This is a genomic window from Streptomyces caeni, from assembly GCF_042678285.1.
Lineage (GTDB): Bacteria > Actinomycetota > Actinomycetes > Streptomycetales > Streptomycetaceae > Streptomyces > Streptomyces caeni.
In genome coordinates this window covers 19187-75119 of record NZ_JBHUDX010000071.1, presented here as the reverse complement: position 1 = coordinate 75119, position 55933 = coordinate 19187, and the positions used below count along the sequence as shown (strand labels likewise).

The window sequence follows — 55933 nt, the reverse complement described above, 5'->3', positions numbered from 1 at the left end:
TCCGGGTCCTGCCGGATCCACAGCAGGTTGCGGCGGACCAGGGCGCCGATGTGGCGCAGGTTGGCGCGCAGCCCGATGCGGCCCTCCACGACCGGTGCGGCGGATGCGGTGACGGCGGTGGCACTCATGCGGCGACCTCCTCGCGCGCGGGGGAGAGGTCCTGCGGGGCACTGGCCTTGTGGCCGGTGAGGGACAGGAACACCTCGTCCAGACTGGGCAGTTCGGTGGTGATACCGGCGAGCGTGACGCCGCGGGCGGTGAGCGCGCCGACCACCGCGGTCAGCTGCTCGTCGCTGAGGACCGGCACGAGGACCGTGCCGGTCTCGGTGTCCACGGTCGCGTTGCCGGGGCGGGTGAGACCGGACTCGTCCAGTGCCGCGGCCGTCGGGCGCAGCTCCAGCGGGTCCGCCGGGCGGATGCGCAGCGTACGGCCGCCGACCCTCGCCTTCAGCTCGTCGATGCGGCCGCCCGCGATGACCTTGCCGCGGTCGATGACGGCCAGCTCGGAGGCCAGTTGCTCGGCCTCCTCCATGTACTGGGTGGTGAGCAGCACGGTGGCGCCCTCGGTGACCATCCGCCTGACCTCGGTCCACACCTCGTTGCGTGTGCGCGGGTCGAGGCCGGTGGTCGGCTCGTCGAGGTACAGGACGGCCGGGCGGCCGATCATGGAGGCGGCGAGGTCCAGCCGCCGCCGCATGCCGCCGGAGTACGTGGACGCCGGGCGCTTGCCGGCCTCCGTGAGGGAGAACCGCTCCAGGAGCCCGTCGGCCCGGGCGCGGGCCTCCTTGCGGGGCAGGTCGAGGAGCCGGCCGATCATGTACAGGTTCTCGTACCCGGAGAGCTTCTCGTCGACCGAGGCGTACTGGCCGGTGAGGCCGATCACTCGCCGCGTCTGCCGCGGCCGGCGCATCACGTCGTAGCCGGCGACGGTCGCGTGGCCGGCGTCCGGGGTGATGAGGGTGGACAGGCAGCGGACGAGGGTGGTCTTGCCGGCGCCGTTCGGCCCGAGCACGCCGAGGACGGTGCCCTCGCGCACATCGAGGTCGACGCCGTCCAGTGCCCTGGTCTCGCCGTAGTGCTTGACCAGCCCCCGTACGGTGACGGCCGCGTCCGGGGCGGCTTTGCCGGGGTTCTTGTCGATTCGCGTCATGCCGACCACGGTGTCAGCCGCCACCGACAAACCACCGACAGCCTGCCTACAGCCACCGACAGCCCGCCTGCAGCCACCGACGAGGGACCGCGACGCGGCAATTCCCGACGAGCACCGCAACCATCGATCGAGGAACCAGGACGGCGAGCAACCAGGACGGCGAGCAACCGGGTACGCGAGAGCGGCGCCGGTCTCGGCGCGAAACACGACAGCCCGCCGACGGGGGAAGATCGGCGGGCTGTCGCGGCGCCCTGCGGGGGGCGCGGGACGGGGCCGTCGGGCGGGCCGGCGCGGAGGGACGCGGCCGGGCGGGGACGGCCCACGGGGTCCGGCTGCCGTGGCGGCAGGGCCCGGGCGGGCGTCAGTGCACGGAGTGCTCCTCGAGGGGGAAGGCGCCGCCCACGACGTCCTCGGCGAACGCCCTGGCCGCGTCACCCATGACCTGGCGCAGGTCCGCGTACTTCTTGACGAACTTCGGCACCCGGCCCCCGGTCAGGCCGAGCATGTCGGTCCACACCAGCACCTGCGCGTCCGTGTCCGGGCCCGCGCCGATGCCGACCGTGGGGATGTGCAGCGTGCGGGTGACCTCGGCGGCCAGTTCCGCCGGCACCAGTTCCAGGACCACGGCGAAGGCGCCCGCGTCCTGCACGGCCTTGGCGTCCCGCAGCAGCCGGTGCGCCGCCTCCTCGCCGCGGCCCTGTACGCGGTAGCCCATGGCGTTCACGGACTGCGGGGTCAGACCGATGTGCGCCATGACCGGGATACCGGACTCGACCAGCAGTTCGATCTGCCGGTGCGAGCGCTCGCCGCCCTCCAGCTTCACGGCGCCGACCCCGGCCTCCTTCACCAGGCGGGTGGCCGAGCGCAGCGCCTGCACCGGGCCCTCCTGGTACGAGCCGAAGGGCAGGTCGCCGACGATCAGGGCGCGCCGGGTGCCCCGTACGACGGCGGCGGAGAGCACGGTCATCTCGTCGAGGGTGACGGGCACGGTCGTGTCGTACCCGAGGTGGCAGTTGCCCGCCGAGTCGCCGACGAGCATGACCGGGATGCCGGCCTCGTCGAACACGGACGCGGTCATCGCGTCGTAGGCGGTGAGCATGGGCCACTTCTCGCCGCGGTCCTTGGCGGCGGTGATGTCGCGCACGGTGATGCGGCGGGTGCTCTTTCCTCCGTACAGCGCCTTGCTGCTGTCGGAGGGCTTGAGCGCACCCTGAGCGGGCTGCCCCTGGGCAGCCGGAAGCTGCGTCATCGCAACGGCTCCTTCGGTCATCTCGAGGCGCCCTGACGGCGTCCCCGGATCGTCTCCATGGTGGCACCTCGTGCCACCCGCGGCTAGAGGAGGGGGCGCGACCCCGCTCACGCCGGGTCCCGGCATACGGTCCGATTTTCTTAAGTTCTCCGTAAAAGATTCCGATACGAGACCGTTCCGTATCGGAAACGGCCTAGGCTCGTCGCCATGACTACCCCTGCTGCCCCAGTCGCACGGCGGGTGCCCGAGGCGGTGCACCGGCGCCGGTGGGCCATCCTCGGCGTGCTGATGCTCAGCCTGCTGATCGTGGTGCTCGACAACTCCATCCTGAACGTCGCGATCAAGACCATCTCCACTCCGGCGCCGACCGGTCTGGGCGCCACCCAGAGCGAGCTGGAATGGGCCATCAACGCCTACACCCTCGTCTTCGCCGGGCTGCTGTTCACCGCGGGGCTCCTGGGCGACCGTATGGGCCGCAAGAAGACGCTGCTGGCCGGTCTCGCCCTGTTCGGCGCCGGGTCGGCGCTCGCCGCGGAGTCGGGCTCGCCGGGCCAGCTCATCGCGTTCCGCGCACTCATGGGGCTCGGTGCCGCCTTCGTGATGCCGGCCACACTCGCCGTCCTCATGAACGTCTTCGAGCGCGACGAGCAGCCCAAGGCCATAGGCATCTGGGCGGGCGGCGTCGGCCTCGCCATCGCCATAGGCCCCATCACCGGCGGTGTGCTCCTCGACCACTTCTGGTGGGGCTCCGTCTTTCTGATCAACGTGCCGATCGTGCTCCTCGCGCTCGTCCTGATGGTGTGGCTGGTCCCCGACTCCCGCGACCCCCGCCCCGGCCGCGTCGACCCCGTCGGCGTCGTCCTGTCCGTGGTCGGCCTGGTCCTGCTGGTCTACGGCATCATCAAGGGCGGCCAGCTGGCCGACTTCACCGACACCAAGGTGCTCGCGACCATCGCCGCGGGTCTCGCCGTGCTCGCGCTGTTCGTCGTGTTCGAGAAGCGCAGCGACCACCCGTCCATCGACGTCACGTACTTCCGGAACAGGGTGTTCTCCGCGGCCATCGCGGCCATCGCGCTGGTCTTCTTCGCGTTGATGGGCGTGACCTTCTTCTCCGTCTTCTACACCCAGAGCGTGCGGGGCTACTCGCCGCTGCAGACCGGACTGCTGATGCTGCCGCTGGCCGCCGCGCAGATGATCTTCGCGCCGCGGGCCCGGCTGCTGGTCGACCGGTTCGGCAACAAGGCCACTACCACCGGCGGCATGGTGGTCATCGCCACGACGCTCGCCGCCTTCTCCGCCCTGGAGGCGGACACGCCCATCTGGATCCTGGAGGTCATCTTCTTCCTGATGGGCACCGGTATGGCGCACATCATGACCCCGACCAGCGTCGTCATCATGCAGGCGCTGCCCCGCGAGAAGGCCGGCTCCGCGTCCGCGCTCAGCAACACCTTCCGCCAGGTCGGCGGCGCGCTCGGCATCGCGGTGCTCGGCTCGGTCCTGTCGGCGACGTACCGCGACGGCATCCAGGACGATCTCTCCCTGCTGCCGGCCGGCCTCCGTCACACCGCGGGCGAGTCGATCGAGGCGACCCTCGGGGTGGCCGCGAAGCTCGGTCCGGGCGGCAGGGCGCTGGTCTCGCCGGCCAACGACGCGTTCCTGCACGCGATGCACGTCACGGCACTGTGGGGCGCAGGCGTGGCGGTGATCGGTGCGGTCGTCGTGGCCCTCTTCCTGCCCGGAAAGGCGCCCGCACCGCAGGAGGGCACACAGGAAGCCGAGTTGGTCACGGCCGAGAGCTGACGGTACGTCATGAGGGCGCACTCGAACACCGGGTGCCCCTCACGGTCTGCACGGGAGAGAATCATCCGAGCGCAGCAAGGACGGAGTCGAACGTGAGCCTCGCCGAGAGCCGGCCCCAGCAGGACTGCCCCGCACGCGGACGCCCCCGTAGCGAGGCCGTCGAACGGGCCATCATCGAGGGGGTGATGAAGCTGATCGAGGACGGGGTGCCCCTCGCCGACCTGTCCATCGAGCGCATCGCCCGCACCGCCGGCGTCGGCAAGGCCACCATCTACCGTCGCTGGAGCAACAAGGAGGACCTCTTCGTCGACGTCATGCGCGCCGCCGAACCCGGGGACGCCGAACTGCCCGGCACCTCGATGCGCGACGACCTCGTGGTGCTCCTGGAGTCGCTTCGGCAGCGCGGCCTGGCCAGCCGCTCCTCGGCGATCCTGCGCAATGTGCACGCGCAGATGAAGAGCAGCCCCAGGATCTGGGCCGCCTACCACGCGACCGTCATCGCCCCCCGGCGCCGGCTCGTGGTGGACGTCCTGCGCCGCGGGCAGCGCAACGGCGAACTGCGCGGGGACGTGGACGTCGATCTGATGAACGACATCCTCGTCGGCCCCATGCTCGTACGCTCCGTGCTGCGCCCCGACGCCGAACTGGAGGAGGGCCTCGCCGAGCAGATCGTCGACACGGTCCTGCGGGGGCTACGGCCTGTCAGTTCCTGAAGCCCGTGTGCGGGTTTGGTCACAGAAGGCCCTTTCCGGACCGCCGTCCGGAACTCCGGGCGGCCCTCCGTCGTCCTCGTGCGCGTACCGCCGTCATGGGAGCGGCGGGGAACCGAGCCGATCATCCCCTAGGGTCGTATCCGGGGGACGACGGTGTGCACGGCAAGCGGTGAGGCGACGGTATGGCGCAGGCGTACGTGACGGAGACGGACAACGGCGGCACGGGGCAGGACCGCCGAGGATCCTGGTTCCGGCGCCTGTACCACACCCTCCGCGGCGACCGCGGCGTCTGGCGCCGCGGCAAGGTGCCGGCCGCGCTCGCCGTCCTCCTGGCGCTGGTGATGCTGGTGCACGCGCAGATCCCCAACACCATCGGCAACCTCGGCAGTCTCACCGAGACGTTCCTGCCCTGGCTCGGTGTCGTGCTCGTCCCGCTGCTGCTGGTCCTCGCGCTGGTCCGCCGGTCGGCGACGGCGCTGATCGCCGTCCTGCTGCCCGTGGCGGTCTGGCTGAACCTCTTCGGCGGGCTCTTCGGCGACAAGACCGGCAGCGGTGGCGATCTGACCGTCGCCACGCACAACGTCAACGCCGACAACCCCGACCCCTCCGGCACCGCCCGCGACGTGGCCGGCTCCGGCGCGGACGTGCTGGCCCTGGAGGAGCTGAAGGCGTCCGCCGTTCCGGTGTACGAGCGGGCGCTCGCGCCGACGTACAAGTACCACTCCGTGCAGGGCACCGTGGGGCTGTGGAGCAAGTACCCGCTGAGCGGGGTGAGGGCCGTGGACATCAAGCTGGGCTGGACGCGGGCGATGCGGGCGACCGTGACCACGCCCGAGGGGCAGATCGCCGTCTACGTCGCCCACATGCCCTCCGTCCGGGTGAAGCTGGAGGCCGGGTTCACCGCCCGGCAGCGGGACACCAGCGCGGACGCGCTGGGCGAGGCCATCGCGGACGAGAAGCTGGAGCGGGCGATCCTGCTCGGCGACCTCAACGGCACCATGAACGACCGCGCACTCAACGCCGTCACCTCGCAGATGCGCTCCACGCAGGGCGCGGCGGGCAGCGGCTTCGGGTTCAGCTGGCCGGCGTCGTTCCCCATGGCGCGGATCGACCAGATCATGGTCAGGGACGTGGAACCGGTGAGCTCGTGGACGCTGCCGCGGACGGGGAGCGATCACCTGCCGGTGGCGGCCCGGGTGAAGGTCGACGCCCCCGCCTCCTGAACCTCGGTCAGATACACCTCGGTCCTGCGGTCGGCGTCCGTGACCAGGTCGTGCGCCCGGAACGAGGGGCGGGGTGCCGCACGGGGAGGCCCCCCGTGCGGCACCCCGCCGGCCCTCACCCCTGGTAGCCGAGCACCGTCATCATCCCCGCCTCCGCGTGGTAGACGTTGTGGCAGTGGACCATCCACAGCCCCGGGTTGTCGGCGTCGAAGTCCACCGTCAGCCTCCCGTGCGGCAGCACGATCGCGGTGTCCTTGCGTGCCCCGTGCGTCGCGCCGGCCAGCCCGAAGGTGTGGCCGTGCAGATGCACCGGGTGCCACATGGAGGTGGCGTTGGAGAAGACGAGCCGCACCCGCTCACCGGCCCGCACGGGATGCCGCCCGCCGGGGGTGTAGGGCTTGCCGTCGAAGGCCCAGTCGTACCGCGCCATGCTGCCCGTCAGCCGCAGCCGCACCGTCCGGTCCGGTGCCCGGGACGCGAGCGCCACGGACTCGTCGGCCCTCAGCCGGTCCGCCGTCAGCACGCGCCCGTCCAGTTCCCCGGGCCGTGCGGACGCGGCGGGCGCGCCGCCGCCCCCCGTCCTGAGCAGGGCGCGCGCCGAGGCGTTCTTGCCCTCGGCGGACGCGGTCAGCGGGAAGACGCCGTCCCGGGCGGTGACCAGCACGTCGTACCGCTCGCCCATGCCGATCAGCAGCGCGTCCGTCGTCGTGTGCCGCACGGGGTAGCCGTCCGTGTGGGTCACGGTCATCCTGTGGCCGCCGAGGGCCACCCGGAAGGCGGTGTCCCCGCCCGCGTTGACCAGCCGGATCCGGATGCGGTCGCCGGGGCGCGCCCGGAACACCGTGGGCGCCGTCGTCGTACGCCCGTTGACCAGGTAGTACGGGTAGGCCACATCACCCGCGTCCCCGCCGAGCAGAGGGCTGCGGGCGCCCATGAGCATCCGGGAGGGGCCGGAGGCGGACGGCGACGGGCTCCCCTCCGCGGACCTGCCTGACCTGTCCGACCTGCCTGACCTGCCTGACGTCCTCGACACGCCTGACATCCCGTGCCCGGAGTGGTCCATGGAGGCGCCCTTGTCCATGTTCATGTCGCCCATGTCCCCGTCGCCCATGTCGGGGTCACCCATGTCCATCCCGCCCATGCCGCCCCTCAGCTGCCTCAGCACGGCGTCCGGCGTCGACCCGCCCACCCCGTCGAGCCAGTCGTCCAGGACGACAACCCACTCCTTGTCGTACGACAAGGGCTCCTTCGGGTCCTCGACGATCAGCGGCGCGTACAGCCCGCGGTCCAGTTGGGTGCCCGAGTGGGGATGGAACCAGTACGTTCCGGCGTGCGGCACGGTGAAGCGGTAGGTGAACGCGGCGCCCGGTGCGATCGCGTTCTGGGTGAGGCCCGGGACGCCGTCCATGTCGTTGCGCAGGGCGACGCCGTGCCAGTGCATGGACGTCGGCTGGGGGAGATGGTTGGCGAGCGTCAGCGCGAGCCTGTCGCCCGCGGTGACCCGGACCTCCCTGCCGGGCAGATCGCCGCCGTACGACCAGGACCTGACCGTACGGCCGCCGAGGTCGAGTGAGGTCGCAGCGGCGGTGAGCCGGACCGTCCGGACCGGTCCGGCGCCGCGTGCGCGCTCCGCGAGGGCGACCTCGGGCCCCGCCGGGTCGACGTATCCGCGGGGGCCGGGGCCGGACGCCCCGACCCCGGCGCCGGCCGGGTTCCTGCAGGCCGCCAGAGCTCCCGTTCCGGCGGCGGCGAGCGCCGCGCCGAGCACGGTGCGGCGGGTGAGCGCGGTGCGTGTATGAGGGGTGGTGCGAGAAGGCATGACCGGGTGACACCTCGTCGTGGTGTGGTGCGTGCGGAAGGGGCGCGTCCACCGCCTCCGCCGCACCGCGTCGGGAGGATCCGCGCGGGCGGCACGAGGCGGCCGATGCGCCGGCCTACTGGCGCAGCACCGACAGACGGGTCAGCAGGGCTCCCGGCGGCGGGGGATCGGGCCACAGTGCCCGCAGGGGCCGGGCGAGCCGGACCGGCGGGGCATGGGGGTCACGCGGGCGCGCCGCGGCCGCGGCCAGCAGTACGAGGAGCGTGAAGGAGCCGAGCACGGCCAGGCAGACCGACAGCGGGTCCGTGCCGGTCATCGGGGGCGCCCAGGCATGCACCGACGGAACGGGGGTCGTCGCCGCTTCGGGCGCGTGGGCCCGGTGTTGGGCGGCGGCGCCCCCCACGCCGTGCGAGGACATCTCATGCTGCGACGGGTGCCCCAGTGCGTGCATCGTGATGATCCCGAAGAGCAGCGCGGCGAACAGCAGCAGCTGTCCGTAGCGCGTGCGCCTCGTTCCCATGCCCGCACCTTACCGTTCCTGAGCGGTGAGGTGCGTGAACGCCCACCCACCGGCACGCCCCGAACGGTCTTGAGCGCACTGGTCCTCCGCTTTCGCAACCGGGCAGCGACACGGATCGCGTCCGTGGTCCGATCCGGAAGGGCGGAATCCCTCACGACCTGGCCACGGACACGGCCAAGGCGACGGGGAGGCCCTGAACCATCACACTGGTGGAGCAGGGGCCCCGCGCCCTGGCGCCGTACCCGGCGTCCCAGATCGCGTAGCGACGCTGCCCGGGTCTGCCCAGAACACCGCGAGCCGGCGAACCGACCATCACACGATCGAGCTAAACCGGCCCCGTGTACGCTCCCTGGCCAGCAGGTCGCCAACCCCCACACCACACGGCAGGAAGTGAGAGCGGGCCATGATTCAGGAACGCGGGGGCGGCGCTCCCGTGCGGCCGCGCGCCGGCGGGGAGGCGCTGCACGTGCGCATCGACGGGGTCCCGCACCACGTCCGTATCGACGGCACGGGACCGCCGTGCGTTCTGACCCCCGGTCTCGGGATGTGCTGGTTCGACTGGGAGCCGGTCGTGCCGCTGCTCGCGCCCCGGCGGACCGTCGTGCGGTTCGACCGGCCCGGGCTCGGCCTCAGCGGGCCGGCACGTTCGTGGCCGACGCTCCGCGCCGAGGCCCGGCGGATCGGGCAGGTCCTGGACGCGTTCGGGCTCGACGGACCCGCGACCGTGGTCGGGCACTCGCTCGCCGGTTTCCACGCCGAGGCGTTCGCCCGGCTGCTGCCGCAGCGGGCGGCGGGCCTCGTGCTCGTCGACTCCAGCGTCGAGGAGGATCCGCGTCCCCGCCGGGCCCGGCCGGCCAGGGACGCGGCCACGCGTGCGTGCGCCACGCTGCTAGGCGTCGCCGGTGCGCCGCGCGTCCTGCTGCCGGGCCTGCGCCGCGCCGTCATACGGGCCTCCCGCACCGGGGGCGGCGATCCGGCCCCCCTTGCCCTCGTCCGCGGCGTCTACTCCACGCGCCGCGCCTTCGACGCGATCCTCGCCGAGAACGCCACCTACACCGACCAGGCCGTCGACCTGGCGGCCCTGCGCCGCCAGAAGCCGCTGCCGGACCTCCCGGTCACCGTGCTCGCGGCGGGCGCGCCGCACTGGCTGGACCGCCAGCGGGCCCTCGCCGACCTGCTGAACGGCACCTTCCGTGTGGCCGAACGCTCCGGCCACATGGTGATGCTGGACCGGCCCCGGGACGTCGCCGACGCCATACTGGAGACCGGCTGACACACGCGCGCCCGCCCCCCGGTGAGGGGGACGGGCGCGACGCGGTCAGCCGCGGCCGGTCGCCTGTCAGCGACGGCGCCACGACCCGACGTAGCCGGGAGCGGGCGAACCCACACCGGTCACGTCGTCATAGCCCTTCACGGCCTTGAGGGAGCTGTCCTTGCCGAGGCTGCGCACCGAGGTGAACAGGCCGTCGGCCGCGTCGAAGCCGTTGGCGAAGTCGACGCGCACCACGGCGAGTCCGGAGCCCGTCGGGTTGTCCGTGACGTCGTGGTACACCTTCGAACCGAACTTGGCGTAGATCGCCGGGTTGGCGAAGCCGATGGCCTTGCCGCCGCGCGCCTCCTGGGCCAGCGCCTGGACGGCCGCGATCACCGGCGCGGCGAGCGAGGTGCCGCCGATCCGGTACTCGCTGTACTGCTGCGAGCCGTCCGGGAAGGTCTGCGTCTGGCCGACCCTGAAGCCGGTGTTGGGGTCGGCGATCGCGGCGATGTCCGGGACGACCCGGTTGCCGTCGGCGCTGTTCGCCTTGGCGAGCGAGTCCGGTACGACGCCCTTCTGGTAGAAGGGCTCCGCCACGGTACTGCTGGTGCCGCCGCCCGCGCCGTAGATGAACGAGCCGGGGAAGTCCTTCCAGGTCTTGCCGTCGTCCGACAGCGAGGCCCGCTCGGTGCCCCAGCCGGTCTCCCACAGGTACCGGTTGTGCTCGCCCACGGCCAGCGAGGTGCCGCCGACCGCCGTCACCCACGCCGAGTTGGCCGGGGTGTCGACCTGCTTCGTCCCGGTGTTGGCGACCTCGTCGCCGTTGTCGCCGGAGGAGAAGTAGAAGCCGATGCCCTGGACCGCGCCGAACTGGAAGACCTGGTCGTAGGCCGCCGCGAGGTCCGGCGTCTGGTTGGCCTCGATGTCGCCCCACGAGTTGGAGACGATGTCGGCCAGATGGCCGTCGACGATCTTGCCGAGCGAGTCGAGCAGGTCGTCGTCGTAGCAGGAGGCGGCGCCGACGTATGTGATGCTCGCGCCCGGGGCGACCGCGTGCACGGCCTCGACGTCGAGGGTCTCCTCGCCGTACCAGCCGGCAGCGCCGCACTCCTGGGTCTTCGTGTAGTTCTTCGGCAGCACCTGGCGCAGCTGGCCGGTGGTGTAGGCCGCGTCGCCGTGCTTCTTCGCGTAGGTGGCCGCGTCGAAGGCGATGGTCGGGGAGGCGTACGCGTCGGTGATGGCGACCCGCACGCCCTTGCCCGTGTGCTTGCCCGCGCCGTACGCGGCGCGCAGCTGCCTGCCCGTGTAGCCCTTCACGGTGTACGGGACCTTCGTGCCGTACGCGTCCGGCAATGTCGTCGCGATGTTCGAGCCGTAGTACGAGGAGAACGGCCCCGAGTTGCGGAACACCGCGTCCGGCGGCGGCAGCTGGTCCTTGTGGCTCGCCTTGTGCGGGGCGTTGTCGAGACCGGTGACGGTCAGGACGGCGCCCTTCAGGCTGTCCGGCGCGGAGGCCGTCCTCGACGGCGCGCGGTAGGTCTTCGAGCCCTTGGCGTAGTTGTGCAGCTGTGTGCCGAACGCCTTCTCGGCGGCGGCCACGTCACCGGTCACGGCGACGTAGTGCCGGGTGACGGCGGTGACCTTCAGGCCCGATGCCCTCAGCCAGGACGTCACCGCGGCCACCTGGGCCTTGGTGGCGCCGAAGCGCTGCTGCGCCTGCCTGGCGCTCAGGTACCTGCCGTAGGCAGGCGACGACGGGTCGGAGACGGCCTTGGCGTATGCGGCCAGGCCGGCGGCGTCGCGGCCGGCGAGGTAGACCCGGGCGGAGACCTGGGCGCTGTTCGGGGTCGCGCCCTTGTCCGCCCTGGCCGTGGCCCACGCGGGCCTGGTGCCCGCGAGTGTGTCGCGGCCCGGGTTGTCCGCGGCGTGCGCCGCGGGTATGCCGAGCGCCAGCGCGCCGGCGAGCAGCGGCAGTGTCGCTGCCATGCTCACCCCGGCGCGCACCTTGGCGCGGTTGGATCTCATGAAACCCCCTGCGATGCGGTTCTTCGCATGTAGTGGCCGGTGATCCGCGTAGAACTCCGCGCGCGTGAGGGCACGGTGAATGGATCACGCGGTGGGGGCCACTCTTTCGATGAACTGTTCATGCCAGGGGAATGAAAAGGCCAAGAAGAGCCCAAGTAGCGCAAGTGTCACGGCATTTGGGGCGATTTGAGGCCTGTCGGCGGTTGCGGGACGGTTGCGATCGCCGCGGTGTCCTTGCGGCGCCGTCCGCGGGGCTCGGAGGCTTTGTGCGGGACCTGTCCTCAAGACCGCGGCCAGTCCTGAAAGCCCTGGCTAGCCGCGCGGCTTCGCGCCCCGCTCCGCGAGCATGGTCGTCATCAGCTCGATCTCCGACCGCTGGGCGTCGACCATGCCCTGCGCGAGTCTCTTCTCCACCTCCACCGTGCACAGTTCGGCACAGCCCTCGGCCATGTGGACGCCGCCCTTGTGGTGGTCGGTCATCAGCTGCAGGTAGAAGATCTCGGCCTGCCGGCCGCTGAGGGTGCCGAGCCTGCTCGTCTCGGCGTCGGTGGCCATGCCCGGCATCAGTGCCCCGTCCTTGCCGGAGGCCGTGCCACCCATGCCCATCCAGCTCATCGGCGGGTCGGGGGACACCTTCGGCAGGCCCCACAGGTCGAGCCAGCCCAGCAGCATGCCGCGCTGGTTGGCCTGCGTCTGCGCGATGTCGTACGCGAGCCGGCGTACCTCCTCGTTCCGCGTGCGGTCGCGCACGATGTACGACATCTCGACGGCCTGCTGGTGGTGGACCGCCATGTCGCGCGCGAAGCCCGCGTCCGCGGAGCCGGCGGTGGGCGTCCGCGGCGTGGGCCCGCTGTCCTCGGCGACCGCGTACGTGACCGCGCCGACCGCGACGAGCACGGCCGCCGCGGCCCCGGAGACCCACCCGATGTGCTTCCTCACTTCATCGTCCCGCCGGTGCACGACGCACCCGGCTCGGGTGTCTGGCTGCCCTGGACGTAGGTGGCGAGGAAGGCGTCGACGCCCGGGTCGGCGGCGCTCCGCACGCCGAGCTGGTGGCCCCACGCCGTGAGCATGATCGGGTCCTTCTGGTTCTCGTACGGGCTCATCAGCGTGTAGGGCGTCTTGCGCACCTTCGCCTCCAGCGCCCGCACGTCGGCCTTCGACGCCTTGCCGGTGTAGGTGACCCAGACCGCGCCGTGCTCCAGCGAGTGCACGGCGTTCTCGTCCTTCACGGGCTCGGTGTAGACGGTGCCGTTGCAGTTCAGCCACACCGGGCTGTGGTTGCCGCCCACGGGCGGGCGCATGGGGTAGTCCACCGCCGTGTCGACGTGGTTGCGGGACAGCTTCCCGGTCCAGGTCCGCACCCCGTCCTTGCCCGTGACGAAGTGACCCGAGTCGCCCGAGCTCCCGGAGCTCTTCGGGTTCGTCCCGTTCTTCGCGTCGCTCGCCGCCGCGGCCTTGCCGCCGGACTGCGCGTCGACGAGGACCACCCCGCCGACGACGAGACCCGCGACGACGGCCACGGCGGCCGTGATCGTGAGGAGCCGGTTGCGGCGCTCGCGGGCGCGCTCGGTGCGGCGCATCTCCTCTGCGCGCGCCTTGCGCTCGGCGGAAGCGGCGGTCTTCTCGGCGGAACCCATGGTGAGTCCTTCGGGGAAGGGGCAGGTGCGCCGCATCGTAGTGGTACGGGAGTGGCCGGATGGAGACAGGACACGGGGAACGGCCGAAGGGAAGGGGTTCGGCGGGGGCTCAGTGGCGATAATTTGAGCCACGGATACCGATTACTTACCCTGGGCGGCATGCGGCTCTTGCGCTCCACCGACCTGGCGCTGCGCGTCCTGATGCGGCTCGCCGTCGCCGGCGAGTCCAGGCCCACGACCCGACAGGTCGCGGAGGTCATCGACGTGCCGTACACGCATGCCGCCAAGGTGGTCGCCGAACTGCAGCACATGGGGCTGCTGGCCGCCCGGCGGGGCCGGGGCGGCGGACTCGTGCTGACCGAGGCCGGGCGCAAGGCGTCGATCGGCGCCGTGGTGCGGGCCTTCGAAGGGCACAGCGAGGTCGTCGAATGCGACGGCTCCGCGCCCTGCCCGCTCCGCTTCGACTGCCGGCTGCGCGGAGCGCTGCGAGGAGCCCAGGAGGCGTTCTACGCCTCGCTGGACCCCTTCACGATAGAGGAGATGGCCGTCGCGCCGACCGGGCCGATGCTGCTGGGGATCTCCTCCGCCGCGCCTCAGCCCTGGCCGAGCCAGAGGTCCGGGCCGAAGACCTCGTAGTGGATGTCCGCGGCGGGCAGGCCCCGCTGCAGGAGCTGGGCCCGTACGGACCGCATGAAGGGCAGCGGACCGCACAGGTACGCCCGCGTGCCCGGAGCGATCGTCACGGCGGACAGGTCGACGATGCCGGTGTGCGCGGACTCGGGGGCGTCCTTCTCGTACCAGAAGTGCACGCTCGCGTTCGGCAGCTTGCCCGCGTAGGCCACGTGGTCGGAGCGCAGGGCGTGCTCGGCGGGGGAGCGGTCGCCGTGCACCACCGTGACCGGGGCGTCGTGGCCCGTGCGGGCGAGCTGGTCCAGCATCGCGATCACCGGGGTCACGCCGATACCGGCGGAGGCGAGCAGCAGGGGCGCGTCGGTGTCCTCCAGGACGAGGTCGCCGTACGGAGCCGACAGCTCCAGGGTGCTGCCCTCGTGCACATGGGCGTGGAGGTGGTTGGAAACCTCACCGTCGGGGGCGCCGTCACCGTGCACGCGCTTGACGGTGATCTGCCGCAGCGGGGAGTCCGGCGAGGCGGAGAGGCTGTACTGGCGGATCTGCCGGGCGCCGTCGGGGAGCTCGACGCGGACGGAGACGTACTGTCCCGCACGGAAGTCCATGACGGGCCCGTCGTCGGCCGGGCGGAGCTGGAAGGTGGCGACGTCCGGGGTCTCCTCGACCCGCCCGACGACCTGCCACGTCCGCCAGCCGGTCTGCTTGCTCTCCTCGTACAGCCGCCGCTCCAGCTCGATCAGCGCGTTCGCCATCAGCCAGTAGACCTCGTCCCAGGCCGCCGCGACCTCGGGGGTGACCGCGTCGCCGAGGACCTCGGCTATGGCGGCGAAGAGGTTCTCGTGGACGATCGGGTACTGCTCGGGCGTCACGGCCAGGGAGGCGTGCTTGTGGGCGATGCGGCTCAACATCATGTCGGGCCGTTCGTCGGGGTGGTCCACCAGGTAGGTGGCGAAGGCGGCGATCGAGCCCGCCAGTGCCTGCGGCTGGGTGCCGGCGGCCTGGTTGCCGCGGTTGAAGAGGTCGCGAAGCAGTTCGGGGTGGGCGGTGAACATCTTCTTGTAGAAGAGGGGGGTGATTTCCCCGATGGCGGCGCCGACTGCGGGGAGGGTGGCGCGCACGGTGGCGGCGGACTGCTCGGACAGCATGCGGAACTCCTTTGTGGAAGGGCGGGCTCCGGCCCGCTGGGCCGATCGGCACGCTAGTAAAACTTGCATCTGAGATGCAAATTAAGCGAGCCGGAAGGGCGAAAGAGTGGGCCATTACACATGAGCCGACGAACAGGCAAGATGGGCGGCAGAGCGGCATCGCCGTACGTGAGGTGTTCGGCCGGAGGCCGCCGGGCCGATCTTGGTCCGCAACGCGCATGAAATGGTGTTGTGGTGGGATGCTCAGGTGCCCGACCGTCTCCCGTGCTACCGGGGGCAGGCGGCCTGACCAGCAAGGATGGGGAAGCGGAAGATGGACAAGCAGCAGGAGTTCGTGCTCCGGACGTTGGAGGAGCGCGACATCCGGTTCGTACGCCTGTGGTTCACGGACGTGCTCGGCTTCCTCAAGTCCGTGGCGGTGGCCCCGGCCGAGCTGGAGCAGGCCTTCGACGAGGGCATCGGCTTCGACGGCTCCGCCATCGAGGGCTTCGCGCGCGTCTACGAGTCCGACATGATCGCCAAGCCGGACCCCTCGACCTTCCAGATCCTGCCCTGGCGCGCCGAGGCACCGGGCACGGCCCGCATGTTCTGCGACATCCTGATGCCCGACGGCTCCCCGTCCTTCGCCGACCCGAGGTACGTGCTCAAGCGCGCCCTCGCCCGCGCCTCCGACCTTGGTTTCACCTTCTACACCCACCCGGAGATCGAGTTCTTCCTGCTGAAGGACAAGCCGGTGGACGGCACCCGCCCCACGCCCGCCGACAACTCCGGCTACTTCGACCACACCCCGCAGAACGTCGGCATGGACTTCCGCCGCCAGGCGATCACCATGCTGGAGTCGATGGGCATCTCGGTCGAGTTCTCCCACCACGAGGGCGCGCCCGGCCAGCAGGAGATCGACCTGCGCTATGCCGACGCGCTGTCCACCGCCGACAACGTCATGACGTTCCGCCTGGTCATGAAGCAGGTGGCGCTGGAGCAGGGCGTGCAGGCGACCTTCATGCCGAAGCCGTTCTCGGAGTACCCGGGCAGCGGCATGCACACCCACCTGTCCCTGTTCGAAGGCGACCGGAACGCGTTCTACGAGTCGGGCGCCGAGTACCAGCTCTCGAAGGTCGGCCGCTCCTTCATCGCCGGCCTGCTCCGGCACGCGGCGGAGACCTCGGCGGTCACCAACCAGTGGGTGAACTCCTACAAGCGCATCTGGGGCGGCTCCGAGCGCACCGCGGGCGCCGGCGGCGAGGCGCCGTCGTACATCTGCTGGGGCCACAACAACCGCTCGGCCCTGGTCCGTGTCCCGATGTACAAGCCCGGCAAGACGGGCTCGGCACGTGTCGAGGTCCGTTCGCTCGACGCCGGAGCGAACCCGTACCTGGCCTACGCGGTCCTCCTGGCCGCCGGCCTGAAGGGCATCGAGGAGGGCTATGAGCTCCCGCCGGGCGCCGAGGACGACGTGTGGGCCCTGACGGACGCCGAGCGCCGCGCCATGGGCATCGAGCCGCTGCCGCAGAACCTGGGCGAGGCCCTGACCCTGATGGAACGCAGCGACCTGATCGCCGAGACCCTGGGTGAGCACGTCTTCGACTTCTTCCTGCGCAACAAGAAGCACGAGTGGGAGGAGTACCGCAGCGAGGTCACGGCGTTCGAGCTGCGCAAGAGCCTGCCGGTGCTGTAGGCCGCGCCGAGCGGGTTTCCCGCTCGTCCGGCAGAGGAGGCCGACGGTCGCGGACCGTCGGCCTCACGCAGTTCCGCCGCCCGGGGCCGGCCCGGGGGCGGCAGGGGTCGGCTTGAGCGTGCCGAGCGCGAGCACCGTGGGCGCGACCGCGACGCGGCGCCGCCAGGTGGGGTGCCGGACGGCGCCGCCCGCGGACTGAGGCGCCGGGGCGCCGGCGCGGCTGTCCGCGAGGTACGTCAGGACGCCCAGATCCCGCTGATGTCGGTGGCGGAGGCGGCGTTGCCCGCGTGCGTGGACAGGCCCTGCATGTCCTCCAGGGTGCGCAGCAGGTCGTAGTGGTCGTACGTGGTGGAGCTGCTGGAGCCCGCCGTCACCGGCTGGCCGTACAGGACCGTCGGGATGCGGTTGCCGCTGAGCGAGTTGTCCTCGTCGAAGGTGACGACCAGCAGGCTGTTGTGGGTCTTGGCCCACGTGGCGTACGCGCCCAGGTTGTTCTTCAGCCAGGTGTCACCGGTGGACACCGAGCAGTCGTGCATGTCGCTGCACAGGTTGGGGATCACGAAGGACACCTGCGGCAGGGCCGTGTAGTCCGTGGGGAACTGCGCGAAGGTGTAGGCGGACGACGTCGGCACGTTGCTGAAGCCGAACCACGGGTTGTGCTTGCGGGCGTACCTGCCGCTGCTGCACGTGGTCGAGCCCTGGCTGGGCAGCGACTCGTTGTAGCTTGCCCAGCTCCGGCCCGCCGCGATCAGCTCCGAGGCCAGGTTCGGGGCGGAGGAGAAGCCGGGCGTGTAGCAGCTGTCGTTCGTGATGCCCTGGGTGGAACCGGAGAACAGCGCGAAGTAGTTGGGCTGGCTGGGGTGGGTGATGCCGTACGACCGGGTGAGGTTGGCGCCGCCGGACTTGAGGGAGTTGATGTACGGGGCGCTGGAGGAGCCGATCACCTGGCTGTAGGCGTGGTTCTCCATGACCACGACGACCACGTGGTCCGGGCTCGGGACGGCGCTCGCGGCGTGCGCGGGGGACTCGCCGCCGAGCCCGGTCCACAGCCCGGCGGCTGCCGCGGCGAGGGCCGCGGCGGACGCCAGGGCGGCGCGGGTACGGCGGTACAGGGAACTGCCGGACACATCGACCTCCGGTGTGGGGGAGAGTACGGGGGCAGCGGTGCGGACAGAGCATGCACATGCCAACCTTCCCCACCCCCACACCGTCCGGCCCCCCAGGTGAAGAGCGGATGAACGTCTGCCGAGGCGCGGCCGCACATCGCGGCTCCCGGTACGGGCCCCGTACCGGGCCCCGTACCGGACCCCATGACGGACCCGGTACCGGACCCGCCCCGGGACCCGGGTCGGGCAGTGCGGTTAGGCTCCCTCTCGTACGACCTTGATCCGACGCGATCCGACTTGATCCGATGGCCGGTGCGAGCGGCGGGTGCGACGGGAGGCCGAGGATGACGGTGCCGGGGCGCAGGAGCAGTACCTTCACCCGACTGCTGCGGCACGGCTTCATCGACCCCTCAGCCGCCGAGCGGCTCCTGGAGAGCGCCGAGCTGGCGCCGATAAGGACCGATCCCGTCCTGCTGGACGCCCTGGGCGCCACCGCCGACCCCGATCTGGCCCTCGGCGGTCTCGTCCGGCTCCTGGAGGCGCAGCCCGCCCCCACCGCCCGGCGCGAGCTGCTCGACACGCTGATCTCGGCCAAGCCCCTGCGGGACCGGCTGCTCGGCGTCCTCGGCGCCTCCGCCGCCCTGGGCGACCACCTCGCCCGCCACCCCCGCGACTGGCATGTGCTGGTCACCTACGAGCCGCAGGACCTCCACCCCGGGGTGGAGGAGTTCGAGCGGCGGCTCGCGGAGGCCGACGACCCCGTCGCGCTGCGCGTCGCCTACCGCCGCTGCCTGCTGTCGATCGCCGCGCGTGACGTGTGCGGCACCACCGACGTGGCCCAGACCGCCGCCGAGCTGGCCGACCTCGCCATCGCCACCCTGCGCGCCGCCCTCGCCCTCGCCCGCGCCGCGGCCCCCGAAGACGCCGCGGTCTGCCGGCTCGCGGTGATCGCCATGGGCAAGTGCGGCGGCCACGAGCTCAACTACGTCTCCGACGTGGACGTCATCTTCGTCGGTGAGGCCGTGGGGGCACCCCCGGGCCCTTCAGGCCCTGGGGGAGGCGCCGACGAACACAAGGCCGTGCAGGCCGCGACCCGGCTCGCCTCGCACATGATGCGGATCTGCTCCGAGTCGACCGCCGAGGGCACCATCTGGCCCGTCGACGCCAACCTGCGGCCCGAAGGCCGTAACGGCCCGCTCGTGCGCACCCTGAGCAGCCACCTCGCGTACTACCAGCGGTGGGCCAAGACCTGGGAGTTCCAGGCCCTGCTCAAGGCGCGCCCGGTGGCCGGCGACGCCGAACTCGGCGAGAGCTATGTCGCCACCCTCGCCCCCCTCGTCTGGCAGGCCGCCGAACGCGAGAACTTCGTCGCCGACGTGCAGAAGATGCGCCGCCGGGTCGTCGCCAACATCCCCGCCGCGCACCTCGAACGCGAGCTGAAGCTCGGGCCCGGCGGGCTGCGGGACGTCGAATTCGCCGTACAGCTTCTGCAGCTGGTGCACGGCCGGGCCGACGCCTCGCTGCGCAGCGGCACCACCCTGGAAGCACTGCGGGCACTCGCGGCCGGCGGCTACGTCGGGCGCGCCGACGCCGTACAGCTCGAGGACGCCTACCGCTTCCTGCGCTCCATGGAGCACCGCATCCAGCTCTACCGGCTGCGCCGCACCCATCTCGTCCCCCAGGACGAGGCCGGCCTGCGGCGTCTTGGCCGCTCCCTCGGCCTGCGCACCGAGCCCGTCGGTGAACTCGGCCGCGAGTGGAGGCGGCACACCAGCGTCGTACGCCGGCTGCACGAGAAGCTGTTCTACCGGCCGCTGCTCGACGCCGTCGCCCAACTGGCTCCGGGAGAGGCCCGGTTGAGCCCCGACGCGGCCCGGGAACGGCTCGTGGCGCTCGGTTACGCGGACCCGGCGGCCGCCCTGCGCCATCTGGAGGCGCTGGCGTCCGGCGTCAGCCGCAAGGCCGCCATCCAGCGCACCCTGCTGCCGGTGCTGCTCGGCTGGTTCGCCGACTCCGCCGACCCGGACGCGGGCCTGCTCAACTTCCGCAAGGTCTCCGACGCGCTCGGCAAGACCCCGTGGTACCTGCGGCTGCTGAGGGACGAGGGCGCCGCCGCCGAGAACCTCGCCCGTGTGCTGTCCGCGGGCCGGCTCGCCCCCGACCTGCTGATGCGCGCGCCCGAGGCGGTGGCCCTCCTCGGTGACGGCGACGGCGGCGGACTCGAACCCCGCGGGCGCGCCCACCTGGAGCAGGAGATCCTGGCCGCGGTCGGCCGCGCCGAGAACGCCGCGCAGGCGGTCACGGTGGCGCGCGGCGTGCGGCGGCGCGAGCTGTTCCGCACGGCCGCCGCGGACATCGTCGGCTCGTACGGCACCGAGGAGGCGCCGGCCCGGCCGGACCAGGGCACCCTGATCGACATGGTGGGCGGCGCGGTCTCGGACCTGACCGCGGCGACCCTGGCCGGCACGTTGCGGGCCGTCGTCCGGGAGGGCTGGGGCGACATGCTGCCCACCCGGTTCGCGATCATCGGTATGGGCCGCTTCGGGGGGCACGAACTGGGTTACGGCTCCGACGCGGACGTGCTGTTCGTGCACGAGCCGTGGGAGGGAGTGGACGAGCGGGAGGCGGCCGACGCCGCCAACAAGGTGGTCGCTCAGATGCGCCGGCTGCTCCAGCTGCCGAGCACCGACCCGCCGCTGCTGATCGACGCGGACCTGCGGCCGGAGGGCAAGTCGGGACCGCTGGTGCGCACCCTGACGTCCTACGCGGCGTACTACCGGCGCTGGTCGCTGGTGTGGGAGTCGCATGCGCTGCTGCGGGCCGAGCCCGTCGCCGGGGACGAGGACCTGGGCCGCCGCTTCATCGAGCTGATCGACCCGCTGCGCTATCCGGCGCAGGGGCTCGGTGACGACGCCGTGCGCGAGATCCGGCGGCTGAAGGCCCGCATGGAGTCGGAACGGCTGCCCAGGGGCGCCGACAAGACGCTCCACACGAAGCTGGGCCGCGGTGGTCTGTCGGACGTGGAGTGGACGGTCCAGCTGCTGCAGCTGCGGCACGGCCGGGCGGAACCGGGCCTGCGCACCACCCGCACCCGTGCGGCCCTCGCCGCCGCGTGCGAGGCAGGGCTGATCGGCCGCGAGGAGGCGGCGGTCCTCGACGAGGCATGGGTGCTCGCCTCGCGGGTGCGCAACGCGGTGATGCTGGTACGCGGAAGGGCCGGCGACACCTTCCCGACCGTGGGCCGGGAACTGGCCGCGGTGGGGCGCTACCTGGGATACGGGCCGGGCCACGCGGGCGACATGCTCGACGACTACCGGCGGACGACGCGGAGGGCACGGACCGTCGTGGAGGAACTCTTCTACGGGTCGTAACCACCCGTCGGGCGGCAACCAGCCGTCACGGAACGTGACGGGCGGCTGCGGCGCTCACGGCTTGGCGGGCGCCAGCGCGGGGCCGGTCGCCATCCCCGCCACCCGGCGCGGCAGCGCGTACGGCAGGGCGCCGTACCACAGCCTCGCCACCGCGAGGCCGAACGCCAGGCACAGCGTCCCGCCCACCGCGTCCAGCCAGAAGTGGTTCGCCGTGGCAACGATCACCGTCAGGGTGCCCAGCGGGTACAGCAGGGCCAGGATCCGCACCCACGGCAGCTTGGCCAGCGCGAAGACGGTCAGGCCGCACCACAGCGACCATCCGATGTGCATCGACGGCATCGCCGCGTACTGGTTCGACATGTGCTTCAGGTCGCCCGAGGCCATCGAGCCCCAGGTGTGGTGCACCAGGACCGTGTCGACGAAGCGCCCGCCGCTCATCAGGCGCGGCGGCGCCAGCGGGAAGAAGTAGTAGCCGAGCAGCGCCACCCCCGTCGCGGCGAACAGGGTCAGCCGAGTCGCCGCGTACCGGCCCGGATGCCGGCGGTACAGCCACACCAGCACGCCCAGTGTCACCACGAAGTGCAGCGTCGCGTAGTAGTAGTTCATCCCGATGATCAGCCATGTCACCGAGTTCATGGCGTGGTTGACCGACCGTTCCACGGCGATCCCGAGATGGTGCTCCAGCTGCCACACCAGGTCGGCGTTGCCCAGTGCCTCGGCCTTCTGCTCCGGAACCGCGTTGCGGATCAGCGAGTAGGCCCAGTAACTGACCGCGATCAGCAGGATTTCGAACCAGAAACGAGGACGACGAGGGGTACGGAGCCGGGGCCAGAGGCCCTGCCCCGTGCGGTCCTCCGCCTCCTCCGTGACGGGATGCGGAGCGGCCTGCCCCCGGCCTTCCAGTGTCGTCACGGTCCTCTCACCCATAGGCACAGAGTCTGCCAGAAAACCCCTCTTTGACAGATCATCCCCTGGAAGGGTTCCGGCCGCATTTCCGTTACCCCGGCGACCCCGCCGGAACCGTGGGAGACTCCCTGCTCAGGGACGGTTTCGTTCCCCTGGCGCCGAAGCCGTCGATCCCCGCACCACCAGCTCCGGCATGAACACGAACTCACTGTGGGGCGCGGGCGTCCCGCCGACCTCCTCCAGCAACGTCCGGACCGCCGCCTGCCCCATCGCCGGCACCGGCTTGCGTATCGTCGTCAGCGGCGGATCCGTGAACGCGATGAGCGGCGAGTCGTCGAATCCCACCACCGATATGTCCGTGGGGACTTCCAGCCCCCGCTGCCGCGCCGCGCGTATCGCCCCGAGCGCCATCATGTCGCTCGCGCACACCACCGCCGTGCAGTCCCGGTCGATGAGCGCGGACGCCGCCGCCTGACCGCCCTCCAGCGTGTAGAGCGAGTGCTGGATCAGCCGTGACTCGATGTCCTCGGCCGACAGCCCCAGCTGCTCCTGCACGGTGCGGACGAACCCCTCGATCTTCCGCTGCACCGGCACAAACCGCTTGGGCCCCAGGGCCAGCCCGATCCGGGTGTGGCCCAGCGACACCAGGTGCGTGACGGCCAGGGACATCGCGGCCCGGTCGTCGGGGGAGATGAACGGCGCCTGCACCTTCGGCGAGAAGCCGTCCACCAGCACGAACGGCACACCTTGGGCGCGCAGCCGCTCGTAGCGCTGCATGTCGGCGGTGGTGTCCGCGTGCAGCCCGGAGACGTAGATGATGCCCGCGACCCCGCGGTCCACGAGCATCTCCGTCAGCTCGTCCTCGGTGGAACCGCCCGGTGTCTGCGTCGCCAGCACCGGCGTGTACCCCTGCCGCGTCAGCGCCTGGCCGATGACCTGGGCGAGGGCCGGGAATATCGGGTTCTCCAGCTCCGGTGTGATCAGGCCCACCAGGCCCTCGCTGCGCTGGCGCAGCCGCACCGGGCGTTCGTAGCCCAGAACGTCGAGGGCGGCCAGCACGGACTGGCGGGTGGTCGCGGCGACGCCCGGCTTCCCGTTCAGCACCCGGCTGACCGTCGCTTCGCTGACCCCCGCCTGGGCCGCGATGTCGGCAAGCCGTGTGGTCACGGGATTGGACTGTACCGGCCGGGTCTGCCCTTGCCCACCGGTCGGACGCCGGGCCCGTGCGGTTGAACGGCCCGCTGCGGGTTGCTGCGTCATCGCGCTCCCTCGTGTTCTGTTCGGCGTCCGGTCCGCAACGGGATCCTCCCCGTCGCGGAGACGTATGGCAAGAGCTTGCAGAGTCTTGCACAAGTGTCCGCGATCCCGCCGAGCAGCCGCAAACCTGTTCTCCCGGCCTCGCGCGACCAGGTCACGGATGGGTAACTGTCGGCGGCTCTTGCATTTTTTTGCTGCAAGGCCTTTCGCGGCGCTTACGTGGCTGTTACGTTCTCGTCGCTCGGCGGCCTCCCCCACGGCGCAGTCGGCAAGTCGGCAGAGGGACGGCGGACGGGACCGTCTCTGGCCCCCACGGGCTTTCACCCTCAAGGAGAAACTCATGCGGCGTGGCATAGCGGCCACCGCGCTGGTGGCGTCCGTCGCCCTCGCGGCGACGGCCTGCGGCGGAAGTGACAGCGGCAGCGACAAGTCGGACGGGCCGGTCACCATCACCTGGTGGGACACCTCCAACGCCACCAATGAGGCGCCGACGTACCAGGCACTGGTCAAGGACTTCGAGAAGGCCAACCCGAAGATCAAGGTCAAGTACGTCAACGTCCCCTTCGACCAGGCGCAGAACAAGTTCGACACCGCCGCAGGCTCCAAGGGCGCCCCGGACGTGCTGCGCTCGGAGGTCGGCTGGACCCCCGCCTTCGCGAAGAAGGGCTACTTCCTGCCGCTGGACGGCACCGCGGCCCTCGCGGACCAGGGCAAGTTCCAGCCCAGCCTGATCAAGCAGGCCCAGTACGAGGGCAAGACCTACGGCGTGCCCATCGTCACCGACACCCTGGCGCTCGTCTACAACAAGGCGCTGTTCAAGCAGGCCGGGATCACCGAGGCGCCGAAGAGCTGGGACGAGCTGAAGTCCGACGCCGCGACGATCAAGGACAAGACCGGCGTCGACGGCTACTGGGGCTCCACCCAGGCCTACTACGCGCAGTGCTTCCTCTACGGCGAGGGCACCGACACGGTCGACGTCGCCGCCAAGAAGATCACTGTCGGTTCGGCCGCCGCCAAGAAGGGGTACGGCACCTGGCTGGGCCTGTTCTCCGGCAAGGGCCTGCACAAGGCCGACACCACCGCCGACGCCTACGCCCACATCCAGGACGCGTTCGTCAACGGCAAGGTCGCCGCGATCATCCAGGGCCCCTGGGAGATCACGAACTTCTACAAGGGCACGGCCTTCAAGGACAAGGCCAACCTCGGCATCGCGACCGTCCCGGCCGGCTCCAGCGGCAAGGCGGGAGCCCCGACCGGCGGCCACAACCTCTCCGTGTACGCAGGCTCGGACAAGGCCCACCAGGACGCGGCGCTGAAGTTCGTCAACTTCATGACCTCGGCGAAGTCCCAGGAGACCATCGCCCTGAAGAACTCCACGCTGCCGACGCGTGACGACGCCTACAGCGCGCAGGTCAAGGCCGACCCCGGCATCGCCGGCTACCAGGGCGTGCTCGCCGCCGCCCAGCCGCGCCCGGCGCTGCCCGAGTACAGCTCGCTGTGGGGCCCGCTGGACACCGAGCTGCCGAAGATCGCCGGTGGCAAGGAGTCCCTGGACAAGGGCCTGAGCAACGCGGAACTCGCCATCGCCAAGCTGGTTCCGGACTTCAGCAAGTGAGTCCGCGTGGCCGTCGGATCCTCCGGTGACATCGGGGGAAGGATCCGGCGGCCACCGGCCTGTGCCCAGGCCCATCCCGTTGATCCGCAGACGTCCAAGAAGGTTGTCGAACCATGACAGTCGCCATCGACCGCGCGACCGGCAAGCGCCGCGGTGACCGCGGGCCGCGGCCCGGCCTGGGCCGGCGCCTCAAGAACGGATACCAGAAGCACTGGTACGCGTACGCGATGATCACGCCCGTGGCAGTCGTGCTCGGCGCCTTGGTGCTCTACCCCCTGGTGTACGGCGTCTACCTGACCCTCACCGACGCCGACAGCCTCAACACGGCCCGCACGATCGGCGTCAACCACATCGACGCCACGTACAAGTTCATCGGTCTCGACAACTACAAGGACATCCTCTTCGGGCCGCTGTCGTACGACCGCTTCTGGTCGCACTTCATCTGGACCATCGTGTGGACGGTCGCCTGCGTCGCCCTGCACTACTCGATCGGCCTCGGCCTCGCGCTGCTGCTCAACCAGAGGTTCCGCGGCCGTACGTTCTACCGGCTCGTCCTGGTCCTGCCCTGGGCCGTGCCCACCTTCGTCACCGTCTTCGGCTGGCGCTTCATGCTGGCCGACGGAGGCATCATCAACGCCGCCCTCGACGCGGTCCACCTGCCGACGCCGCTCTGGCTGGAGGACACCTTCTGGCAGCGCTTCGCCGCGATCATGGTCAACACCTGGTGCGGTGTGCCGTTCATGATGCTCTCGCTGCTCGGCGGCCTGCAGGCCATCGACGCCTCGCTGTACGAGGCGGCCGAGATGGACGGGGCCGGCGCCTGGCAGCGCTTCCGGTACGTCACCCTGCCGGGCCTGAGGTCCGTCAGCTCCACCGTGGTGCTCCTCGGCGTCATCTGGACCTTCAACCAGTTCGCCATCATCTTCCTGCTGTTCGGCAACACCGCGCCGGACGCCCAGATCCTGGTCACCTGGGCGTACTACCTCGGCTTCGGACAGCAGCCGCGTGACTACGCGCAGTCGGCCGCGTACGGCATCCTGCTTCTCTCCATCCTGATCGTCTTCACGTCCGTCTACCGCCGTTGGCTGAACCGCAATGAGCAGCAGCTCGCGATCTGAGGCAGGAGTCCCCATGAGCACGACCACCGTCGAGACCTCGGCCAGGACACCCGGACAGACCCGTGCGGCGGCCCCGCGGCGTACGGCGCGCCGGCGCGGTGAGCGCGGCCCGCTCGGGTCCGTGGCCTCGCACGCCGCCCTCACCGGGGCGAGCCTGATCGCCTTCTTCCCCGTCGCGTGGCTGATCTTCCTCTCCCTCGGCCCCGACAAGGACGACTATCTGCACCCCGGACGCATCTGGCGCACGATGACGTTCGACAACTACTCGTTCGTCCTGAACCACACCAGCTTCTTCGACTGGCTGAAGAGCTCGCTCGTGGTCACGGTGGGCACCACCGCCATCGGGGTGCTGATCGCCGCCACCACCGGCTACGCGGTCTCGCGCATGCGTTTCCCCGGCTACAAGAAGTTCATGTGGCTGCTGCTGCTCACCCAGATGTTCCCGATCGCCGTCCTGATCGTGCCGATGTACCAGATCATGTCGGACCTGGGACTCATCGACACCTACCTCGGCCTGATCCTGATCAACTGCACCACGATCGTGCCCTACAGCGCCTGGCTGCTGAAGGGGTACTTCGACACGATCCCCTTCGAGATCGACGAGGCGGGGCGGATCGACGGGCTCTCCCCGTTCGGCACCTTCGTGCGCCTGATCCTGCCGCTCGCCAAGCCCGGCCTCGCGGTCGCCGCCTTCTACGCCTTCCTCACCGCCTTCGGAGAGGTCGCCTTCGCCTCGACGTTCATGCTGAGCGACGACAAGTACACCTTCGCCGTCGGCCTGCAGAGCTTCATCAGCGAACACGACGCACAGCGCAACCTGATGGCCGCCACCGCGGTACTGATCGCGATACCCGTCTCCGTGTTCTTCTACCTCGTGCAGAAGAACCTGGTGACCGGCCTGACCGCGGGCGGCACCAAGGGCTGACGCCCGCGCCGCACAGAGCTCCCGCGCAGCTGACCGCGCGGGTGGCGGCCGCGGTGCCCTCCCCGGCCCGTTCGAACGGGGAGGGACGGCCTCCCCGCTGTCACCGCGGCCGCCCTGCCATCCGTCGCCGTACCCAAGCCCGATGACCGACGCTTCCCCGGCCCTGGGCCTCCATGACTCATGAACGGGGAACCCTCATCGCATCAAGGACGCCATGAGCCAGCACTCCGCCGACCCGGCCCCGAACACCGTTCTCGCCACCGTCGCCCGCCACCGCGACTGGTGGCGGGACGCGGTGATCTACCAGGTCTATCCGCGCAGCTTCGCCGACAGCAACGGCGACGGCATGGGCGACCTGGAGGGCGTACGTTCCCGACTTCCTTACCTTCGCGACCTGGGCGTCGATGCCGTGTGGCTGAGCCCCTTCTACGCCTCGCCGCAGGCCGACGCCGGCTACGACGTCGCCGACTACCGCGCCGTCGACCCCATGTTCGGCAACCTGCTGGACGCCGATGCCCTGATCCGCGACGCCCACGAGCTGGGGCTGCGGATCATCGTCGACCTGGTCCCCAACCACTCCTCCGACCAGCACGAGTGGTTCAAGCGGGCCCTCGCCGAAGGCCCCGGGTCCCCGCTGCGCGAGCGCTACCACTTCCGCCCGGGCGAGGGCGAGGGCGGTGAGCTGCCGCCGAACGACTGGGAGTCCGTCTTCGGCGGGCCCGCCTGGACCCGCGTCACCGAACCGGACGGTACCCCCGGCGAGTGGTACCTGCACCTCTTCGCCCCTCAGCAGCCCGACTTCAACTGGAACCACCCGGCGGTGGGCGACGAGTTCCGCTCCATCCTGCGCTTCTGGCTCGACATGGGTGTCGACGGCTTCCGCGTCGACGTCGCCCACGGCCTGGTCAAGGCCGAGGGGCTACCGGACCTGGGCGCCCACGACCAGCTCAAGCTGCTGGGCAACGATGTCACGCCGTTCTTCGACCAGGACGGCGTCCACGCCGTCTACCGCCAGTGGCGCACCATCCTCGACGAGTACACCGGGGACCGGATCTTCGTCGCCGAGGCCTGGACCCCGACCATCGAACGCACCGCGAACTACGTCCGCCCGGACGAACTGCACCAGGCGTTCAACTTCCAGTACCTGGGCACCCACTGGGACGCCCGCGAGCTGCGCGCCGTCATCGACCGCACCCTCGACGCGATGCGCCCGGTCGGCGCCCCCGCGACCTGGGTGCTGTCCAACCACGACGTGACCCGGCACGCCACCCGCTTCGCCCACGACTCCGCCCTCGGCACGCAGATCCGCCTGGCGGGCGACCGTGAGCTGGGCCTGCGCCGCGCCCGGGCCGCCACCCTGCTGATGCTGGCGCTGCCCGGATCGGCGTACCTCTACCAGGGCGAGGAACTGGGTCTGCCCGACGTGGTGGACCTGCCGGACGAGGTCCGCCAGGACCCCGCCTATTTCCGGGGCGCGGGCCAGGACGGCTTCCGCGACGGCTGCCGGGTGCCCATCCCGTGGACCCGCACCGGCTCGTCCTACGGCTTCGGCGCCGGCGGCAGCTGGCTGCCGCAGCCGGAGGGCTGGGGCGAGCTGAGCGTCGAGGCGCAGCAGGGCGCGCCCGGCTCGACACTGGAGCTGTACCGGAGCGCGCTGGCCGTGCGGCGCGAGCAGCGCGGCCTCGGCGCGGGCGACGCCGTCGAGTGGCTGCGGGCGCCCGAGGGCGTGCTCGCCTTCCGGCGCGGGGAGTTCGTGTGCGTCGCGAACACCACCGGCGAGTCAGTCACGGCCCCGGCGCACGGCCGGGTCCTGATCGCCAGCGACGAGGTGACGGAGGCGAACGGCGAGGCCAAGGTGCCCGCCGACACGACGGTGTGGTGGACCACCGCCTGACGCGTCCGAGTCCGGCCCGCCGCTCCGAACGGGGCGGCGGGCTCGGCGCCCCTGCGGCGCTCGCGGGCCGCAGCGGTCAGAGGAGTTCCGCGGCCGGATCACCGCCCTCCAGGATCCCGACTTCGACACCGCTGTAGCCGCAGCCGTCGCCGAGATCCGCGCCACGCGGGGAAACGGACCAGTGACCGAGGGACGGCAGCCGGTCGTCGCCGAGACCACGCATGTTGGCGCGGTGGTGGGGGGCGAGGTGCTTTTGACGCTGGCGGGGGAGCGGCGGCACGGTGGTTGCGGTGCGGCTGCCGACAGCACCGACGCCGCCGCGGAGGGGCCGTGACGGCGGAGCCCTCGGCGGTCAGTGGAAGCCGAGCATGCCCGGGGAGTCGATGTCCACGGCGACCACGCCGGGCGGATAGGCTCGCTCCCGATCCGTGAGCAGGATGGACATCCCTGTGAACTCGGGCCGCGGCAGTGCGCAGTACAAAGCGTGGCAGGTGTCCGCACCGCCGTAGCCGTCCCGGACCATGGTGCCGACGGCAACCGCCTCGACTGTGTTCAGGTCGTCGACGACGACCGAGGAGAAGGAGAGCACACGCCGAGCGGCGTCCGCGTCCTCCGACTCCGCCTGCATGAGGCAGAGGGCGGGGATCCGGAGGAAGTCGCCTGGAGTACGGGCCATGTTCCCGGCGAGGAGGTTCAGAGTCTTGTGCCCCTCCGAGAGGGCGCGAGTAGCACCGGTGTCGAGAATGATCACGCCGCCGCACCCCGAGCGGCGCGGACCTTCTCGGCGGCGATCAGGTAGATATTGCCGAGCACGTCGGGTGCCTGATCGAACTCCTCGTCGCTGATGTCGACTCCGATCACGTCACGGACGACCTGCCGATCGGCCGCGAGCCGCTCGGCGATCTGCTCCACAGTGCGCTGCTGAGCCGCTAGTTCCTCGATGAGCTGTCCCAGCGTGATCCCCCGCTCCTTGGCAACCTGTGCGAGATGGTCCCGGGCCTGTCGGGAAACCTGGATGGTAGTCGTCTCCGCCATGGTCCCACCATAGCCACACTGCAGACCCTCGTGTTCCGAGTCCGTCCCACTTCACTCGATTGGGTAGGAGTGCCGGTTCTTCCGGACTTTTCCCACAGAGACCACCGGACATGCGGGACAGGCTCAGCCCGCCGCCCTGAACGGGGCGGCGGGCTTTCCCCCTATCGAGGCCGGTTGACGCTCTGCCGGTTTGCCTCGCGCACCTTGGCCAGGAGGTCCGAACCGTGCCGCAGAGCCGCCGCAAGCCTGCGGGCCGTACTCGGATTGCAGCGTCCGAGGTCCACGAGCGGCGACAAGTGGTCGCTGGCGAGCGACACGGCATCCAGCCCGAGCGACGGCAGCAGCACGCCCGCGTCGGCCAGCGCCTCGCCCAGCTCGTCTCTCGCCGCCTTCGCGTCCCTGATCTGCGCGCGCTTCGTCATCTCCATACCGCGCTCCGGCGTTGTCATCCGTTGCTGACCCTCTCGTGCTGATCGCGACTTCCACTCCTGAGCATCGGTGGGTGAGGCTACGATCACCAGGGGTAGCGGTTTTCTGGGTAACGGAACGAAAACGGGGGTCAACGGATGCCTGCGCCGAAGGACCTCGACCCGTCCGCGTCGCTCTCCGCGCTGTACGGAGTGAAGTTGCGCAAGCTCCGTATCCGCGCTGGTCTCACGCAACGGCAGCTCGGCGACAAGATCCCCATCGCCCACAGCCGCATCGCCCAGTTCGAACTGGGCAAGGAAACACCGCCCGAGGACGTCAACACCAAGCTGGACACGTTGCTGGGCGCGGACGGTGACCTGATCGACCTGTGGGGACACATCAGGCGGACACCGATCCCGGACTGGGCGCGGAAGTTCATGGAGTACGAGGCCAGGGCGACCGCCATGCACAAGTACGTGGCGCAAGCTGTGCCCGGCCTTCTCCAGATCGAGGCATATGCGCGCGCCCTGCTGCGCATCAGCCGCCCTCGTGACACGGATGCCGAGATCCAGGAACTGGTGACGACGCGACTCGAGCGGCAGGCCATTCTCCATTGCGGCGCTCCACCGCTGCTGTGGTGCGTCCTGGACGAAGCTGTGCTTCGCCGCCCTGTCGGAGGCCACGCGGTGATGCGCGAGCAACTCGCATACATCCTCCACATGGCGTGGACTCCACACGTGGTTGTACAGGTACTGCCCTTCAGACAGGGTGAACACCCAGTCATGGGTGGGTCGTTGACCCTCTTGAGATCCGAGCGCGGGTCAGACGTGGCCTACACCGAGAGTTCGCACTCCGGGGAGCTGGTGGAGACATCGGAGGAAGTTGCCGAGTATGCCCTGGCCTACGATCTGCTCCAGGCCAAGGCGCTCCCTCCCGACGAGTCTCTGGCCATGGTCCGTTCAGCGATGGAGGAGTACAGCACATGCGCGCCGCACCAGCCGACCTGAGCAACGCCAGGTGGCGCAAGAGCACGCACAGCAACGGCCAGGGTGGCGACTGCCTGGAGTTCGCCGACAACGTCCCCAGTGTCGTCCCCGTCCGCGACAGCAAGAACCCCACCGGCCCGGTTCTGCTCGTTCCTCCCGCCGCTTGGGCCGCGTTCATCGTCGGCATACGCCGACTTGGATGAGCCCGGCCACTTCGTGGGCCCGAACGCACCCCACCCGGTGTTCAGTGGCTTCATGGAACGACGCATGAGCCGATGGCGGCGCGGCTACGGCCGCCACACGGGCGGTAATTGGCGGATTCGGGCCAGCCCGACGGCGTTTGCCAAGCCGTATCGGGGCGGTCGGCGGCCCGAGTCCGCCGCTTACGGCCTGGGTAGCGATTGGCTTCGGGACATGCCGGCCCGGTGGGCGGGAACGTCTGGGATCCTTCTGCTCATGAGCACACCACCGGACGGATTGCCTGTCTACCGAGTCTTGACCGGACCAGACGATGCCACGTTCTGCCACCGCGTGAGCGAAGCGATTGGTCTTGGCTACGAACTGCACGAAGGCCCCGCCGTCACCTTCAACGGTGAGAGCGTCATCGTCGCCCAGGCGCTGGTCTGGCCGGCACGGTCGTAGGGACTTCGTGAGCAGCGGTGGTCGCGGTCGGCCCGTGAGCGAGAGAAGGGCTGCAGCCTCGCCCAGGTCGGCTTGGCCGACGGATTCGATGCTCAGCCGTAGGTCTCGGCGGGGCTGCCAAACGAGATCCAGACGTCAGGAGGCAGGTCCGGCCGACCTGGTACCTCTCTGCGCTCCTCGGTCCATGCGTTGCCGGCGATCTCTGTGGCGACGCGACGCCAGAAGTGCACCGCGGCCGTGTTGACGTCCTGAAACGCCACTTCCCACGGACCCGGGTGGATGGCTGTGACCTGCTGAACAGCGCGCAGCCCGATCCCCGTCCGCCGTGCGCCGCGGACCACGAAGAAGCTGTTCAGCACACGCGTCGGGTTCGTCAATCCGCGGACGAACGCGAAACCAGCGGGGCTGTCACCTCTTGTCAGGAGGTACGGCGCCCAGCCGGGGTCGGAGAAGGCCATGCGGAGCCGATCGTTGTTGCGGAAGGTTCCGTCGGGGTTGGGCAGCAGAGCGTCCAACTCTGACATGTCATGGCGGAACATCAGCCACAGCCGCTCCACTACGGGACGATCGGCGATGCCCGCGAGGCGGATGGATACGTCTGGCACGAGACTCCTTTACGCAGATGGTTCAGCCGACGGGCGCCGCATGCCCGGATCGGCGATACCGGGTGTCGGGACCGAGGCCCGTGCGATCAGCGCTGGTCCCGGACAAGGGGCCGCAGCGCATGAAAAAAGCCTCCCCGGCGGACGGTGTACCCGGGCCGGGAAGGCTCACTGCTGACGGGGATCCTAGCAGGTGGGGAAATGTCAACTCGGCTCCTGATTTCCGGTCGTTGAGTGGTCGTTGCCCGCAGAGTGAGAACCTCGAACGGCGACGCCGCCTCGGGCCCCGGTACACCACTTGTCCGGCGTTCCGCCAGGCCCACCGTCGGGTGCGAGCGATGACTGCTCCGAGGTGGTCGCGCCCGCCGCGAGAACGAGAACCGCCTCAACGTCCTCGTGGCCGACGCCCGGCACTGGGGGGGGCCGTCAGGACCGCAGCCCGGACGCGCTCTCGCCGCTGCAGCCTGACCAAGTGAGGGATCCCGCCGTGCCCGGATGCGGAGATCAGACAGCGGCCAGGCTCTTCGCCATGACCCGCTCCCTGCCGACGCCATCGGGCAGAAGATCGCCGGGCTCGTCCGTGTCCGTGAAACCGTGCCGCTCATAGAGCGCGGTCGCCTTGCGGTTGTCCGGCATGACCGACAACCGCAGCGTCGTGGCACCGCGCTCCGCCGCCCACCGCTCGACCGCCTGGATCAGGCGGTCACCCACGCCCTTGCCCCGAGCCGTGGGCTTGACCCACATCGAGATCAACTCCACGTTCGCTGCTTCCTCACCCGGCACTCCGCTGACCATGCCCACCGGAACGCCGTCGAGGAGCGCGACGAGATCGTGCGCACCGGGAATCGACAGACGGGCACGCCAGCGCTCCTCTCGGTCGCCGGAGCCCTGCCACTGGGTCAGCGTCGATCCGAACGCGTAGGGCGCCTCAGCGAGCGCGGCCAGTCGCAACTCCCGCCAAAGGGGCCAGTCGTCCGATTTCAAAATGCGTAGTTCAAGCATGATTCGGACCCTGCCCGACCGCCGGGGCGGGCAGCAAGGCGAATACAAACGTGCAGTCGGGGATCAACACGACTGCCGACGGATCCGCTGTCACCAAAGCCCAGGTCGAAGCGCGCCTTGGCGGTAGGGAGGCGACGGAGGCGAGCGGCGCGACGAGGAGCCCTCCGACACGCCGTCGACGGACCGCTGTCCGACGCTCCGCAATCTCTTTCGCGCGGTTTCAGGAGCATGCCGTTCCGTGGGGACCGTGGGCCCGTCGTGTCGGCGGCGCGAGTTCGCGCAGCTCCGGCAGGACGCAATCCGCCCTTGTCGTGCATACGTGACAGGGGCATGTCCAGGGGGTTGACCGCCGCAGTCGCGGCTCGTACGGTCTGCTGGACCGCAACTGGTTGAAAACTTGCAGCAATTCCCTTCAGGGGGCCCGGGGTCGTCGAACAGGCCCCGCCCGCAGGGCCCTTCGGCAGATCCTCCCCAGCCCGTCCGCAGGTTCGTCCGCAGATCCTTCAACGGAGAAGGAACCCCCACATGGCCAAGAGAACGCTCTCCGGCGCCCTCGCCCTCGCGGCGGCCGCGTCGGTCGCCCTCGGCGTCCCCGCCGGGACCGCGCACGCCTCCCCGCCCGGCACCAAGGACGTCACCGCGGTCCTCTTCGAGTGGAACTACGCCTCGGTCGCCAAGGAGTGCACCAGCACCCTGGGCCCGGCAGGCTACGGCTACGTCCAGGTCTCCCCGCCCGCCGAGCACATACAGGGCCCGCAGTGGTGGACGTCGTACCAGCCGGTGAGCTACAAGATCGCCGGTCGGCTCGGCGACCGCGCTGCCTTCCAGAACATGATCGGCACCTGCCACGCGGCAGGGGTGAAGGTCGTCGCCGACACCGTGATCAACCACATGTCGGCGGGCAGCGGCACCGGCACCGGCGGCTCCTCGTACACCAAGTACGACTACCCCGGCCTGTACTCGTACGCCGATTTCGACGACTGCACCGCGCAGGTCACCAACTACCAGGACCGCTGGAACGTCCAGCACTGCGAACTGGTGGGCCTCGCCGATCTGGACACCGGCGAGGAGCACGTCCGCGCGACGATCGCCGGCTACATGAACGACCTGCTCTCCCTCGGCGTCGACGGCTTCCGCATCGACGCGGCCAAGCACATCCCGGCGGACGACCTGGCCAACATCAAGTCCAGGCTGACCAACCCGTCCGCCTACTGGAAGCAGGAGGTCATCTACGGCGCCGGCGAGGCGGTCCAGCCGACCGAGTACACGGGCAACGGCGACGTCCAGGAATTCCGCTACGCCTACGACCTCAAGCGGGTCTTCAACAGCGAGAAGCTGGCGTACCTCGCCAACTACGGCGAGGGCTGGGGCTACATGAGCAGCTCGGTCGCCGGCGTCTTCGTGGACAACCACGACACCGAGCGCAACGGCTCCACGCTGAACTACAAGGACGGCGCGAACTACACGCTGGCGAACGTCTTCATGCTGGCCTGGCCCTACGGAGCCCCCGACATCAACTCCGGCTACGAGTGGTCCGACACCGACGCGGGCCCGCCGAACGGCGGCCAGGTGAACGCCTGCTGGCAGGACGGCTGGAAGTGCCAGCACGCCTGGCCGGAGATCAAGTCGATGGTCGCCTTCCGCAACGCCACACGTGGCGCGGCGGTCACCAACTGGTGGGACAACGGCAACAACCTCATCGCGTTCGGCCGCGGCACCAAGGGCTATGTGGTGATCAACCACGAGGGCTCGACGGCCGACCGCTGGTTCCAGACCTCGCTGCCCTCCGGCACCTACTGCGATGTGCAGGGCAACAGGACCGTGACGGTGAACTCGACCGGCTGGTTCCAGGCGTCGGTCGCCCCGAACACCGCACTCGCCCTCTACGCGGGCAAGTCGAGCTGCTGACCCGTCCCACGACGAGCTGCCCGGCGCGCGTCCTCACGCGTGCCGGGCGGGCTGCCGAGGTCCCGCCCGGCGGCGGACACGGCACTCCCGGTGTTGCACGCACCGGATCGTCCGGACATCGGACCGGCCCGTCGCCTCCAGGGGGATCCCGGGCGGGTGCGGCGCCGACAGCAGCGGAGTCGCATGAAATTTCTTTCCTGATGTTTCAGGACTCTTGCTGTAAGCCTTGCGTGGGCGATACGGTCGCGCGGCGCCCGGCGACGAAGCCGTCCCGCGGTGCAGGGGTCGACCCACCTGAGCCGTAATCGCAAGGAGTTCAAGCCTGTGATACCGAGATGGCCGGCGCCCCGGACGCGCCGTACCCCACGCAGTCGCACACCCGGCGCCCGACGCACCACGGCCCTCGCCGTCACCGCGCTCACCGCCGCCCTCCTCCAGCCCCTGGCCGCCGGGGCCGCCACCCCGGCCGAGCCTGTGCCCGCGCCCCCGTCCGACGCGAGGCTCGCCGCCGAACCCGCCCGGCACGACGACACCCGCGAGCAGTTCTACTTCGTCATGCCGGACCGTTTCGCCAACGGGGACAGGTCCAACGACAGGGGCGGCCTGACCGGTTCACGGCTCAGCACCGGCTACGACCCCACCGACAAGGGCTTCTACCAGGGCGGCGACCTCAAGGGCCTGACCAGGCGACTGGACTACATCAAGGGACTCGGCACCACCGCCATCTGGATGGCCCCGATCTTCAAGAACCAGCCCGTGCAGGGCACCGGCAGCAACGCCTCGGCCGGCTACCACGGTTACTGGATCACCGACTTCACCAAGGTCGACCCGCACTTCGGGACCAACAAGGACCTCCAGACCCTCATCTCGAAGGCCCACGCCAAGGGCATGAAGGTCTTCTTCGACGTCATCACCAACCACACCGCCGACGTCGTCGACTACAAGGAGAAGACCTACGACTACCTCTCCAAGGGCGCCTTCCCGTACCTGACGAAGGACGGCCGCCCCTTCGACGACGCCGACTACGCCGACGGCACCAAGCGCTTCCCGGCCGTCGACGCGGACTCCTTCCCGCGCACCCCCGTCGTCCCCGCGGCGAAGCGGGACGTGAAGGTCCCGTCCTGGCTCAACGACCCGGCGATGTACCACAACCGCGGCGACTCCACCTTCGCCGGCGAGAGCTCCGCCTACGGCGACTTCTCCGGCCTGGACGACCTGTGGACCGAGCGCCCCGAGGTCGTCAAGGGGATGGAGCGGATCTACGAGCGCTGGGTGCGGGACTTCGGCGTCGACGGCTTCCGGATCGACACCGTGAAGCACGTCGACATGCCGTTCTGGACGCAGTGGGCGACCGCCCTCGACAGGTACGCCGCCGCGCGCGGCCGCAGGAACTTCTTCATGTTCGGCGAGGTCTACTCCGCCGACACCTCCATCACCTCGCCGTACGTCACCCAGGGCCGTCTCGACGCCACCCTCGACTTCCCCTTCCAGGACGCCGCCCGCCAGTACGCCTCCCAGGGCGGGAGCGCCCGGAAGCTCGCGGGCGTCTTCGCCGACGACTACAAGTACACGACCGACAAGGCCAACGCGTACGAGCAGGTCACCTTCCTCGGCAACCACGACATGGGGCGCATCGGGTACTTCCTGAAGCAGGACAACCCCACGGCGACCGACGCGCAGCTGCTGAGGAAGGACGAACTGGCCAACGAGCTGATGTTCCTCAGCCGCGGCAACCCGGTCGTCTACTACGGCGACGAGCAGGGCTTCACCGGTTCCGGCGGCGACAAGGACGCCCGCCAGACCATGTTCGCCTCCAAGGTCGCCGACTACCTGGACGACGACGAGATCGGCACCGACCGTACCGCCGCGAGCGACGCCTATGACCCGAGCGCGCCGCTGTACCGGCAGATCAGCGCCCTCGCCAAGCTGCGCAGGGACAACCCCGCGCTCGCCGACGGCGTCCAGACCGAGCGCTACGCGGCCGACGGTGCCGGCGTCTACGCCTTCTCCCGCACGGGGAAGGACGGGACCGAGTACCTCGTCGCCTTCAACAACGCGGACGAGCGGAAGACGGCCGGCTTCGCCACCGCGTCGGCAGGCATGACGTTCCGCGGCATCTACGGGACCGACGCGTCCGTCAGGAGCGGTGCCGACACGAAGGTCTCCGTCACGGTACCCGCCCAGTCGGCCGTCGTCCTCAAGGCCGCGGGCCGCCTCGGCGCCCCGGCCTCCCGGCCCGCGCTCACCCTGAAGGCCCCCGACGCGGGTGCCACCGGCACCGTGGAGGTCTCCGCGAACACCGACGGCGGCCAGTTGAACCGCGTCGTCTTCGCCGCCCAGGTGGGCAACGGCAGCTGGCGCACCCTCGGCTCCGCCGACCACGCCCCGTACAAGGTCACCCAGACCATCGCCGAGGACGTACCGGCCGGAACGGCGCTGCGCTACAAGGCGGTCGTGATCGACTCGGCGGGCCGCACCGCGAGCGCGACGGCCGCGAGCACCACCGGCACCCCGCCCGCCCCGCAGGTCCCCACCGCCTCCTCCCGCGACTACGCGATCGTCCACTACAAGCGCGCCGACGGCGACTACGGCAACTGGGGCCTGTACGCCTGGGGCGACCTCGCCGACGGCGAGGCGACCACCTGGCCGGCCGGCCACCCCTTCGTCGGCCGCGACGCCTACGGCGCCTTCGCCTATGTCAAGCTCAAGCCCGGAGCCTCCAGCGTCGGTTTCCTCGTCGTCGACAAGGACGGGAACAAGGACGTCTCCGCCGACCGCACCATCGACGTCACCAAGACCGGGGAGGTCTGGGTAGAGCAGGGCAAGGAGACCCTCCTCACCGAGCGGCCGACGGCCGACTACCCGCCGCAGGACACGACCAAGGCCGTCCTCCACTACCACCGCGCCGACGGGAACTACGACGGCTGGGGGCTGCACGTCTGGACCGGCGCCGCGAACCCCACCGACTGGGCCGGCCCCCTGAAGCCGGTGCGCACCGACGCGTACGGCGCGGTCTTCGAGGTGCCGCTCGCCGACGGCGCCACCAGCCTCAGCTACATCGTCCACAAGGGCGACGAGAAGGACCTCCCGGCCGACCAGTCGCTCGACCTCACGGCGAACGGCCACGAGGTGTGGCTGATCGGGGGCCAGGAGGAGTACCTGCTGCCCCAGCCGGCCGGCAGTGCCGCCGCCCTCGACCTGACCACCTCCAAGGCCGTCTGGATCGACCGGGACACGATCGCCTGGAACGGTGTCGACGGCGCCGTCTCCACCCAGCTCGTCTACTCCCACGACGGCTCGATCGCCGTCAAGGACTCCACGCTGACCAGCGACGACGAGCGCTGGCTGCGCCTGACGAGGACGACGCTCACCGACGCCCAGAAGGCGAAGTTCCCGCACCTGAAGGACTACACGGCGTGGTCCGTCGACCCGCGCGACCGCGACCGGGTGCGCGAGGCGCTGCGCGGCCAGATCGTGGCCTCGCAGCGGGCCGCGAACGGCGCCGTGCTGGCGGCGACGGGCGTCCAGATCGCCGGAGTGCTGGACGACGTGTACGACGCGACGAAGGCCGACCTCGGGCCGACGTTCCACCGGGGCCGCCCCACACTGGCCGTGTGGGCACCGACCGCGCAGCACGTCTCCCTGGAACTCGGCGGCTCCACCGTCGCCATGCGGCGTGATGCCACCAACGGGGTCTGGTCCGTCACCGGCCCGGCCTCCTGGAAGAACAAGCCCTACCGTTACGTGGTGACGGTGTGGGCGCCCAGCGTCCGCAAGATCGTCACCAACAAGGTCACCGACCCCTACTCCCTCGCCCTGACCGCCGACTCGAAGCGCAGCCTCGTCGTCGACCTCGACGACCGCTCCCTCGCCCCGAGCGGCTGGGCGAACCTGAAGAAGCCCAGGGCCGTGCCGCTCAGGGACGCCCAGATCCAGGAGCTGCACATCCGGGACTTCTCCGTCGAGGACAGCACCGTGCCGGCGAAGGACCGGGGCACCTACCTCGCCTTCACCGACAGGAACAGCGACGGCTCCCGGCACCTGCGGGAACTGGCCGGGGCGGGCACCTCGTACGTGCACCTGCTGCCCGCGTTCGACATCGCGACCATCCCCGAGAAGACGTCCGAGCAGTCCACCCCCGGCTGCGACCTCGCCTCCTTCGCCGCCGACTCCGACCGGCAGCAGGCGTGTATCGCCGCGACCGCCGCGAAGGACGCCTACAACTGGGGCTACGACCCGTACCACTTCACCGTCCCCGAGGGCTCGTACGCCACCGACCCGGACGGCACCGGCCGCACCCGCGAGTTCCGCGGCATGGTGAAGGCGCTCAACGAGGACGGCCTCAGGGTCGTCATGGACGTGGTCTACAACCACACCGCCGCCAGCGGTGAGGCCGACGCGTCCGTGCTCGACCAGATCGTGCCCGGCTACTACCAGCGGCTGCTCGCCGACGGCTCGGTGGCGAACTCCACCTGCTGCGCGAACACCGCGCCCGAGAACGCGATGATGGGCAAGCTGGTCGTGGACTCGATCGTCACCTGGGCCAAGGAGTACAAGGTCGACGGCTTCCGCTTCGACCTCATGGGTCACCACCCGAAGGCCAACATCCTCGCCGTGCGGAGGGCCCTCGACGCGCTCACGCCCGAGAAGGACGGCGTCGACGGCAAGAAGATCATCCTCTACGGCGAGGGATGGAACTTCGGCGAGGTCGCGAACGACGCCCGCTTCGTGCAGGCCACACAGCGGAACATGGCCGGCACGGGCATCGCGACCTTCTCCGACCGCGCCCGTGACGCCGTGCGCGGCGGCGGCCCCTTCGACTCCGACCCCGGCATCCAGGGCTTCGCGTCCGGGCTGTACACCGACCCCAACGCCTCCACCGCCAACGGGACGAAGGCCGAGCAGAAGGCCCGCCTGCTGCACTACCAGGACCTCATCAAGGTCGGCCTGAGCGGCAACCTGGCCAAATACCACTTCACCGACACCGGCGGCAAGGAGGTCACCGGCGCCGAGGTCGACTACAACGGCTCGCCCGCCGGATACGCCCAGGCACCCGGCGACGCGCTCGCCTACGCCGACGCGCACGACAACGAGTCGCTGTTCGACGCGCTCACCTACAAGCTGCCCCAGGGCACCTCCGCCGCCGACCGGGCCCGAATGCAGGTCCTCGCCATGGCGACGGCCGGCCTGTCGCAGGGCCCCTCGCTGTCGCAGGCCGGTTCCGACCTCCTGCGCTCCAAGTCGCTGGACCGCAACTCCTACGACAGCGGCGACTGGTTCAACGCGATCCACTGGGACTGCCGGGACGGCAACGGCTTCGGGCGCGGGCTGCCGATGGCGGCCGACAACCGGTCCAAGTGGACGTACGCCAAGCCCCTGCTGACCTCCGTCAAGGTGGGATGCGACCAGATCCAGGGCGCCTCCGCCGCGTACCGGGACCTCCTCAGGATCCGGACGACCGAGCCCGTCTTCTCCCTGGCCACGGCCGACCAGGTGCAGTCGCAGCTCTCCTTCCCGCTGTCCGGGAAGGACGAGACGCCCGGGGTGATCACCATGGAGCTCGGTGACCTGGTCGTCGTCCTCAATGCGACGCCCGAGAGGCAGGAGCAGACCGTCGCGGCACTCGCCGGGAAGGGCTACGCGCTGCACCCGGTGCAGGCGCACGGCGCGGACCCCGTCGTCAAGACGTCCTCCTACACGGCGCAGTCCGGTACCTTCGCGGTACCTGCGCGCACCGTGGCGGTCTTCTCACGGGTGACGCACTAGGCACCGGCGGTGGGGCGGACCGGCGTTCCCGGCCCGCCCCACCGCCGGACCGCACGTTCGCGAGCCGACGGCCCCGCCGGCCGTCACGACGCCAGGGTGACCAGCCGGGTGACGAGATCGGCGAAGGGCCCGTCGCCCGGCTCGTTGCCGAACATACGGCGCAGCAGGGCCGCCATCTCGGCGTCGTGCGCGGCGCTCACCGCCGCCAGCGCGGCGAAGTCGTGCACGAGCTGCACCTCCAGCTCACGGCGAGGGATCCGCCGCCCGTCCAGCCAGATCAACGCCGTCGACTCGACGAGCGAGATCCACGAGCGGACCACCAACTCCAGCCGGGCGGGAGGATCCTGAACCTCCAGATGCGCGAGGATCTGGACATACGCGGCCTGGCGCACCGAGTCGACGAGCGCGTTCGTCCGGGACACCGCGTCCAAGGGCCGGTCCGTGTCGGCGGGGACCGCGGGGCCGCCGCGCATCAACGCCGAGAAACCGGGCCCGTGATCCTCGACGAAGTCGAAGAACCGGCGCATGACGCGCAGCAGCCGCGCCCCGAGCGGGCCCTCGTGCGGCTCCACGAACCGCGCCGCGAGGTCCTCGGACGCACGCTTCAACGCGGCTTCGTAGAGACTGAGTTTGCCCGGAAAGTAGTGGTAGACCAGCGGCCGCGAGATGCCCGCGGCCGAGGCTATCTCGTCGATGGAGACCTCGTCGGGGGAGCGCTGGCTGAACAGTTCGAGCGCGACGCCGATCAACTGCTGCCGCCGCTCCTCGACTCCCATTCTGCGGCGTACCCCGGTTGTCATGCGAACACCTTACCGATCGGATCCGGACCCCCACGGGCCGGAGCGGCCATGGCCTTTCACACATTCGGCACACTTCACTCACCAAGCCCTCGCGGCACACCCATCGGTATCGAGCCACCGCGCCTGCGTTCAGCCTTCTCCGGTACGCGTTCCGCGGTCAGCGCAGGCCGCTGATCTCCCGTCCGTCGTCGAGTGTTCCCTTCAGCCCGGCCCGGACCCCCTGCCGCGTCCGCACCGCGAGCACGTTCCCCCGCGCCGATCCGCTCGCCCCGCCGGTCGCACCGATCGACGCGGTGCCCTTGCTGCCCGCGGCGAGCAGGTACCACGTCCCTGCCGCCGACTTCCACAGCACTCCCGCCAGCACATGGGGATCCTTCGCGCCGCACGCGGGCACGCTCTCGGCCTTCGCCGCCACAGCGCCGTACCGCCCGCCCGGCGTGTGGAACTGCGCCAGCACCCGCGGCCCCCCGCCCCGCCAGGTGTCCGCCCGTGTGCACACCCACGACGCCTCCCCGGACCCGTCCGGCAGCTTCTGCCGCGCGTACTCCCACGCGTTCACGGACCGCACACCCTGCGACCACACCGTCGAGAGCGAGCACGCGAACGGGGACCAGGCGCGCAGCGCCGCCGCCCCGGACACCTCCCGCGGCGCGCCCGGCCGCCCCACGGTGAGGTGGGCGGGCGTCAGCTCCCCGAGGTCGGTCAGCAGCCGGGTGCCCGAACCATCGGTCAGCTCCAGCACGTTCCACGACGTGCACGAGCCGGTCTGCCGCGCCCGGCCGGCCAGGGGCGCGGTCACCCCGTGGTCCGGGCCCAGATCCATCGCCCCCGACCGCGGCCGCAGCAGGTCCCGCTCGGCCGCCCCGGTCACCCAGGGTGCCGTCAGATAGCGGACGTCGCCGTCCGCCCGGCCCAGCACCACCGCGTCCGCCTCGGCACCGGATGCCCCGTCGACCCGGGCGAAGTCGAGCGCGGCCCCGCCGGTGCCCTTGTCCGGCTCGGCGTAGCGCACGATGCGCAGCCCGTCGTAGAAGACCACCACCCGCGCGGCGTCGACCCGGCCCGCGTACAGCAACTGCGGAGGGCCGGCCGGGGGGCCCGACGGCGTGCCGGGGGTCGCCGACACCCGGACGGAACCGCCGGGCCGCGCCCAGACCACGAGCGCGCGGCGCAGCAGCGCCGTGTCGCGGGTGAGGCCGCCGCGCGCGGGCCACACGGAGAAGTCGGTGCGCGCCGACGTCGTCCACGCGGTGGGCGGCACCTTGGTCAGCCCGGCCGGATCAAGGGCGGCCCGGACGGCCGGGTTCTGCACGTCGGAGGGAGCGGCCGCGCCGTCCGGACCCCAGCCGCCGTCCGGCAGGGTGAGCAGCGCGCCGCACACCGCGACGGCCGCCACGGCGGCGAGGGCGGCCTTCGTGTGCTGTCTGCGCCGCATCAGATCGGTCGGCCGCGCCTGCAGCGAACACGGGTCGAACTCGGGGGACAGGAGCAGCGCGTCCTGGACGGGCACGCGCCCGGCCTCGCGGACGGCCGACGCCGGGTGCGCCACGCCCGCGGCGCGCAGCAGCTTGCGCACGCCGTCCTCGGGGAGCTTCTCCAGACCGCGCAGCACATAGGCGGCCCGGGCGGGGCCGGACAGGGCCGACAGCCGCTGGTCCAGGGCGAGTTCGTCGGCGCCGCCCGAGCGCGGGAAGAGCCGCAGACCCCACACCTGGGGCAGTGGCCACGGCAGTTGGGCCCGCTTCGGCCAGGCCGTGCGCTTCAGCGGCCGGCCCGCCTCCAGCGCCGAACGCACCACCCGCAGGCGGACCAGCGCGTAGCCGGGGTCGCCGTCGCGGCCTTCCCACAGGCTCTCGGCGGCTGTTTTGGCCTGGGCCGGGATCAGTGACGCGGTGGCCCGGCCGCGGGGCAGCGCGCGCTGGGTGAGGGCGTGTGCGGTCAGCACCCGGCGGCTGCGGCCGAGGCCCGGCGGCAGCACCAGATAGGCGAGCCGGACGAGCCGGGGGTAGTGCTCGACGAGCGCGGCCTCGGCCTGCCCGACGTCGACGACCGGGCCGGAGGCGGGGGCGGGGCGCGGGGCGACATGCTGTGACTGCACGTCCGGTCAAACGACCGAGCCGGGGGTTGGTCACCTCGGCCGCCGCCCTCGCGGCCCGCGTGCAGGCCGGCGCGATGGCGCGCCCCACAGCGGCGTGGCCGCGGCGGCCGCCGTGCGCGAGGGCCGGCCCCACGGAGGCGAGCCCCCGAGCCCGGCCGGCCGCGCGCACCACCGCGAAGCCGGCCAGGACCTGTGCTCCTCATGCCGACGGACCGGCCACCGGGTCCGGACCGCGTCCCGCGGCGCGTCCCGCCGCGGGACGCGGCACCGTCTGCCCGTGGGCGCTCGCCCGGCAACGCACCCGGTCCACCGGCATCCCGGCCCGGACGGGATCAGCGCTCGGGCTCGACGAGCAGGCGGGCGTAGTTCGCCATCGACCTCTGGTAGCGCGGCAGATGGGGCGCGAGCGCGCCGAGCACGAGCGAGAGGCCCTCACGGTCGCGGCCCAGGCTGGACAGGCAGAGGGCCAGACAGGCGCGCACGGCGTCGTCCAGTTCGTCGGAGGGGGCGTCGAGTTCGGGCGTGAGCAGCCTGACGCCCTCCTCGGCCTGCCCGATGTTCCGCAGCGAACTGGACAGCTGGATCCTGGCCCGGCGGCCGCGGTAGCCGTCCAGGCCGAGCGCCAGCGCCTCCCGGTACAGCGGGACCGCCTTGTCCGAGTGGCCCGTCGAGTCCCAGGCGCAGGCCCGTTCGAAGGGGCCCAGCGGGCTGTCCTCGGGCAGCTCGGCGACCAGGGCGTCGATCACCGCGCGGAAGTCCGCGGCGTCCGCCTCGGCGTAGTCGTCGAAGGCCGCCCACGCGGCGGCCATGCGCGCTTCCCAGCCCTGCGTGCTCACGCTTCCTCCTCGTCCCGGCTCTCAGGCCGACCACCTTCGCACATGCGCGCCGGAACGGGCAGCGGTTTTCGCGTGGTCGCGGAGGGGGCCCGTGGTGCCGTTGAGCACGGGGCACTGCGGAGCCGTAGGGAGGGGCAGGGCCCTCGTGGGGTCTTCAGCGGCACGGCGGGAACGACCGGAGGAATTCATGAGGTGGACGCGCGAGAATCTGGCGGCCGGTGCGGCCGTCGCCCTGCTGGTGCTGACCGGCTGCGGCGGGTCGGGCGGGCCGGGCGACGCCCAGGACAAGGTCCCGGCGACCGCGACCGGCAGCCTGGAGGACCTGGCGGCGAACGTGCGCTGCAAGCCGAGCATCCAGACCGACGCCGACGAGATCCGCCAGGGCGTCTGCGAGAACGCCGACGGCCGGTTCGTCCTCGCGACCTTCGCCACCGACCGAGGGCAGCGCGACTGGCTCAACGACGCCAAGGACTACGGCGGCCACTACCTCGTGGGCCGCAAGTGGGTCGCCGTCGGCGACGACGGAGTGGTCGAGGCGCTGCGCGGCAGACTCGGCGGCGAGGTCGAGATCGGGGTCGATCACCGCGCCCATGCCGGCCACGGCGGCTGAGCCGCACCTGGCGTACACGCCGAAGGCCGGTGGCGGGATGTTCGCCACCGGCCTTCTTCTGCGGGCCACCCGCTCAGCGGGTCACTAACACCTCCGGCCGCTGTTGACGCAGTTGGCGATCTTCTTCGCCAGGCCGCCGGTCGTGATGCTGATGAAGTCGTCGTGGTCGGTGGCCGGCTTGTGGAGCTGCTCCGGGAAGCCGTCCACCGCGTAGGCGTTCTTGACCTGGCCGTTCTGGACGACCGGCCGCGGAACGCTGTACACGAGACGCATCGTCAGCTGCGGGATCGCCTTGAAGCCGTTCTGGCAGTTGCCGCCTGCGTCGGCGAAGGCCACGTGCGTGCGGTGGTTGGCGCTGTCGATGTTCTGGCCGTCCCAGCAGCTCTGGAAGGCGAACGTGCGGACCACCTTGCTGCCCTGCGGGCAGATCGGGTACTGCGTCGTGAGCTGCACCTTGTTCTCGAAGCCGGTGCAGCTCCAGTGCGCGTTGGCGTTCGCCAGGCCGTTGGTGGTGGTCTTGGCGTCACCGGTGATGATGCGCAGGAACTGCGGCATCGCGACGACCTTGCTGGTCGGGCTGCCGACGTACCGGATCTGGGCCTGCTGGGCGACCAGGATCTTGCCGACGTTGCCTTCCTTGCCGCCGCCGTCCCGGTTCTGGTCGAATTCCTGCGTACCGTCCTGCAGACGCAGCACCGGCCAGTAGTACGCCGACAGGTCGTTCTTGTTCCGGCAGCTGGTCCCGCCCTGCAGGAAGTTGTTGTTGTCGGAGAACGCGTTGATCTTCTGGTTGCCGATGTAGTCGTGCGTGTGGTGGGCGCCGTTGGTGACGCCGGGGGCCACGATCACGTTGTCGGTGTTGCGGTTGCCGTTCGCGTTGACCCCGCACCTGGTGGTGAAGGTACCGGTGGAGGCGTTGCGGGTCCGGCGCGGTTTGGCCGGGACGTTCGGCCGGACCTTCGTGATGTCGACGAAGTCCGCCGCGGACGGGCCGTTGCCGGCCTGACCGCCGTTGCCCTGCTGCTGCCCGTTGTTCTGGCCGCCTTGCTGTTGGCCGTTGCCCTGCTGCTGCCCGCCTTGCTGCTGCCCGCCCGCGTTGGTCTGGGCCTGGTCGGCGGCGGTCCCGGTGCACGCTGCCAGACCGTCGAGCGAGGACGGCGCGCTGGCGCCCACCCGCCTGAAGTCGATCTTGATCCGGTCGATGACCGCGACCCGCTTGTCCTTGAGCGGACCGAGGATCGCGTTCTGCACGAAGCCGGCGTCGTTCGCCTGCGCCTGGCGCGTCGAGGCCAGCCGGGCGTACGCCTCGGTGACCTGCTTGTCGAGGGTTGCCAGCTCCCTGTCGACGTTCGACTTCGCCGCGCTCGGAACGCTGGTCAGCCGCTGGCCGACGTCCGGGCAGGTGATGGTGGCCACCTGGGCGGCAGCCGCCTTGGTGGTGTTCTGCGCGTTCGTCTCGTGCGCCGAGGCGTAGTAGTTCGCCCAGACCAGCCCGCCCCCACCGAGCGCTAGGGCCGCGGATGCGGCTATGGCCTTGGTGGCCAGCGGCGTACGGCGTTTTCTCGTGTTGCGTCCCATGGAACTCCTCTGACTTCCTTTCGGGGCGGAGGCGCCCGACAGGGGTGAAGCGGCTCCCTCCCATACGCAAGGGGCCCGTGAGGTGTTCAGAAACCCCTGAAAAACTTGCAAGTTCATGAGGCGATTTCGGGCAAGAGGCGCAGAAGACCTGGTTTCAGCGGGAGTTGAGTGGGGTAGACCACCCGGAATTTGAATCTGGTTCAGTGCCCGGGGTGCGGCGCATCCCCCCCGCATCCCCCGCGGTCCCACGCATGGTCGACGACCCTGATCCAAATAGGGGAGGACGGCCAGAACCCGGCGAGTGTCGTCGCCGGAAACCTCCGGGCCGAGTTTCACGAAGATGTCGGAGGTGTGTTCGGCGATCGCCCGTTCCGTGGCGACGAGCGGGGCGGCGATCGCGAAGTTCGAGCGGCCCTGTGCCATCAGTTCCAGCACTTCCAGCTCACGGGGCGTCAGACGGGCCGGCGACCGGTCGTCCGCCGCGTGCCGTGACAGCAGTTGCCGGATCACCTGCGGGTCCATGGCGGTGCCGTCCCCCCCCCGCGACCCGCCGTAGGGCGTCGACGAACCGTTCGCGTTCCAGCATGCCCGCGGCCCGCGCGCAGGTCAGTGGGGCGCCCATCCGCCCGGGGGGTGTAGCCGGCACCACCTTCCGGGGTGGGCGGTCACAGCCCGAGCAGTCTCGCCTCGACGGCGGGGTCGAGGCCCACCGCCGGCCGGCCGGGCCGCTGCGGCGCGGTGCTGCCGATGCCCCGCAGCCAGCTCCAGGTGTCGGCCACGGTCTCGGTGACGGGACGGCACCGCAGCCCCGTCGCGACGGCCCGCGACACGTCTGCGGCGTGCAGGGCGTCGTGCAGGTCGCTGCCCGGTGGCACCCACACGGGCAGCTGCGTCCAGGGCTCGACGCCCGCGTCGAGGACGGCCTCCGGGGTTGTCCAGCGCAGCTCGGCCGCCGCACCGGTGACATCCACGCACGCCTCCAGGAGCCCGCCCATGGTGGCGTGCCCCTGCGGACCCATCAGGTTGCAGGGCCCGCTCAGCCCCTGCGTGACCGCCCCGAGGATCCACTCGGCGAGGTCGCGGACGTCGACGTACTGGAGGGGGAGGTCCCGCGGGCCCGGCGCCAGGACCGGGCCGCCGCGGGCGATCCGGGTCAGCCACCACGGCAGCCGCCCGACGTTCTCGTACGGCCCGAGGATCAGCCCCGCCCGCACGAGCACCGAGCGGTCCGCGCCGAAGGTGTCCAGCGCGGCCAGCTCACCGCCCCGCTTGTCCCGCGGGTACTCGGTCGTCCCGGCGTCCGCCGCGGTGCCCTCCACCAGCGGCGCGTCCTCGGTGTACCCGGCGGGCGGGGCCCACGCGTACACCGAGCAGCTGGACACATACACATACCGTCCGGCGCGGCCGGTGAGCAGCCGGGCGGCCTCGTGCACCGCGCGGGGCGCGGCCGACCAGGTGTCGACGACGGCGTCCCACTCGCCCCCGGCCAGCGCCGCGAGCCCACCGGGCGCGGTGCGGTTCCCCCGCAACGCCCTCACCCCGGGCGGGGGCCGGCGCCGCCCCCGGTTGAGGACCGTCACCTCCCAGCCCCGCCCGAGCGCCGCCTCCACGACGGCCCGCCCCGCGAACTCCGTACCGCCCAGCACCAGGAGCCTCATGCCACGACTGTGCCCGCACGGACGGTGGGGCGGAACCCGGATCTGCTCACAGGAGACTCCGCGGCCGGCGCGGCGTGGCTCACCGCCCGGACGGCGGGGCGTACCGGTGGGCCCCCGCGCCGCACGGTCCAAACCGCCGTGCGGCGCTCGGCGCCGAGCTTGCGCCGCGGCCGGGCGACGCGGACGTCGGCGGTCCGCCCGTCGCCCACCTGCCCGTAGCCCCGACTCCCGGTCGAACTCGTGGTGCCGGCGGAAGACCGGCTTGTGCACCGTTCGGACGCCTCCCGGGACCGTTCCGCCCCGGCAGCGCGAGGGGGCGCCCACCCCACGGGCGGACGCCCCCGACGGCGGGTGGATCAGACCCGGCCGGCCTTCTCCAGGGCCGTGCAGCAGGTGTCGACGAGCAGACGGGTCACCACGTACGGGTCGACGTTGGCGTTCGGACGGCGGTCCTCGATGTAGCCCTTGCCGTCCTTCTCGACCTGCCACGGGATGCGGACCGAGGCGCCGCGGTTGGAGACGCCGTACGAGTACTCGTTCCACGGGGCGGTCTCGTGCAGGCCGGTGAGCCGGTCGTCGATGCCGGCGCCGTAGTTCTTGACGTGGTCCATCGGCTTGGAGCCCTCGCCGAGCGCCTCGCAGGCGGTGATGATCGCGTCGTAGCCCTCGCGCATCGCCTTGGTGGAGAAGTTGGTGTGCGCGCCCGCGCCGTTCCAGTCGCCCTTGACCGGCTTCGGGTCGAGGGTGGCGGAGACGCCGAAGTCCTCGGCGGTGCGGTACAGCAGCCAGCGGGCGACCCACAGTTGGTCGGCGACCTCGAGCGGGGCCAGCGGGCCGACCTGGAACTCCCACTGGCCGGGCATGACCTCGGCGTTGATGCCGGAGATGCCCAGGCCCGCCTTCAGGCAGTTCTCCAGGTGCGCCTCGACGACCTCGCGGCCGAAGATCTCGTCGGCGCCGACACCGCAGTAGTAGCCGCCCTGCGGGGCCGGGAAGCCGCCCTCCGGGAAGCCGAGCGGGCGCGAGCCGTCGAAGAAGGTGTATTCCTGCTCGATGCCGAAGACGGGCTCCTGCGCGGCGAACTTCCCGGCGACCTCCGCCAGCGCGGCACGCGTGTTGGACGGGTGCGGGGCCAGGTCCGTGTCGAGGACCTCGCACAGCACCAGGATGTCGTCGCCGCCGCGGATCGGGTCGGGACAGGAGAAGACCGGCTTGAGCACGCAGTCCGAGGAGTGGCCCTCGGCCTGGTTCGTGGAGGACCCGTCGAAGCCCCAGACGGGCAGCTCCCCACCCGTGGCCGTCTTGAAGGAGTCCGCCAGGATCTTCGTCTTGGAACGGAGTTTGGCCGTCGGCTCGGTGCCGTCGATCCAGATGTACTCAGCCTTGAAGGTCACGGGCCACATCCTTCGGGGGTGGGTCTCGACGTGCGGTCGACGTCGTTGCGGGTGCGCGGCGCGGCGCGGCGGCAGCGGGGCGCCGGGCGCTGCCGGGCAGCCTGGCAACAGGCGATTTCTCGGCCATTGCCCGTCTGTGAATGCGGTGTTACCTGGTGCTGGTGTGCCGCACTGAACGCGGTGAGGCGAACGGCCCGGACGGCAGAGGCGTGCACGGCGGCCGTGGGGCGGGCACGGGTGTGCGCCCGAGCGCCGCCGCGCTGCGCTCGGGCGCACCTGCCGGTCCTGCTGCCCGTGGCCGCGGGCAGCAGGACCCCTAAGCCGCGGGCGTCACCCCACCTTCTCGATCAGAGCCCGGCGGATCAGGAACTTGCTGGGCTCGCGGACCTGCTCGAAGGCCGCGTTGTTGAGCAGCACACAGCTGCCGGAGACCGATGTGACGGTGACCGTCGTGGACTTGTTGTTGTCCAGGTTGGTGACCTTCAGCCTCGTGCCCGACGGGAACTGGTCACTGGACGCGGCCGGGGCACCGCTCTCGCCGGAGAGCGTCACGGCCGAGCCCTTGCAGACCTGCTGACCGGTGGCGCTGCCGGCGTTGCCCGCCGGCGCCGTCGTCGCGGGGGTGGAGGTGGCGGCCTGCGAGCCCTGGGGGTCCTGAGCCGACCCCCCGGCCTGCGCGCCGCCGCCGGCCTGCGCCGATCCGCCCGGCTGTACCGACTCCCCGACCTGGCAGCCGGACGCCTCCTGCTTGCGCCTGATCTCGGCGACGACCGCCTCCCGGTTGGCGATCCGCGCCGCCGACTGGGCGTCCGGGGCGGCCTTCTGCGCGGCGATGAACGACTCGTTGTTGCCGAGTGCGGTGGCCAGTCCCTGGCAGACCGTCGAGTCGGACGCGTTCTGCACATTGGCCGCGTCCGAGGTGGCCGCGAGGGCGAAGGCCCCACCGCCGGCCACGGCGACGGCGCTGACCAGCAGCGCGAGCTTCTTCTTGGGACTGAGGGTTCTCCTACGCGACATGCGCGCCTCCTGACCCCGGCCGCCCTCCCGGACGGCCGGACGACATGCGTACGCCGCTATGTACGAGATGCCGAACGATGGTGCTCACGGGTCCCGGGAGCCGATGACGTAACGTGCATCACACGGACGGTGCGGCTCAGCGTGTCAGGGCGTCCCGTACCGCCTCGTCCGTGCGCGCGACGACGGCCGTACCGTCATCGGCGGTGATGATCGGCCGCTGGATCAGCCGGGGGTGCTCGGCGAGCGCACGCACCCAGCGGTCACGGCTCGCGTCGTCCCGCGCCCACTCCTTCATGCCGAGCTCCTTGGCGACGGCCTCCGCGGTGCGTGTGATGTCCCACGGTTCGAGCCCGAGCCGCGTCAGCACGTCGCGAATCTCGTCCTCGCTCGGAACCTCCTCCAGATAGCGGCGCACGGTGTACTCGGCGCCCTCGGCGTCGAGCAGACCGATCGCGCTGCGGCACTTGGAACAGGCCGGGTTGATCCAGATCTCCATGCCCGTCACGGTAGTCGACACGCGTCGCCGGCCCCGCTCACACCCTGTCCCCGCCTCCTGCAGCCCGCACCCGGCCGTCGGTTCTGTTCGATTTATCGCCGTCTTGCGCCCCTTCCGTCCCAGCTGCGGTGACGCTGCGCCAATTTCCTTGCTGACCTGGACCTTTGACGGATCCTTCGGACTCCCGGGATGTCAGTGCCCGGCAGTAGACTGGAGGCAGTGTTCGAGGGAGTTGACGGGACGTCCGGACCTCTCCCTGACCGCGACAGGAGGATGCCTGTGCCCGCTGCCGCAACCAAGCCGAAGCCGACCCAGTCCACCGCCCGCCGGCCGGTCCCGATGGAGCTGCCGTACGCGCCGATGACGAAGCGACCGCTTCCGCCGGGGCGGCCGCGTGACTGGTACGTCACGCACAACCGGCGACTCAAGGCGATGCGTCTCGCCATCGCGCTGCTCGACTCCGGGGTGTACATGCCGAACCAGGCGCGCAACGAGACGATACGGAGCACGGCGGAGCTGATCGGGGTTCATCCGCCGTCGGACACGACCTGCCACATGGTGCGGGCGCTCATGCGGTACAGCCGCTGAGCCGTGACGCCGGGTGCCCCGCCGCTCCGGGGCATCCGGCGCCTTTCGGTTCCGCCGCTCCCGCCGCCCGCGGGCCCGGGAGCCGGCCGCTTCCGTTCCCCGTCACCCGAAGTGCCGTATCCGGCATGCGCTCCCGCCCCGGCCCGGCCTTCACTGGAACCATCGAGGGACGACGGGAGCAGCGATGGCACGGCACGGCATGCGGGACACGGCGCGGGGCTTCGGGGCGGTCGTCGTGGCGGCCGCCGCGCTCTGTGGCTGCTCCGGCGACGGCAGCCCCTCCGGGAACGCCTCCCAGGCGGCCTCCGCGGCGGCCTCCGCCGCCGCCTCCCTCGCCTCGCAGGCGTCGAGCGCGCTGGCCTCCGCGACCGCCGAGGCCGGTCGCCGGCTCGACGAGATCAAGGGCGGCGCGGACGCCAAGGGCGACGTCAGGGCCGGTACGACGTCCACCGATGCCGACGGGCGGAGCGCCGCGGAGATCACCGTCACCAACCCGACGAAGCAGACCAGGACCTACGTCGTCCAGGCCGACTTCCGAGACAGCGACGGCAATCTCCTCGACACGGTCGTGGTGACGGTCGACGACGTCGCCGCCGGCGCGTCGAAGAACGCCACCGCGGTCAGCCATCGCAAGCTCTTTGGCCACGTCACCGTCGATGTCGCCCGAGCTGTCCGGTACTGACCCGGTGACCGGCTCCTGTACGCCGTGGCCGGGCCCGCGGCCTCCGCGTCCGTACTCGTCGCGCTCGGGCCCGCGTCCCACGGGACCGCCGGCCCCGCGTCCGAGCGCGGGCCCCGCGCACCCGCGGCCGACGGCCCGCTGAGGCGGGCCGCGGGTCACAGGAGGAAGGGCAGGTCCACCACCGGGGCGACACAGGCGGTGCATCCGATGGCGACGAGCGCGGCGAACGTCAGGGCCCTGGCGGGGCTGGAGGCCGCCGGGCCGGCGGCTCCACAGGGAAACCTTGAGCGTCCGGCGCAACCTCGCGTACCGGCGGGGCCTGGCGGGCGATCGCGAACGCACGGCCGAGGAGTTCGCCGGTGCGGCGCCGGACGCGGAGCGCGCGCTCGGCGCCGGCCGTCCGACCGCGCCGACGTACCGCGTCGACCTGGCCTTCTGGCGCGGACTCCCCGGTGGCCCGGCCACCGCGCCGGCCGGTCCGGCCGCTCTGCAGCCATGATCGAGACGGTGCTCGGCGTGGAGTACCCGCGAGCCCTGCGGACCCGGCAGCAGCGGGCGGAGCTCCTGGAAATCTCCGGTGACGGTGACGGTCCGACCGCCCTGCTCGCCGCTCTGCCGGCCGACATGATCCGGGTCCAGGGCAGTGACCACCCGCGCACCCGTGAGGCCGCCCGGGCGCTGGCGAACCCGCCGCGGCCAGGCGTCCTGAACCCCGAGCGGTGCCCGGCTCCTGGCGGGAAGAGCGGGTGCGCACCACGAAAGGCATGGTCCTCGACACCACCTGCCGCAAGGCCCGGGGATCCGGCCAGATACCCCAGGGGGTATTTTTTTATATACCCAGGGGGGTATCCTGGGTGCCCGTAAGGGACAGACCTCACGAAAGGGCAATGTGCCATGTGCCAGCGCACTGTGTGCCGCACCTGCGGCAAGTACACCTACTCCGGCTGCGGCCAGCACGTCGACCAGGTCCTGGCGGGCGTGCCGGCCTCCCAGCGCTGCCAGTGCAGCGCGGAGCAGCGGAACTCCGGCGGGTTCTGGTCGCGGCTCGGCCGCCGCTGAAGGACGGGGCGCCCGAAGGGCGGGGGGCGTCCGGCCCGGAGATCCGGCCGCTCAGTCCTCCGTCCCCGGCGCACCCCAGACGGGGAACCAGCGGGAGAGGTCTTCCTCGATCCGCAGGTCGTTCTTGAGCAGAGCGGCCAGCTGAAGTTCCAGGGCGTTGTCGCGCTTCTGCCGGCCGGGCAGCGGGCACATCGGGTAGAACGTGCCGCGCTTGTACAGATACACCAGGGCGAGCCGCCGCCCGCCCTCGTCCCGGAAGCCGGCCACCGAGCACAGCAACTGGGGGCCGAAACCGTTCGCCTCCATCGCGCTGTTCACCGCGTGCAGATCGTTGACCAGGTCGGTCAGCTGGTCGGGTGCGCGGCGTGACACCAGCCAGGAGTAGCCGTACTCGTCCCGCCGGAGTTCGACGGGCTCTCCCGTGCGGTCCGTGTCCGCGTCCAGGAGCGCCTGCACCTCGCGGTGCGCCTGGGTGAACGCGCCGCCCTCGACGGTGGCGAAGCAGACCGCGCCGGTCCCGGTCGGAGTGAACCCGGCGCCGGCCTCCAGCGTGATGGCCGCCGACGGCAGCGCGAAGAGCCGGTCGAGGTCGGGCGCCACCGGTTTCGTACGACCGAGCAGGATGTCCAGCAGTCCCATCCGCTCAGCCCGCCTTTCCCGGCGCCGCCGCCTCACCCAGCTCCGTCGAGATCCGCGCGAGCTGATCGAGCCGCTGCTCCAGGCTCGGGTGGGTGGAGAAGAGGCGGGAGATGCCGGGTTCGGCGCCGAACGCCGGGGTGATGTAGAAGGCGTTGAACGCCTGGGCCGTGCGCAGGTCCCTCGTCGGGATGCGGGCGATGTCCCCGGTGAGCTTGGTCAGCGCGGACGCCAGAGCCGAGGGCCGCCCGGTGAGCTGTGCCGCGGCACGGTCGGCGGCCAGCTCCCGGTACCGGGACAGGGCCCGGATCAGCAGGAAGCTGATCGCGTAGACGATCGCGGAGATCCCCATCACGGCGCCGAAGACGGCGACGGTGTTCTGGTCCTTGCGTCCCCGCCCTCCGAAGAGCTCCGAGTAGAACGCGAACCGGACGACCAGCCCGGCGATCACTCCGAGGAACGAGGCCACCGTGATCACGGCGACGTCCTTGTGCGCCACGTGCGACAGCTCGTGCGCGAGCACGCCCTCCAGTTCCTCGGGCTCCAGCCGCCGCAGCAGACCGGTGGTCACGCACACCACGGCATGATCGGGGCTGCGGCCGGTCGCGAAGGCGTTCGGCATCTCCATGTTCGAGACGGCGACGAGCGGCTTGGGCATGTCCGCCACGGCGCACAGCCGGTCGACCACACCGTGCAGCTGCGGATACTCCTCCGGCTCCACGATCCGCCCGTGCATGGCGTACAGCGCGATCCGGTCGGAGAACCAGTACTGCGCGCCGAGCACCGCCGCCGCGATCACCACGACCAGCACCCAGGACTTCAGCAACGCGATCAGCGCGGCGACGAACGCCACGTACAGCAACCCGAGCAAGAACAGCGTGACCGTCATCCGTACGGTCAGCCCCCGATCGCTCCGGAACCGGCTCCGCATCCTGCATCACCCCGCAGTAGGCCGCAGCACTCGTCCCTCCCATTGTGCGCCCGCCCCCCGCCCATGGGCCGGTCCCGAACGGCCCCATGGCAGGCAAAGAGTCCCTGAGTCCCTGGGACGAGTGACCCTTCCGCGGCCGGAACTCCACCGGCCCGCGACGCGACG

49 protein-coding genes and 1 pseudogene (1 of these 50 only partly in view) are annotated in these 55933 nt (G+C 71.1%); 21 read left to right on the top strand and 29 right to left on the bottom strand.

Annotation, left to right across the window (positions count from 1 at the left end; translation table 11 throughout):
- The 3 genes from ACFSL4_RS24365 to panB all read right to left on the bottom strand — a co-directional run.
- On the bottom strand, positions 1-128 hold the start of the coding sequence (locus tag ACFSL4_RS24365; protein ID WP_381086793.1) for an ABC transporter permease. Its footprint begins 694 nt before the window's first position; only the first 128 of its 822 coding nucleotides appear in the window; it begins with the start codon at positions 126-128; its stop codon lies off the left edge, out of view.
- A complete protein-coding gene (locus ACFSL4_RS24360) occupies positions 125-1150 on the bottom strand; it encodes an ATP-binding cassette domain-containing protein (RefSeq protein ID WP_381086790.1) in 1026 nt (341 codons plus the stop codon). Before ACFSL4_RS24360 ends, ACFSL4_RS24365 begins: the two co-directional genes overlap by 4 nt.
- A 361-nt stretch (positions 1151-1511) precedes the next feature.
- Positions 1512-2399: a 3-methyl-2-oxobutanoate hydroxymethyltransferase gene (gene panB, locus ACFSL4_RS24355; protein ID WP_381086787.1), complete on the bottom strand. Its 888-nt coding sequence runs from the start codon at positions 2397-2399 to the stop codon at positions 1512-1514.
- Positions 2400-2606: 207 nt separating this feature from the next.
- Here panB and ACFSL4_RS24350 point away from each other — a divergent pair, with 207 nt between their 5' ends.
- The 3 genes from ACFSL4_RS24350 (at position 2607) to ACFSL4_RS24340 (ending at position 6135) form a co-directional block, all read left to right on the top strand.
- On the top strand, positions 2607-4199 hold the full coding sequence (locus ACFSL4_RS24350; protein ID WP_381086784.1) for an MFS transporter: 1593 nt from the start codon (positions 2607-2609) through the stop codon (positions 4197-4199).
- A 92-nt stretch (positions 4200-4291) separates the two neighbouring features.
- Positions 4292-4912, top strand: a complete 621-nt coding sequence (locus ACFSL4_RS24345; protein ID WP_381086781.1) for a TetR/AcrR family transcriptional regulator — start codon at positions 4292-4294, stop codon at positions 4910-4912.
- Positions 4913-5094: 182 nt separating this feature from the next.
- Positions 5095-6135 carry an endonuclease/exonuclease/phosphatase family protein gene (locus ACFSL4_RS24340; RefSeq protein ID WP_381086778.1) on the top strand — a complete coding sequence of 347 codons (1041 nt, stop codon included), beginning with the start codon at positions 5095-5097 and terminating at the stop codon, positions 6133-6135.
- A gap of 115 nt (positions 6136-6250) precedes the next feature.
- On the opposite strand, the gene ACFSL4_RS24335 is transcribed toward ACFSL4_RS24340, so the two are convergent.
- Together ACFSL4_RS24335 and ACFSL4_RS24330 are read right to left on the bottom strand one after the other, a co-directional pair.
- Positions 6251-7954, bottom strand: a complete 1704-nt coding sequence (locus ACFSL4_RS24335; RefSeq protein WP_381086775.1) for a multicopper oxidase family protein — start codon at positions 7952-7954, stop codon at positions 6251-6253.
- 115 nt (positions 7955-8069) lie between these two features.
- Positions 8070-8474 (bottom strand): hypothetical protein, encoded by a 405-nt coding sequence (locus ACFSL4_RS24330; protein ID WP_381086772.1) that lies wholly within the window; start codon positions 8472-8474, stop codon positions 8070-8072.
- Between the two features lie 403 nt (positions 8475-8877).
- On the opposite strand from ACFSL4_RS24330, the gene ACFSL4_RS24325 reads away from it, so the two are divergent.
- The gene (locus ACFSL4_RS24325) at positions 8878-9747 is read left to right on the top strand and encodes an alpha/beta fold hydrolase (RefSeq protein ID WP_381086769.1); all 870 of its coding nucleotides are present in this window, start codon (positions 8878-8880) and stop codon (positions 9745-9747) included.
- Positions 9748-9813: 66 nt separating this feature from the next.
- Here the strand turns inward: ACFSL4_RS24325 and ACFSL4_RS24320 are convergent, their stop codons facing one another.
- From ACFSL4_RS24320 to ACFSL4_RS24310, 3 genes are all read right to left on the bottom strand, one after another.
- Positions 9814-11754, bottom strand: a complete 1941-nt coding sequence (locus ACFSL4_RS24320; RefSeq protein ID WP_381086766.1) for a S53 family peptidase — start codon at positions 11752-11754, stop codon at positions 9814-9816.
- A 312-nt stretch (positions 11755-12066) separates the two neighbouring features.
- Positions 12067-12693, bottom strand: coding sequence for a DUF305 domain-containing protein (locus ACFSL4_RS24315; RefSeq protein WP_381086763.1), 627 nt, complete (start codon positions 12691-12693; stop codon positions 12067-12069).
- A complete protein-coding gene (locus ACFSL4_RS24310; RefSeq protein ID WP_381086760.1) occupies positions 12690-13394 on the bottom strand; it encodes a DUF3105 domain-containing protein in 705 nt (234 codons plus the stop codon). Before ACFSL4_RS24310 ends, ACFSL4_RS24315 begins: the two co-directional genes overlap by 4 nt.
- A gap of 159 nt (positions 13395-13553) precedes the next feature.
- On the opposite strand from ACFSL4_RS24310, the gene ACFSL4_RS24305 reads away from it, so the two are divergent.
- Positions 13554-14030 carry an RrF2 family transcriptional regulator gene (locus ACFSL4_RS24305; RefSeq protein ID WP_381086757.1) on the top strand — a complete coding sequence of 159 codons (477 nt, stop codon included), beginning with the start codon at positions 13554-13556 and terminating at the stop codon, positions 14028-14030.
- Here ACFSL4_RS24305 and ACFSL4_RS24300 read toward each other — a convergent pair.
- Positions 13988-15169, bottom strand: coding sequence for a globin domain-containing protein (locus tag ACFSL4_RS24300; protein WP_381086754.1), 1182 nt, complete (start codon positions 15167-15169; stop codon positions 13988-13990). The two genes, ACFSL4_RS24305 and ACFSL4_RS24300, sit on opposite strands and share 43 nt — an antisense overlap.
- Positions 15170-15482: 313 nt before the next feature.
- On the opposite strand from ACFSL4_RS24300, the gene glnA reads away from it, so the two are divergent.
- On the top strand, positions 15483-16844 hold the full coding sequence (gene glnA / locus ACFSL4_RS24295) for a type I glutamate--ammonia ligase (protein WP_381086750.1): 1362 nt from the start codon (positions 15483-15485) through the stop codon (positions 16842-16844).
- A gap of 236 nt (positions 16845-17080) precedes the next feature.
- Here the strand turns inward: glnA and ACFSL4_RS24290 are convergent, their stop codons facing one another.
- Entirely contained in the window at positions 17081-17971 is an 891-nt protein-coding gene (locus tag ACFSL4_RS24290) for an alkaline phosphatase family protein (protein WP_381086747.1), read from the bottom strand.
- Positions 17972-18294: 323 nt separating this feature from the next.
- On the opposite strand from ACFSL4_RS24290, the gene ACFSL4_RS24285 reads away from it, so the two are divergent.
- Entirely contained in the window at positions 18295-21321 is a 3027-nt protein-coding gene (locus ACFSL4_RS24285) for a bifunctional [glutamine synthetase] adenylyltransferase/[glutamine synthetase]-adenylyl-L-tyrosine phosphorylase (protein ID WP_381086744.1), read from the top strand.
- A gap of 54 nt (positions 21322-21375) precedes the next feature.
- Here ACFSL4_RS24285 and ACFSL4_RS24280 read toward each other — a convergent pair whose 3' ends face one another.
- Together ACFSL4_RS24280 and ACFSL4_RS24275 are read right to left on the bottom strand one after the other, a co-directional pair.
- Complete coding sequence (locus ACFSL4_RS24280; protein WP_381086741.1) at positions 21376-22248, bottom strand: phosphatase PAP2 family protein; 873 nt, start codon at positions 22246-22248, stop codon at positions 21376-21378.
- A gap of 111 nt (positions 22249-22359) precedes the next feature.
- Positions 22360-23394, bottom strand: coding sequence for a LacI family DNA-binding transcriptional regulator (locus ACFSL4_RS24275; protein ID WP_381086738.1), 1035 nt, complete (start codon positions 23392-23394; stop codon positions 22360-22362).
- Positions 23395-23824: 430 nt separating this feature from the next.
- Here ACFSL4_RS24275 and ACFSL4_RS24270 point away from each other — a divergent pair, with 430 nt between their 5' ends.
- From ACFSL4_RS24270 to ACFSL4_RS24255, 4 genes are all read left to right on the top strand, one after another.
- On the top strand, positions 23825-25099 hold the full coding sequence (locus ACFSL4_RS24270; protein ID WP_381086735.1) for an extracellular solute-binding protein: 1275 nt from the start codon (positions 23825-23827) through the stop codon (positions 25097-25099).
- Positions 25100-25212: 113 nt separating this feature from the next.
- Positions 25213-26217 carry a carbohydrate ABC transporter permease gene (locus ACFSL4_RS24265; protein ID WP_381086732.1) on the top strand — a complete coding sequence of 335 codons (1005 nt, stop codon included), beginning with the start codon at positions 25213-25215 and terminating at the stop codon, positions 26215-26217.
- Positions 26218-26230: 13 nt separating this feature from the next.
- Positions 26231-27142, top strand: coding sequence for a sugar ABC transporter permease (locus ACFSL4_RS24260; protein ID WP_381086729.1), 912 nt, complete (start codon positions 26231-26233; stop codon positions 27140-27142).
- A gap of 214 nt (positions 27143-27356) precedes the next feature.
- The gene (locus ACFSL4_RS24255; RefSeq protein WP_381086726.1) at positions 27357-29036 is read left to right on the top strand and encodes a glycoside hydrolase family 13 protein; all 1680 of its coding nucleotides are present in this window, start codon (positions 27357-27359) and stop codon (positions 29034-29036) included.
- 76 nt (positions 29037-29112) lie between these two features.
- On the opposite strand, the gene ACFSL4_RS24250 is transcribed toward ACFSL4_RS24255, so the two are convergent.
- The 4 genes from ACFSL4_RS24250 to ACFSL4_RS24235 all read right to left on the bottom strand — a co-directional run bounded on the left by ACFSL4_RS24250 (position 29113) and on the right by ACFSL4_RS24235 (position 30499).
- A complete protein-coding gene (locus ACFSL4_RS24250; protein ID WP_381086723.1) occupies positions 29113-29259 on the bottom strand; it encodes a hypothetical protein in 147 nt (48 codons plus the stop codon).
- A 129-nt stretch (positions 29260-29388) separates the two neighbouring features.
- A complete protein-coding gene (locus tag ACFSL4_RS24245) occupies positions 29389-29787 on the bottom strand; it encodes a PIN domain-containing protein (RefSeq protein ID WP_381086720.1) in 399 nt (132 codons plus the stop codon).
- The gene (locus tag ACFSL4_RS24240; protein WP_381086718.1) at positions 29784-30071 is read right to left on the bottom strand and encodes a hypothetical protein; all 288 of its coding nucleotides are present in this window, start codon (positions 30069-30071) and stop codon (positions 29784-29786) included. Before ACFSL4_RS24240 ends, ACFSL4_RS24245 begins: the two co-directional genes overlap by 4 nt.
- A gap of 161 nt (positions 30072-30232) precedes the next feature.
- Complete coding sequence (locus ACFSL4_RS24235) at positions 30233-30499, bottom strand: hypothetical protein (protein WP_381086716.1); 267 nt, start codon at positions 30497-30499, stop codon at positions 30233-30235.
- A 138-nt stretch (positions 30500-30637) separates the two neighbouring features.
- Here ACFSL4_RS24235 and ACFSL4_RS24230 point away from each other — a divergent pair, with 138 nt between their 5' ends.
- From ACFSL4_RS24230 to ACFSL4_RS24220, 3 genes are all read left to right on the top strand, one after another.
- A complete protein-coding gene (locus tag ACFSL4_RS24230; RefSeq protein ID WP_381086713.1) occupies positions 30638-31486 on the top strand; it encodes a helix-turn-helix domain-containing protein in 849 nt (282 codons plus the stop codon).
- Positions 31462-31668, top strand: a complete 207-nt coding sequence (locus tag ACFSL4_RS24225; protein WP_381086710.1) for a DUF397 domain-containing protein — start codon at positions 31462-31464, stop codon at positions 31666-31668. The genes ACFSL4_RS24230 and ACFSL4_RS24225 overlap by 25 nt, the downstream gene beginning before the upstream one ends.
- Positions 31669-31921: 253 nt before the next feature.
- Complete coding sequence (locus tag ACFSL4_RS24220) at positions 31922-32107, top strand: DUF1737 domain-containing protein (RefSeq protein ID WP_381086707.1); 186 nt, start codon at positions 31922-31924, stop codon at positions 32105-32107.
- A 92-nt stretch (positions 32108-32199) separates the two neighbouring features.
- On the opposite strand, the gene ACFSL4_RS24215 is transcribed toward ACFSL4_RS24220, so the two are convergent.
- A complete protein-coding gene (locus ACFSL4_RS24215) occupies positions 32200-32712 on the bottom strand; it encodes a GNAT family N-acetyltransferase (protein ID WP_381086704.1) in 513 nt (170 codons plus the stop codon).
- A 501-nt stretch (positions 32713-33213) separates the two neighbouring features.
- Positions 33214-33711: a GNAT family N-acetyltransferase gene (locus tag ACFSL4_RS24210; RefSeq protein WP_381086701.1), complete on the bottom strand. Its 498-nt coding sequence runs from the start codon at positions 33709-33711 to the stop codon at positions 33214-33216.
- Between the two features lie 525 nt (positions 33712-34236).
- On the opposite strand from ACFSL4_RS24210, the gene ACFSL4_RS24205 reads away from it, so the two are divergent.
- The gene (locus ACFSL4_RS24205; RefSeq protein ID WP_381086698.1) at positions 34237-35619 is read left to right on the top strand and encodes an alpha-amylase; all 1383 of its coding nucleotides are present in this window, start codon (positions 34237-34239) and stop codon (positions 35617-35619) included.
- A gap of 324 nt (positions 35620-35943) precedes the next feature.
- The gene (pulA, locus tag ACFSL4_RS24200; protein WP_381086695.1) at positions 35944-41385 is read left to right on the top strand and encodes a pullulanase-type alpha-1,6-glucosidase; all 5442 of its coding nucleotides are present in this window, start codon (positions 35944-35946) and stop codon (positions 41383-41385) included.
- 83 nt (positions 41386-41468) lie between these two features.
- Here the strand turns inward: pulA and ACFSL4_RS24195 are convergent, their stop codons facing one another.
- The 3 genes from ACFSL4_RS24195 to ACFSL4_RS24185 all read right to left on the bottom strand — a co-directional run bounded on the left by ACFSL4_RS24195 (position 41469) and on the right by ACFSL4_RS24185 (position 45092).
- Positions 41469-42185: a TetR/AcrR family transcriptional regulator gene (locus ACFSL4_RS24195; RefSeq protein WP_381086692.1), complete on the bottom strand. Its 717-nt coding sequence runs from the start codon at positions 42183-42185 to the stop codon at positions 41469-41471.
- Between the two features lie 157 nt (positions 42186-42342).
- Positions 42343-44283, bottom strand: a complete 1941-nt coding sequence (locus ACFSL4_RS24190) for a hypothetical protein (protein ID WP_381086689.1) — start codon at positions 44281-44283, stop codon at positions 42343-42345.
- 332 nt (positions 44284-44615) lie between these two features.
- Positions 44616-45092: a tetratricopeptide repeat protein gene (locus ACFSL4_RS24185; RefSeq protein ID WP_381086857.1), complete on the bottom strand. Its 477-nt coding sequence runs from the start codon at positions 45090-45092 to the stop codon at positions 44616-44618.
- A 214-nt stretch (positions 45093-45306) separates the two neighbouring features.
- On the opposite strand from ACFSL4_RS24185, the gene ACFSL4_RS24180 reads away from it, so the two are divergent.
- Positions 45307-45729: a hypothetical protein gene (locus tag ACFSL4_RS24180; protein ID WP_381086686.1), complete on the top strand. Its 423-nt coding sequence runs from the start codon at positions 45307-45309 to the stop codon at positions 45727-45729.
- An 84-nt stretch (positions 45730-45813) separates the two neighbouring features.
- Here the strand turns inward: ACFSL4_RS24180 and ACFSL4_RS24175 are convergent, their stop codons facing one another.
- The 6 genes and pseudogenes from ACFSL4_RS24175 to ACFSL4_RS24150 all read right to left on the bottom strand — a co-directional run bounded on the left by ACFSL4_RS24175 (position 45814) and on the right by ACFSL4_RS24150 (position 51872).
- Complete coding sequence (locus tag ACFSL4_RS24175) at positions 45814-47307, bottom strand: DUF1996 domain-containing protein (protein ID WP_381086854.1); 1494 nt, start codon at positions 47305-47307, stop codon at positions 45814-45816.
- 336 nt (positions 47308-47643) lie between these two features.
- A pseudogene (locus ACFSL4_RS24170) lies at positions 47644-47829 on the bottom strand (LuxR C-terminal-related transcriptional regulator); the annotation flags it as partial.
- Positions 47830-47972: 143 nt separating this feature from the next.
- Positions 47973-48965: an NAD-dependent epimerase/dehydratase family protein gene (locus ACFSL4_RS24165; RefSeq protein WP_381086683.1), complete on the bottom strand. Its 993-nt coding sequence runs from the start codon at positions 48963-48965 to the stop codon at positions 47973-47975.
- A 356-nt stretch (positions 48966-49321) separates the two neighbouring features.
- Positions 49322-50359: a glutamine synthetase gene (gene glnII / locus ACFSL4_RS24160; protein WP_381086680.1), complete on the bottom strand. Its 1038-nt coding sequence runs from the start codon at positions 50357-50359 to the stop codon at positions 49322-49324.
- A 330-nt stretch (positions 50360-50689) separates the two neighbouring features.
- Positions 50690-51376: a hypothetical protein gene (locus ACFSL4_RS24155; RefSeq protein ID WP_381086677.1), complete on the bottom strand. Its 687-nt coding sequence runs from the start codon at positions 51374-51376 to the stop codon at positions 50690-50692.
- Positions 51377-51512: 136 nt separating this feature from the next.
- Positions 51513-51872, bottom strand: a complete 360-nt coding sequence (locus tag ACFSL4_RS24150) for an arsenate reductase family protein (protein WP_381086674.1) — start codon at positions 51870-51872, stop codon at positions 51513-51515.
- Between the two features lie 279 nt (positions 51873-52151).
- Between ACFSL4_RS24150 and ACFSL4_RS24145 the strand changes: the two genes are divergently transcribed.
- The 4 genes from ACFSL4_RS24145 to ACFSL4_RS24130 all read left to right on the top strand — a co-directional run bounded on the left by ACFSL4_RS24145 (position 52152) and on the right by ACFSL4_RS24130 (position 54201).
- Positions 52152-52460, top strand: coding sequence for a hypothetical protein (locus tag ACFSL4_RS24145; protein WP_381086671.1), 309 nt, complete (start codon positions 52152-52154; stop codon positions 52458-52460).
- A 184-nt stretch (positions 52461-52644) separates the two neighbouring features.
- Positions 52645-53142: an FxLYD domain-containing protein gene (locus ACFSL4_RS24140; RefSeq protein ID WP_381086668.1), complete on the top strand. Its 498-nt coding sequence runs from the start codon at positions 52645-52647 to the stop codon at positions 53140-53142.
- 283 nt (positions 53143-53425) lie between these two features.
- On the top strand, positions 53426-53641 hold the full coding sequence (locus tag ACFSL4_RS24135; RefSeq protein WP_381086665.1) for a hypothetical protein: 216 nt from the start codon (positions 53426-53428) through the stop codon (positions 53639-53641).
- 395 nt (positions 53642-54036) lie between these two features.
- Positions 54037-54201, top strand: coding sequence for a hypothetical protein (locus ACFSL4_RS24130; protein WP_381086662.1), 165 nt, complete (start codon positions 54037-54039; stop codon positions 54199-54201).
- 51 nt (positions 54202-54252) lie between these two features.
- On the opposite strand, the gene pspAB is transcribed toward ACFSL4_RS24130, so the two are convergent.
- Together pspAB and htpX are read right to left on the bottom strand one after the other, a co-directional pair.
- Entirely contained in the window at positions 54253-54840 is a 588-nt protein-coding gene (gene pspAB / locus ACFSL4_RS24125) for a PspA-associated protein PspAB (RefSeq protein WP_381086659.1), read from the bottom strand.
- A 4-nt stretch (positions 54841-54844) separates the two neighbouring features.
- Positions 54845-55768, bottom strand: a complete 924-nt coding sequence (gene htpX / locus ACFSL4_RS24120) for a zinc metalloprotease HtpX (protein WP_381086656.1) — start codon at positions 55766-55768, stop codon at positions 54845-54847.
- Between the last annotated feature and the right edge of the window lie 165 nt (positions 55769-55933).

Bases quoted from the DNA above. Each gene is read 5' to 3' on its own strand.
- ACFSL4_RS24360 (WP_381086790.1), bottom strand. From the start codon at position 1,150: ATGACGCGAATCGACAAGAACCCCGGCAAAGCCGCCCCGGACGCGGCC.
- panB (WP_381086787.1), bottom strand. From the start codon at position 2,399: ATGACGCAGCTTCCGGCTGCCCAGGGGCAGCCCGCTCAGGGTGCGCTC.
- ACFSL4_RS24350 (WP_381086784.1), top strand. From the start codon at position 2,607: ATGACTACCCCTGCTGCCCCAGTCGCACGGCGGGTGCCCGAGGCGGTG.
- ACFSL4_RS24340 (WP_381086778.1), top strand. From the start codon at position 5,095: ATGGCGCAGGCGTACGTGACGGAGACGGACAACGGCGGCACGGGGCAG.
- ACFSL4_RS24335 (WP_381086775.1), bottom strand. From the start codon at position 7,954: ATGCCTTCTCGCACCACCCCTCATACACGCACCGCGCTCACCCGCCGC.
- ACFSL4_RS24330 (WP_381086772.1), bottom strand. From the start codon at position 8,474: ATGGGAACGAGGCGCACGCGCTACGGACAGCTGCTGCTGTTCGCCGCG.
- ACFSL4_RS24325 (WP_381086769.1), top strand. From the start codon at position 8,878: ATGATTCAGGAACGCGGGGGCGGCGCTCCCGTGCGGCCGCGCGCCGGC.
- ACFSL4_RS24320 (WP_381086766.1), bottom strand. From the start codon at position 11,754: ATGAGATCCAACCGCGCCAAGGTGCGCGCCGGGGTGAGCATGGCAGCG.
- ACFSL4_RS24310 (WP_381086760.1), bottom strand. From the start codon at position 13,394: ATGGGTTCCGCCGAGAAGACCGCCGCTTCCGCCGAGCGCAAGGCGCGC.
- ACFSL4_RS24305 (WP_381086757.1), top strand. From the start codon at position 13,554: ATGCGGCTCTTGCGCTCCACCGACCTGGCGCTGCGCGTCCTGATGCGG.
- ACFSL4_RS24300 (WP_381086754.1), bottom strand. From the start codon at position 15,169: ATGCTGTCCGAGCAGTCCGCCGCCACCGTGCGCGCCACCCTCCCCGCA.
- glnA (WP_381086750.1), top strand. From the start codon at position 15,483: ATGGACAAGCAGCAGGAGTTCGTGCTCCGGACGTTGGAGGAGCGCGAC.
- ACFSL4_RS24285 (WP_381086744.1), top strand. From the start codon at position 18,295: ATGACGGTGCCGGGGCGCAGGAGCAGTACCTTCACCCGACTGCTGCGG.
- ACFSL4_RS24280 (WP_381086741.1), bottom strand. From the start codon at position 22,248: ATGGGTGAGAGGACCGTGACGACACTGGAAGGCCGGGGGCAGGCCGCT.
- ACFSL4_RS24270 (WP_381086735.1), top strand. From the start codon at position 23,825: ATGCGGCGTGGCATAGCGGCCACCGCGCTGGTGGCGTCCGTCGCCCTC.
- ACFSL4_RS24265 (WP_381086732.1), top strand. From the start codon at position 25,213: ATGACAGTCGCCATCGACCGCGCGACCGGCAAGCGCCGCGGTGACCGC.
- ACFSL4_RS24260 (WP_381086729.1), top strand. From the start codon at position 26,231: ATGAGCACGACCACCGTCGAGACCTCGGCCAGGACACCCGGACAGACC.
- ACFSL4_RS24255 (WP_381086726.1), top strand. From the start codon at position 27,357: ATGAGCCAGCACTCCGCCGACCCGGCCCCGAACACCGTTCTCGCCACC.
- ACFSL4_RS24250 (WP_381086723.1), bottom strand. From the start codon at position 29,259: ATGCGTGGTCTCGGCGACGACCGGCTGCCGTCCCTCGGTCACTGGTCC.
- ACFSL4_RS24240 (WP_381086718.1), bottom strand. From the start codon at position 30,071: ATGGCGGAGACGACTACCATCCAGGTTTCCCGACAGGCCCGGGACCAT.
- ACFSL4_RS24235 (WP_381086716.1), bottom strand. From the start codon at position 30,499: ATGGAGATGACGAAGCGCGCGCAGATCAGGGACGCGAAGGCGGCGAGA.
- ACFSL4_RS24230 (WP_381086713.1), top strand. From the start codon at position 30,638: ATGCCTGCGCCGAAGGACCTCGACCCGTCCGCGTCGCTCTCCGCGCTG.
- ACFSL4_RS24225 (WP_381086710.1), top strand. From the start codon at position 31,462: ATGCGCGCCGCACCAGCCGACCTGAGCAACGCCAGGTGGCGCAAGAGC.
- ACFSL4_RS24220 (WP_381086707.1), top strand. From the start codon at position 31,922: ATGAGCACACCACCGGACGGATTGCCTGTCTACCGAGTCTTGACCGGA.
- ACFSL4_RS24210 (WP_381086701.1), bottom strand. From the start codon at position 33,711: ATGCTTGAACTACGCATTTTGAAATCGGACGACTGGCCCCTTTGGCGG.
- ACFSL4_RS24205 (WP_381086698.1), top strand. From the start codon at position 34,237: ATGGCCAAGAGAACGCTCTCCGGCGCCCTCGCCCTCGCGGCGGCCGCG.
- ACFSL4_RS24195 (WP_381086692.1), bottom strand. From the start codon at position 42,185: ATGACAACCGGGGTACGCCGCAGAATGGGAGTCGAGGAGCGGCGGCAG.
- ACFSL4_RS24185 (WP_381086857.1), bottom strand. From the start codon at position 45,092: ATGGCCGCCGCGTGGGCGGCCTTCGACGACTACGCCGAGGCGGACGCC.
- ACFSL4_RS24180 (WP_381086686.1), top strand. From the start codon at position 45,307: ATGAGGTGGACGCGCGAGAATCTGGCGGCCGGTGCGGCCGTCGCCCTG.
- ACFSL4_RS24175 (WP_381086854.1), bottom strand. From the start codon at position 47,307: ATGGGACGCAACACGAGAAAACGCCGTACGCCGCTGGCCACCAAGGCC.
- ACFSL4_RS24165 (WP_381086683.1), bottom strand. From the start codon at position 48,965: ATGAGGCTCCTGGTGCTGGGCGGTACGGAGTTCGCGGGGCGGGCCGTC.
- ACFSL4_RS24155 (WP_381086677.1), bottom strand. From the start codon at position 51,376: ATGTCGCGTAGGAGAACCCTCAGTCCCAAGAAGAAGCTCGCGCTGCTG.
- ACFSL4_RS24150 (WP_381086674.1), bottom strand. From the start codon at position 51,872: ATGGAGATCTGGATCAACCCGGCCTGTTCCAAGTGCCGCAGCGCGATC.
- ACFSL4_RS24140 (WP_381086668.1), top strand. From the start codon at position 52,645: ATGGCACGGCACGGCATGCGGGACACGGCGCGGGGCTTCGGGGCGGTC.
- ACFSL4_RS24130 (WP_381086662.1), top strand. From the start codon at position 54,037: ATGTGCCAGCGCACTGTGTGCCGCACCTGCGGCAAGTACACCTACTCC.
- pspAB (WP_381086659.1), bottom strand. From the start codon at position 54,840: ATGGGACTGCTGGACATCCTGCTCGGTCGTACGAAACCGGTGGCGCCC.
- htpX (WP_381086656.1), bottom strand. From the start codon at position 55,768: ATGCGGAGCCGGTTCCGGAGCGATCGGGGGCTGACCGTACGGATGACG.